Genomic DNA, 57671 nt, shown 5'->3' with positions numbered 1-57671 from the left:
CTGCCATCGTACTCAATTCCCAATGCAATTTTCATCTTTGAACCCGGCACAGATTCTGTTTGTTCTGTACCGAACATCAGTAAAATTGCTCCTGAATCAGTTTTTCCGCTGTCTCAACAGCCATTAATGCACCACCAAACCGGATGTTATCGGCCACAGACCAAAATTGTAATACTTCCGGCATACCATAATCGTGGCGCAGACAACCAATGCTCAATGCTTCATTACCCGATGCTTCTGTCACCGGCGTTGGATAATCATCGTCATCTGAAACGTTAATATCAATCATCCGCTCTAATTCTTCTCGTGCTTCTGCCACCCCAACCGGACGCAATGTTTCCAAATGGACTACTTGAGCATTGCCATAAAAAACGGAAGACTGAACGCAACTCACTGAAATGGGTAATCCCTCATCCTGTAAAATCTTGCGTATCTGATCCACAAGGCGACGCTCTTCACGCACAGAACCTTCAGCATCTGTTGGCAACGGCAAAAGATTAAATGCCAGTTGTTTACTGAAACGACCTGGCTCCGGTGGGATGCCATTAAGCAAACGAGCACTCTGTCCGGCTAATTCATCAACTGCCGCTTTGCCGTGAACAGAAACAGAGAACAGATTAGTCAAATGCAAACGTGCAATTCCAGCCGCATCCACCAGCGGTTTAATGGCGGTCAGTACCTGACTGGTCATACTATCTGCCAAGGCAATAATATTTCGGTTACGATAATCCGCTAAAACATGAGGATTCACCCCCGGAACAACTAAAGGTACATCAGGTTCCATAGCAAACAACCCACTGTTATCGATAACCAAACAACCTTCTTCTGTCGCTTTTTCAACATATTGTGCCGTGGCCTCCAATCCAGCCACAAAAAAAGCGAGCTGTACCTGTGACCAGTCAAAATCAGCAGCATCACCAACAACAAAATTTTTACCATTAAAACGCAGGCTTTCACCGGCACAGCGCTCACTGGCGAGAGGATACAATTCACCAACGGGAAACTGACGCTCTTGTAATAACGCCAATATCGCTTCACCTACTGCCCCTGTGGCACCCAATAGGGCAATATTCCAACCTTCTGACATGTTGGTTTTCTCCATCTATCTTTCTGACATGCAGATATATTTCTGCACGGATTAAATCAGTTCTGTACTGAAACCAAGAGCAGCTAGCAACTCAGCACTCTCTCTATTATCACAACATACAGTTAGGGATGACCATTCCCGGCGTTCTAAATAGTTTTTACGCAGATAATCAAATTGCCCTTTTTGACCGGCAACTTGCCGTAACGGGGTATCATCGCGGCGTACATCATACACTAAATGCATCAACCGCTTCAGTGTGCTTTGAGTTACATTTCCATGCAGGGTAACCCGGCTGAAATCTGGCTCTGGCAATAGATCAGATAAAGCCACTTTACGGGGTTGACCAAGGAATTCACAGTAAGCTTCAAATACCTGTGTGGTACCACGCGCTTTACCTTCGAGGGTATAACCCGCGATATGTGGTGTACCAATATCAACTAATTCCAGTAAGGGTAGGGATAAGTCAGGTTCCGGCTCCCAAACATCCAAAACAACACTAAGTTTCTTGCCACGTTTCAACACAGCAAGCAGCGCTTGATTATCAATAACTTCACCACGACTGGCGTTAATCAATATGCGGTTATCCGGCAAAGCCGACAATAATTCAGCATCTACCAAATGGTGTGTTTTATATGGGCCCGATAGATTCAATGGCGTATGGAATGTCAGAATATCCGCCTCTTTGACCAGTTTTTCCAGTGGACAAAATTCACCGACATCCCCTCTGGCAGCTCTTGGCGGATCACATAAAAGTGTTCGGATACCAAGAACGGCTAACCGTTCTGCCAGTCTCCTTCCGACATTACCGACACCGATGATTCCGACAACTTTATCCTTAAGCTCAAAATTATCACGTTCAGCCAGCAACATTAATGCAGAGAAAACATATTCAACCACTGCAATGGCATTACACCCCGGCGCAGCAGAGAATCCAATTCCTGCCTGCGATAACCACGACTGATCCACATGGTCAGTTCCCGCCGTTGCCGTACCGATAAATTTTACCGTGCTACCTTCCAACAGCTCTTCATTGACTTTAGTTACTGAACGGACCATAAAGGCATCAGCATTATCCAGTACACCTTCCGGCACCGGACGCCCCGGAATAGCATGTACATCCCCCAATTGCTGAAACAGTTGATCAGCATAAGGCATATTTTCATCAACCAGAATCTTCACTTAATTCCACCCTGTGGCATTAAAACGGACGTAGCGAACTATTTTGCCATTTAATCATAACAAAACCCATAATAACGGTTTCTTTTATTGCTAACTTTTCCTAAAACGCTCCGGTGTCGTGCCTGCCAATTGCTGAAACATAGCGATAAAAGCAGAAGATGAGCTATAACCCACATCAAAAGCAACTTCATTAACAGTTTTCCCCTGTTCCAACAAAGAGATTGCATGTAAAAACCGTAACCGCTGCCGCCACTCGCTAAATGACATTCCCAATTCTTGCTGGCAACGCCGTGATAAAGTACGTTCCGAGGTATAACGCTGTTTTGCCCATCGCGCTAATGGCGTATTGTCAGCAGGATTACTCTCAAGTTCCTGTAATATCGGCGCCAAAAGTTTATCTTTAGATGAAGGCAGATAGGTATGCTGAACAGGGGATTGAATTAACTGATCAATCAGCACTTGAGCTAACCGTAAATCCTGTTCTGTTTCTGGTATTTTCAATTTACGTTCAAAACAGTCAGTCATAATCGCATTGAATATGGAGTTAAGCCGGATAATACAAGGAGTATTCGGCAATAATTTCCCCCATTTAGGAGAAATATCTATTGCCCTAAATCTCATTGCTTTTCTACTATATCCAGAATGCTCTATTCCTTCCGGTATCCAGACACAGAATTGTGGTGGAGCTAAAAAATGCTGTCCTCCAGCATTCATTGCCATTACACCACAAACGACATAAATAAGTTGCCCAAATGGATGGGTATGACGTAAACACTCAGTATTCGCACTGAATAACTCGTTACGGAAAGAGATACTCGCAGGAATAGCCATGATATCTACAGGTTCATTCAGCTTTTCTGTCATATTGTCTTAATTGCCTTATCTATTGTCTGATTATCGTTATATATAATAAACCAGACACCTTTAGACTAAACCTTCATTTTTATCTCAATGTGATTCACTTATATGAATATGATTTTCCCTCTTCTGGCGGTCCTGATTTGGTCAATTAATGCCGTGGTGAGTAAAGCCTCCGCTACAGCTATTGATCCGGCTGCAATTTCTTTTTATCGCTGGTTTCTAGCCTTTCTCACATTAACACCCTTTGTTGTACTCTCTGTCATTCGTCGATGGAAAACAATCTGTCAATATTGGTGGAAATTATTAATTCTTGGCGCACTTGGCATGGTACTTTATCAAAGCCTGGCCTATTACGCTGCACACAGTATCAGTGCAACATTTATGGGAATTCTTAGCTCATTGATTCCTCTTTTGACTGTTATCATCAGTATATTTATTTTACGTGTTATCCCCACTGTCGGTATTGCTCTTGGTACCATTCTATCTCTGTCTGGTTTAGTCTGGTTGGTCAGCACCGGTGATCCCATATCATTATTGCAACACGGTTTAGGCCACGGTGAATTGATGATGTTGATTGCTTCCATCTCCTACGCACTCTATAGCGTGTTAACCAAACACTGGTCTATTCCATTACCCAACTGGCAATCCCTGTATGTGCAGATTGCTTTTGGAGTCCTGCTATTACTGCCAAATTTCCTGTTGACCAAAGATGTTCAATTGAATGCCAACAATATCTCGTTAGTCTTATTCGCCGGTATTCCAGCCTCGATCATTGCTCCCTATTTATGGATACAAGGTGTCATAAAACTTGGCGCTAATACTGCTGCCATATTTATGAATTTGACACCGATATTTACAGCTATTATCGCTATTCTGGTTCTACATGAAAAAATGCATAGTTACCATCTGATCGGGGGTAGCATAACACTGCTAGGGGTCATACTGGCACAACAATTACGCATTCCTCTTTTTAATCGTAAAACAAAAAAACCTCAGGAAGTTAATCATCAGAAAGCCTGAAAGGAATTCTTACTAATAAACCGCCCAGTGTTTCGCTGGGCAATAATTGGGGATGAGTACCATGATAAATACCGATATCTTTTACCAGAGCTAATCCTAATCCTGCCCCTTCATGCCCCGCAGCATTATCAAGACGATTAAAAGCCATCAGAGACAAATTGACTTCTTCTTTAGCAATCCCCGGCCCACTGTCATCCACTTCCAAATAACAGTATGTCTTACAAGAGTTGAGAATCACTCTAGCCGTAACAATGCCGCCTTCCGGTGTATATTTAATTGCATTGTCCAATAAGTTAGCACACATTTCCGTCAGTAATACCGCTTCCCCCTTGATCCATTGAACATTTTCGCCTTCATAACCCAAATCAATATTCTTACTTTCAGCCTGTTGCAAACGAGAAAAACATGCCTGTTGCAACAATTCGACTAGATTAACCGGCCTATAATCCCGAACGGCCTCCTTTTCATGCGCTTTCAAACGAGAGAGTTGTAATAGACGATCCGTCAGAGAGATAGTGTTATCCAATGTACTATCAATAGCCTGTAAGCTTTCTTTCCATTGCGCTGGATCTTTGCTGGCAAGCGCTACCGCTACTTGGGTTTTTAATACTGTTAATGGTGTTCTAAGTTGGTGAGAAGCATCCGCACTGAACCTCTCCTGACGACTCACCATCAATTTCAGTCGCTCTATATAACGATTAAATGCATATAACAATGGGGAAAGTTCCGACCAAGGCAACATATCCGGTAACGGAGTAAGGTCATTAGCGGGACGACGGACCATGACGCCAGAAAGTTTATGTAGTGGTTTAAGTAACTGTTTCAAAAGAAAATAAGCCAGAATCAGAGTCAACCCAACCACGGCTCCTTGACTCATCAAAGAAGATATTAATAATTGTTGCGCAAGATAATGACGGGAAGCTACTGTTTCAGCAACTAGTATCAACGCCATTCCCATCATTCCCCCTTCATTGATCGGCTGATAAAGGGCAGCAACCCGAATGGGCCGGCCGTGATATTCAGCATCATAGAAATAAACCAAAGCCGTGTATAAATTGGAGCGAAGCGTATCTTTAGGGATCAAAGGCAAATCATCATAACCGGAAATTATTTCCCCCTCAGGTGATAACACCTGATAAAACAGCCTATCATTCATATTTCGCTCAAAACTATCCAAAACCACATAAGGTACATCGACAATTAATTGATTATTCTTAACAGTCAGCCGTTCTGCCACAGTTCGAGCAGATGCCAATAAAGTACGGTCATAAGCCAATGTCGCCGCATTCTCTGCACTAAAATAATGGGTGCAAACCGATAAACAACCCAACACAAACAGTGGAACACCAAAAAATAAGAGTAACTGATGAAACAATGAGTTCTGTACTTTAAACCATGTCATCTTTCTGGTGCTCCAGACGATAACCTAATCCCCGTAATGTACTGATCCCCACATTACTGCCTGACAATTTTTTCCGAATCCGGTGTACATAAAGTTCAATACTTTGTAGGTTTGCTTCATCTGATAGTGCAAATACCTGCTCAAAGAGCTGTTGTTTAGAAACAGGCCTCCCCCGACGATGGAACAATGTTGTCAAAACCGAAAATTCCCTTGGTGTCAAAGCCAATGGCTCATCGTTTAGAACAAAGTAACCATCATCCTGATAAACAAGGGAACCAAATGTCAGCGTCTCCTGTAGAAAACTTGCACTACGACGAAGTAATGCCCGGATACGTGCTTCCAATTCCTGTAAATCAAAAGGTTTCGTCAGATAATCATCGGCACCAGAATTAAGCCCTTTCACTCGTTCAGAAACATCGGCTTTCGCCGTTAATAATAATACCGGCAAATTTTGCCCACGCTTACGCAAACGAACTAACAGAGAAAGTCCATCCAACCTAGGCAAAGAAACATCCAGAATCAATAATGCATAGTTTTCTGTCTGTAATAATTGATCAGCAACTATGCCATCACTAGCAACATCTACGGCAAATCCTGAACTGCTCAGTGCTTTTTGCAACCAATGCAATAATTCAGGGTGGTCTTCCACTAAAAGTAAACGCATATCTTCAATATCTAATCGATTAATATATACCCGTTATCTTTCAAGTTGCCTCTTTGTTGGCTGCACTCACTCACCCCGGTCACAGAGTTATCTATGCTCCCGGGGATTCGCTCCCTTGCCGTCGCGATGCATCTTGAAATCCATTGGGTATAAATATACCCGTTATCTTTCAAGCTGCCTCTTTGTTGGCTGCACTCACCCCAGTCACATATTAGCTATGCTCCCAGGATTCGTTCCCTTACCGTCGCGATGCATCTTGAAATTCATAGGATATACCCGTCATCTTTCAAGCTGCCTCTTTGTTGGCTGCACTCACTCACCCCGGTCACATAGTTATCTATGCTCCCGGGGATTCGTTCCCTTGCCGTCGCGATGCAACTTGAAATCCATAGGGTATATATAATTACAGACATAACTATATTTCCAGTTTATATCGCCACACTTATTTTTCTGAAAAATAGTCAGACACTGACTCAATTCCATTTTCATGCCAAAATACCTCGCTATGAATAACAGGGTATTCTGTCATACCGAATTAAGTAATAGATATCTATTACCGCTTCCATTTACTCATATATTGCCATGAGTACAGGAGTAAAATCAAAACGTTCATCCAATGCAGATGCCACAGAGACATTAGACAAAGTGAGTTTTATTTCACTGCCTACTTTTAAACTAAAATTCGATATCACCATCGGCTCTTTATCATTAAGAAATGCAGATAAACCCGTCATTTTTAAAACTTCATTGGTATCATTCTTAATATTAATTGAGATTTTGGTCTTTGATGCCATTGAACTATCTATCTGGTTAATTTTCTTCTTCATCTCTTTTGGTACGCTTATCACCAAGATATCTGCACCATTACCGTAAAGATGAATACCCTTAGTAGAACCAGTGATACTTGAATTCCCTACGCTCACAGGAACTTTAAAGTGAGCAAACGAATCCATACTTTTTCTGAAACATTCCACGTATTCCGCATTGGAAAAAATAGCCGGTACTTTTTCCTGAGTGTCTAACAAAGATTTTGATGGTTGTCTGGAATCTTTATAATCACCACAAGCACTGACTTCAACTAACAAATCAGATGTCACCGTTTTAACTTGTTCAGATAACAGTTGGTTAACAGATACTGAAGTACTGAGTTCTGTTTTACATCCCACCAAAGCAAAAGCCATAGCACTGCCCATAGCACTACAAAGAATCAATTTTCTCATCATTTCCTCAATTCAGATTTCCTCAAGATAAAGTCTGATTATATTCAATAAATTTTCCATTTAATTTGACACATTGCATAAATAAATAATTACCATTTGCATGATACCTCCTTAGTCGAATGTAAAGTTACCGCGAGTAAAACAGAGCAACATCAAAACTACGAAAAACTTACAACAAACCAAAACAAAAAAGGAAGTCTGTAACCATTTGTAAACTCATTAATGCGAAACACTACGCAAATTTAAGCGATTGAAATCACATATCAACAACTTTTCTTGTTAATGAAAGGTAAATGAAAGGTTTTGTTATTACTAATTGAGTCAACCAGGTCTGTTTGTAGTGATTATAATATCTTACACGGGTATTGATGAGAGCAAATAAATGAAAATTATAACGATCAAGATGTTAGCGGCAACCGCTTTACTATTTAGCGCAAGCAGTGTTTTTGCTGCCAGTGCACCTAACCGGACCGAATGTATTGCGCCTGCAAAACCGGGGGGCGGGTTCGACCTGACCTGCAAGCTGGTCCAAGTTTCACTGCTGGATACGAAAGAGATCAGCAAGCCTATGCGTGTCACTTTTATGCCCGGTGGTGTTGGCGCTGTCGCTTACAATGCTATCGTCGCACAACGACCCACTGAAGCGGGAACCATTGTCGCCTTCTCTGGCGGCTCTCTACTCAATTTGTCTCAGGGAAAATTTGGTCGCTATAACGTTAACGATGTTCGCTGGCTGGCAAGTGTTGGTACTGATTATGGGATGATCGCTGTCCGGGCCGATTCACCTTACCGTACCCTGAATGATTTGATGAATGCTTTTAAGGATAATCCCAACAGCATTGTATTTGGTGCTGGCGCTTCTATCGGTAGTCAGGACTGGATGAAAACCGCACTGCTGGCAAAAGAGGTTGGAATTGATCCTCACAAGATGCGTTATGTCGCATTTGAGGGAGGTGGTGAACCTATCACCGCCCTGCTGGGTAATCATATTCAGGCGGTTTCCGGTGATCTAAGCGAGATGGTACCTTACCTGAATGGAGACAAAATCCGGGTTCTGGCTGTTTATGCAGATAAACGACTGGATGGTGATTTAGCCAATATTCCTACTGCCAAAGAGCAAGGTTATGACCTGGTATGGCCGATTATTCGCGGATTTTACATGGGACCAAAAGTTTCTGACGAAGAGTATCAATGGTGGGTTGACACTTTTAATAAACTACAACAAACAGATGCTTTTAAAAAACAACGCGATATCCGTGGGTTGTTCGAGTTCAACATGACCGGCAAAGAATTGGACCGCTATGTGAAAAAACAGGTTGAACAATATCGTGAACAAGCCAGAGCTTTTGGCTTAGCCAAATAACAGAGTCATCATCATGAGCGATCGTATCTTTGCTACTATCTGGTTAGTACTCTGTACCATTGGGATAGTCATTGGTTGGGGAATTCAGAGCGAATACACTTATGAACCCCTGGGACCCAGACCTTTCCCAATGCTCATTCTGTCTCTGATGGCACTCTGTGCTTTACTACTACTTTTCAAAAAACCAGAGCAGAGCAATTGGCCTAGTGCCCCCGTTATCCGTCGCCTAATGCTGTTGATTCTCTCTTTGGTTATTTATGGTTGGTTATTCGAGTGGCTTGGTTTTCCTCTGGCTACAGCACTGCTGACATTCAGTGTCGCGCTGTTGTTTAACGCAACACTGCCTGCCGCAATCGTTTCCGGGGTGTTCCTTGGCGTCACGTTATATTTCGCCTTTGACCGTTTACTTGACGTAACCCTGCCTCTCGGTAGCTGGCTCAACTGACGGAGAATTTATGGAAACCTGGATGTATCTCAGTCAAGGTTTTGAAGTTGCAATGGTGCCGCAAAACCTGATTATTGCTTTAATTGGCTGTTTTGTCGGTACGATTGTTGGGCTGCTACCGGGGCTTGGGCCAATTAATGGTGTCGCGATTCTGCTGCCACTGGCTTTCGCTTTAAAACTGCCTGCTGAATCTGCCCTGATCTTATTGGCAACCGTTTATATCGGTTGTGAGTATGGTGGGCGTATATCATCGATTCTGCTGAATGTTCCCGGTGATGCCGCTGCCATTATGACCGCATTAGACGGTTATCCGATGGCCAAACAGGGCCGTGCAGGTGTGGCGCTCTCTATTTCCGCGGTGAGTTCTTTCTGTGGTTCTTTGCTGGCAATTTTCGGCATTATTTTGTTTGCACCATTACTGGCGCAGTGGTCACTGGCTTTCGGCCCTGCTGAATATTTTGCACTTATGGTTTTTGCTATTGCTTGTCTGGGTAGCATGATGAGTCAGAATCCGCTGAAATCACTATTAGCAGCATTAATAGGATTGGGTCTGGCAACTGTCGGAGTAGACGCCAACACCGGGGTTTATCGTTTTACATTCGACAATGTTCATCTGTCAGATGGCATTCAATTTATTGTTGTGGTAATAGGTCTGTTTTCTGTCAGCGAAATTTTGCTGATGTTAGAGAGTACCTCCGCCGGCAAAACCATTATCCGCAAAACAGGCCGTCTGCTGTTCAATCGCAAGGAAGCGGCTGAATGCGCCATACCAACGCTTAGATCATCCTTTATCGGTTTCTTTGTCGGTATTTTGCCTGGTGCAGGAGCGACTATTGCTAGCGCAATTACCTACATGACTGAGAAGAAGCTCAGTGGGAATAGCGATTCATTTGGTAAAGGTGATATTCGCGGCGTAGCAGCACCAGAAGCGGCTAATAATGCTTCGGCCTGTGGCTCCTTTATTCCAATGCTAACATTAGGAGTACCAGGTTCAGGCACCACTGCCGTTATGATGGGGGCATTAACGCTCTATAATATTACGCCTGGGCCGGGAATGTTCACTGAACAGCCGGATATCGTCTGGGGGTTAATTGCGGCTTTATTAATTGCCAATATTATCCTACTGATCATGAATATCCCAATGATAGGTCTATTTACACGGATGCTCACTATCCCACTCTGGTTCCTTGTTCCAGCTATTGCTACTGTTTCAGCGGTTGGTGTATATGCCATACACAGTACGACATTTGATCTTCTGTTGATGGTAGGGTTGGGTATTTTTGGCTACATTCTGAGGAAGATGAATTTCCCGATGTCGCCATTAATCCTCGGTTTCGTATTAGGAGAAATGCTGGAACAAAATTTACGTCGCGCACTTTCTATTAGTAATGGAGAATTTGGCATTCTGTGGAGCAGCACAATTACTCAGAGTTTATTGATACTTTCCGCTCTGGTTCTGATTACTCCACCAATATTACGAATTATCCGTAAGCGCCGTATTCAGCAAATGGCTACTGAAAACAAAACGTAATAAATAAAAGCCTATAATATTACAAGATCATAATTATTATAGGCTTTCCTACCATAACAGGAATATACTTCCATATTCACATTATATTTCACACACAATCAAAGTTCAGCAAAACAGACTTGAATTTATGCTTATAAACGGATAACACAACATGCTAAATTTGTTGCAACATTCATAGCAAAAATCACTTTGGCAAAATACTATCTTTACCAAATAGGTGATTCAAAACTCCCAATAACTATTAAATAGTTATTAACTAATTATTCAATAGTATTGAATATTCAACATTGTTAACAATGGCCTTTTCTGTTGAAACAGACAAGATACGAACAGCACACAAAAACAGGAATATATACCCTATGGATTTCAAGATGCATCGCGACGGCAAGGGAGCGAATCCCCGGGAGCATAGATAACTATGTGACCGGGGTGAGTGAGTGCAGCCAACAAAGAGGCAACTTGAAAGATGACGGGTATACATACAAAGGTGACTCGCTGCACGCGGTCACCTAAGATGCATCAAATAACGACCATTGTTGTTTGGACACGATCGAAATAGTCTGTGATGAGGGAAATTAAGCTGAATACTTGCTCATCACCAAAGAAGCATTAGTACCACCGAAACCAAAACTATTGGACATCACTGTATTCAACTTTTGCTCAGTAGGTTTAGTGATGATATTCATGCCTACCGCTTTATCATCAAGATCTTCAATGTTAATGCTTGGTGCAATAAAACCATGCTCTAACATCAGTAGGCTATAAATCGCTTCGTGTACACCAGCAGCCCCCAGTGAATGGCCGGTCATCGCTTTTGTTGCAGAAATTGCCGGTGTTGTATCACCAAAAACTTCCCTGATCGCCTCCAACTCTTTCACATCACCCGCAGGAGTAGATGTACCATGCGTGTTCACATAATCAATGGAACCTTTCACACCTTGCAGTGCCATATTCATACAACGAACCGCACCTTCGCCAGATGGAACAACCATATCTGCGCCATCAGATGTTGCTCCATAACCAACAATTTCAGCGTATATGTGTGCGCCGCGTGCCAATGCATGCTCTAATTCTTCCACAACAACAATACCGCCGCCGCCAGCAATAATAAAACCATCACGGCTCTTATCGTAAGTACGGGACGCTTTTTCTGGCATTTCGTTGTATTTCGTTGAAAGTGCACCCATTGCATCAAATTCACAACTCATTTCCCAACAGAGTTCTTCACCACCACCGGCAAAAACAATATCCTGTTTTCCTAACTGAATAAGTTCAGCTGCATGGCCTATGCAATGGGCAGAAGTAGAGCATGCAGAACTGATAGAGTAGTTTACCCCTTTGATTTTAAACGGAGTTGCAAGGCAAGCTGATACACCAGAAGCCATTGAGCGGGTTACCATATAAGGTCCCACACCACGCAAACCACGAGTACGCATCCCATCAGCACCCGCAACCTGGTTATACGGGGAACCACCACCAGAACCCACTACCAATCCGCTACGAATATTGGAAACCTGATCATCAGCCAGGCCAGAATCTTTAATTGCCTCTTCCATCGCCAGATAAGCATAAACAGAGGCATCGCTCATGAAACGCTGAATTTTTCGGTCTATTAATCCGGAGGTATCCAGTTTCACATTACCCCAGACATGGCTTCTCATCCCTATCTCTTTAAATTGTGAGGAAAAAGTTATTCCGGAGCGGCCTTCTTTCAGAGATGCCAGTACTTCTTTCTGATTATTACCAATGCTGGAAACAATACCTAAGCCAGTGATCACTACACGCTTCATTAAATACCTCATTAAATATGTTTATCTGCTGGATTTCCATCTATGCTATGTAGCACTTTAGCGTACACTTGTACGCTGAACAAGTCCGATCAGGATAAAATTACGAAGAAAAATTCATCTCACTAAAAATCCCAAAAATGTTTTCACGTCAAAACAACTGTTAACTTTCATAGAATACAGTACAAAAGATTTAGATTTTAATAGATAAAAATAAATTTCAGATAGGAATTATTTTGGTAAACAATAAGATCAAAAAAACACTCGTAATTTCCATCAAAAATTTAGGCTAAAGATAATAATATCAATACAATACACATGAATTTATCAAGCATCAGAATAATGATTAGTAGGCTTATATTTATATAGAAGTTTCTATACTTGCTATTTTTATTAAATTCCTTACTAATTAGAAACAAATTTAATAACTGCGAATAATAAGGATGAATAAAATTTTTATGAAATGAATCAATCCCTATGTTATATTACTGACTGAATTACGGGAAATACTCAAACTTACAGCAACAAATGTTTTAGAACAGAAAGTTTTCTGACTTTATCAACCGATAAAGCCATTATTCACACAAAAAATGATGGTAATTATGCTATGTCATATGCAAATGGTCGGTTCATTGTAAGACCTAGGTAACTTTACCTAATAATCCTAATGGGGGTTAATAATGAAAGGACTTGGTTATCTTCTACTGAGCGTTGGTATCATATGGATCTTAGTGGCTTTTAATATGGACATAAATATTTTATCACAATACGGCAACAAATTTAACAAAATAGAACCAATTTCTTCACAACAAAATCATATCCTAATTGGCGCATTCATCACGCTTTACGGACTAATTATGATTATATCCAGTAAAAATCAGCGGTTATTAGAGTCTATATACAGAAGTTATACTAAGGAGATTACTGGGTTCAATTCAGAGGAGGTATTTATACCTACACCGATGCAAAACTCAGATTACTTAAAACGAGCTAATAATTACCGCCATTATGATTTTATCGACAAATATTCAAATACCCTTGAAAAGAGAGTAGTTGAATTTTGTAAGTTATGTTCATCCTATATTGAAGAAGTAAATCATAATGGCGGTGATAAAGAGGCAGCTAAACGCAAAGTGGTATCAATGATTGATACGATTTCCTCGCATTTAAAAGAGAAGCAATCAAAAGAATTTAAAAAATTATGTGAATTTCACATTCATTTATAAATACAATCCCCGCTTCACACACTGGCGGGGACTTACTTAATTGAACATTCCGTTGTTATTATGAAGAAAGCTTATTCATAATAAATACAAAGCAAGTGGTTGATTATCTAAAGCAGTATATGCCCTATGGATTTCAAGTTGCATCGCGACGGCAAGGGAACGAATCCCCGGGAGCATAGATAACTATGTGACCGGGGTTAGTGAGTGCAGCCAACAAAGAGGCGGCTTGAAAGATGACGGGTATAAAATAATATCCTTGCATCATGAGACCATTTATAGATTGATTTATAAAAATAAAATAGATGGAGGTGACTAACCGTACACACCGCAAGCAAGGCTCAACACTTTTCCACTCTTTTCTTCTGCCAGGTGGTACATCAACCCCAACCTCGCTAAAATCGCATTATTATCAGTAATATTACAGGCATTACCGTGAAAAATTCTGCTATTTGTACCGCAACCCTAAGTTGGAATGATCAAGGTACTCCGATTTCAACACAGTTTGATGACGTTTACTTCTCAAATCAGGATGGGCTGGAAGAAACCCGTTATGTATTTCTCAACGGTAACCGCTTCCCCCAACGATTCTGCACGCATTCCCGTTCTAGTTGTGTAATCGCGGAAACCGGCTTCGGAACGGGATTAAATTTTCTGACGCTCTGGCAAGCATTTGATGCATTTCGACAGCAAGATCCTGATACGCCATTGAAACGTCTACATTTCATCAGTTTTGAGAAGTATCCACTGAAAACCAACGACTTAAAAGCCGCACATCAACGCTGGCCTGAGCTTGAGATTTTTTCGCAGCAACTTTGCCAACAATGGCCTCAACCACTGGCAGGCTGCCACCGATTGATTATGGCAAATGGCGCTGTCACATTGGATTTATGGTTTGGTGACGTCAATGATCTGTTACCAACAATGGGTTCTAGTCTTCACGGCAAAGTAGATGCCTGGTTTTTAGATGGCTTTGCGCCTGCCAAAAACCCGCAAATGTGGAGTGAACAGTTGTTTGCTGCAATGGCGCAATTTGCTCATCCAGAAGGCACTTTTGCAACCTTTACTTCTGCGGGTATTGTCCGTCGTGGTTTACAACAAGCCGGTTTTAATGTCAGCAAAGTCAAAGGATTTGGCCGCAAAAGAGAAATGCTGACTGGGACTCTGGCAACTCAGAAATATCAGCCGTTACCTGCGCCTTGGTTTGCCCGGCCGTCAGCAAGTTGCACCAATGATATCGCCATTATCGGCGGCGGGATTGCCAGTATTTTCACCGCACTCGCGCTACTGCGTCGTGGAGCGCAGGTGACTCTTTATTGTCAGGATACAACCCCGGCACAAAGTGCATCCGGTAATCGCCAAGGAGCACTTTACCCATTACTTAACGGTAATAATAACGAACTCGAAAAATTCTTTACCCCGGCATTTACCTTTGCCCGCCGCCAGTATGAGCAGCTATCAGCGCAAGGAATTGATTTCGACCACCAATGGTGTAGTGTCAGCCAACTTGCTTATGATGAAAAAAGTAGCAGGAAAATTGAGAAAATTCTGGCAACAGAATGGCCGAATGAACTCGCCATCGGCATGAATTGTCACCAGTTGAGTGAAAAATGTGGGTTGGATATTCATCACCACGGCATTCACTATCCACAGGGCGGATGGCTATGCCCGGCTGAACTCACAAAAGCAGCAACAGCATTGGCACAACAGCAAGGCATGCTCTGTCGCTTCAATCATCAAGTTACCGCGCTTAATCACAACCAACATGGCTGGCAACTGCATCTGATGCATCAAGGGCAATCGTTAAACACACAGCACAAAACGGTGGTGATTGCTAACGGTCATCATCTACCCCAGTTTGAACAAACCGAGAAACTGCCGGTAACTGCTGTACGTGGTCAAGTCAGCCACATCCCAACCACAGCTGATCTGAGCCAATTGCAAAATGTGCTTTGCTATGATGGTTATATGACACCAGCTAATCCAGCCAATCAACACCACTGTATCGGCGCCAGTTATCAGCGTTATCGGCTTGATAGTGAATATTCTGAAACAGAACAACAAGAAAACCGTGATCGATTGCTGAAATGTTTACCTAATGCCGAATGGGTAAACCAAGTTGATGTTTCTGCTAAACAATCCCGCCAAGGTATTCGCTGCGTTGTTCGGGACCACATGCCAATGGTGGGAAATGTGCCGGATCTCAATAAGATAATGACAGATTATCAAGATTTGCCAGAAAAAATCCGCACAAGGGGTCCCATCATAGATGCACCTTGTTATTCCAATCTGTTTGTTATCGGGGCATTAGGTTCCCGTGGATTATGCTCTGCGCCACTCAGTGCAGAAATTCTTGCAGGGCAGATCTTTGATGAGCCATTACCACTGGATAATGAAACACTGGCGGCCCTTCACCCAAACCGTTTCTGGATCAGAAAACTACTGAGAGGCCGTAAATTGAAAAGCTATTAAGGAACCGCGCCGCAAATTGTTAGATATTCATATGAATTTTGGTAGCACAGTTCGTTTTCTGCCTCTTAATAAAATTATTGAGTTTTAGCATTATCCAATAGGCGCTGCCAGGTATTAAGAACAAGAACCTGATCCGGTGGCGCCAGTTCCCCAGCTTTAATCGCATTTTGGATACTTTCTTCAACACGGTCATGAAGCTGTTCAGCCGTATGCGCACCTTCCTGCTCCAATTCTGCCACCGCTAAAGTAAGATGCCCACGGAGATAACCACCAGCAAACAATTCATCATCACTGGCATGATCTACCATGTCATCAATTTGCGCCAAAATACGCGTTTCAAACTCAGCGAGCATTATTTTTCCTCAAATTCAGTATTCTCAATCTGCGAATATATCTTCCGGATAGGGAAAATGTTCCGCTTTCAATGGGGGCGTATTGTAGAACGAGTGCAACCCCTGAATAAAGCACTCCGCTCTTGCAGGTATCCCCTGCGCTAAATAATCCATGATCTGAGCATGAACTTTACGCTGAAAAGCTAATCTGTCAGGTTCAAAATCCCCTTCAAGATTGTCACAACTGACATTAAACGGAAAACCTGCCGCAGTACAAAACAACCAATCAAGTGCCTGTGGTTTAATTTCTACTTTTTCAAATTCACTTTGCGTCTGTGCATCACGCCCATCCGAGCAATACCAATAACCAAAATCCACTAGCTTACGACGCTCTTTACCCGCAATGCACCAATGAGCAATTTCATGTAATGCACTGGCATAGAAACCATGAGCAAACACAATCCGGTTATAGGAGACCTCTTCATCTGCCGGCAGATAAATAGGTTCATTATCACCTTTAACCAAACGGGTGTTGTATTCATCACCAAAACAGCGATTAAAAATATCAATAAGTTGTTGATAGTTATGCGTTATCATGAATTAAAAACAAGATCCTGAATCAAAAATAAAATGCTAGCCAGCTACGGATCGTATCGCCGTGATTATCATTCAGTAGCTTAATACTCATCAAAAAAGAGATAATGACAATCATAGGGCGAATCAATTTTTGCCCATGGGTCAAAACCAAACTTGCGCCTAACCGTGCGCCAATCACCTGCCCTGCCAACATCACAAGGCCCAATATCCACAAAACTTGACCGCCAAGGATAAAAAGCGCCAGTGAACCTATATTAGAAGCAAAGTTCAGTACCTTAGCATGCGCGGTGGATTTTGCCAGGTTATAGCCGCACAACACGACATAAGCTAATGCATAAAATGAGCCAACACCGGGGCCAAATATGCCGTCATATAAACCAAGCCCACTCCCGATAAACAAGGCAAAGGCCACAGGCGTCAAGCGACGATGGCTATCTTCCATACCAATGGCTGGCGTCAAAAGGAAATAAAGACCAATGATAATGACCAGAACCGGTAATAGCTGACAGAGAAAATCTGGCTTTATAAACTGGACAATAATCGCACCAGCCATTGAACCAAGTAATGTCATCAGTATGGCAAGGCGTTGAGATTTGAGATCAACCTCACCGTAACGAACAAAATAGAGGCTGGCAGAGAAGGAGCCTCCCACTGCCTGCAACTTGTTGGTCGCCAACGCCTGCACCGGAGAGACACCAACAGATAACAGCGCTGGGATAGTCAATAGACCTCCACCACCCGAAATCGAGTCAATAAATCCAGCCATCACCGCAACCAAAAAGAGCAGAACGTAAACTTCCCCACCTAATGACAATAACCAGTCCATATTTCATCCCATCAAAAGAAACCGCTTATCAACATTAAGCTACCCATTTCAGTCTCTGGGATTTTCAAGGCTAGCTTCATTCTCAAATTCACCAGCGAGGAAGGCTGGATTCGACATCAGCACACTGCGCCCGCTGGCGTAATAGGTGATCCATCAGCACAATCGCCATCATAGCTTCTGCAATCGGTACAGCACGGATACCAACACAAGGATCATGGCGACCACGAGTGACCATTTCCACTTCTTCACCCTGACGGTTAATCGTTTTACCTGGCACCATGATGCTAGAAGTTGGCTTCAACGCAATATGAGCAACAATTGGTTGGCTACTGCTAATACCCCCCAGAATTCCTCCCGCATGATTACTGGTGAATCCCCGAGCAGTTATTTCATCTCTGTTTTCGCTGCCACGTAAATTGATAACACCAAAACCATCACCAATTTCAACACCTTTTACTGCATTAATACTCATCAGCGCATGAGCAATATCAGCATCAAGGCGGTCGAAAACCGGTTCTCCCAAACCAGCAGGAACATTTTCCGCGACAACCGTCACTTTCGCGCCAATAGAATCGCCCGCCTTTTTCAGTTCACGCATCAGGGCATCAAGTTGTTCAAGTTTGGTCTCATCAGGACTGAAAAATGGGTTTTGTTCCACCTGTTCCCAATCTTTCAATTGGCAATGGATATTACCCATTTGGGTCAAGCAAGCACGGACACGAATGCCATATTTATCCAGTAAATATTTTTTCGCTATTGCACCTGCCGCAACACGCATTGCCGTTTCGCGAGCAGAAGAACGGCCACCACCACGATAGTCGCGGATACCGTATTTCTGTTCATAAGTGTAATCGGCATGGCCCGGACGAAATACATCTTTAATAGCGCTGTAATCCTGAGAACGCTGGTCAGTATTTTCAATGAGTAAACCGATACTAGTGCCAGTGGTTACCCCTTCAAATACACCAGAAAGAATGCGAACCTGATCCGGCTCACGGCGCTGCGTTGTATAACGGGAAGTTCCCGGACGACGCCTATCTAAATCAACTTGCAAATCAGCTTCTGTGATTGCAATGCCCGGTGGCACACCATCGACAATACATCCCAACGCCAAACCGTGAGATTCGCCAAAAGTGGTGACCCGGAAAAATTGCCCGATACTATTTCCCGCCATCCCAATTCCTTCCTGTTAACCGTTCTTTTATTTAACTCTGCCCGTTTTGCATTATTACCGCAGCTACCAGCCTATTCAATTATTCAATTATTCAATCTTTGAATAAGCGAAAATGTTCGTGATGTTCAACCAACTGTTGACGTGTCAACATAAATACGCCGTCACCACCATATTCAAATTCCAACCAAGTAAATGGCACATCAGGATATTGTTCAATCAAATGCACCATACTGTTACCAACCTCACAAATCAACACACCTCGTTCAGTAAGAAAATTTGGCGCAGTTGCCAGAATACGACGTGCCAGTTTCAAACCATCCGAACCTGCCGCCAAACCCAGCTCAGGCTCACGGCGAAACTCTTCCGGCAAGTCGCTCATATCCTCGGCATCGACATAAGGCGGGTTCGTGACAATAAGATCGTATTTAACCGGTGGCATATCGCGGAACAGATCAGAACGAATCGGAATAACCCGGTGGTCAAGGCTGTGATTCTGAATATTCTGTTCAGTCACAGCCAGCACATCTGCGGAAATATCCACCGCATCGATTTCCGCTTCCGGGAAAACATATGCACAGGCAATGGCAATACAACCACTACCCGTGCAGAGATCGAGGATATTAGCGGGTTGGTCAGGGATCAATCCTGCAAATTCATTATTAATTAATTCACCAATCGGTGAACGCGGAACCAAAACCCGTTCATCAACATAAAATTCATGACCACAAAACCAGGCTCTGTTAGTCAAATAAGCAACTGGAATACGCTCATTAATACGGCGCAGTACCCGTTCAACAATACGATGACGTTCAGTTGATGTCAGTCGCGTGGTTAGCATCTCTTGTGGGATATCCAACGGCAAAAACAGTGATGGAAGAACCAGTTGCAGTGCCTCATCCCAGGGATTGTCTGTACCGTGCCCGTAATAAATATTCGCCGCATTAAACCGGCTAACAGACCAGCGCAACATATCCTGAATGGTATATAACTCAGCTACTGCCTCATCGATAAAAATCTTGTCCAAAAGCGCCTCCAACCCTGCAAATTCATTAGCCTGTTAGTTTGCCACGATCATTGAGACAAATCAGCTTTATATCAGGTTAATGATATAGAATTTTAAGTACTAATGTTAAGCGAACAATGAATTAAGGAACGATAACTAAAAAGGCAACCCAGATATTTTATACCCGTCATCTTTCAAGTTGCTTCTTTGTTGGCTGCACTCACTCACCCCGGTCACATAGTTATCTATGCTCCCGGGGATTCGCTCCCTTGCCGCCGCGATGCATCTTGAAATCAATAGGGTATATCGTAAATTTTTAATTAATTTTCGGGGCAAACCGTCTTATTCAACAACAAGACGGTTTGGTTTCTACCTATTTAACACCGTGTTTCTTTGGCTGATTGAGCGCTCACAATAATGACATTTTTTCGTATCCATAAATAATAGGCGGATATTAACAGCGCGATCCATACGCCTCCCACATAGAACGCAATTCGTGTCGCAGGGAAGTAACTGAGAACAGCAATAATAAATATCATAAATACGATGGTCAAAATCGGCGCAACAGGCCACATCGGTACTGGGAATTGTAATTTTTTTGCTTCTCCCGGTGACATTTTTCTGCGCATAGCAAATTGAGATAGCAAAATCATTAACCAGACCCACACAGTGGCAAAAGTCGCAATCGAAGCAACAATGACAAATATCTGTTTAGGGAGCAAATAATTGAGAACCACAGCACACAATAACGCCAATGTCATAACCATGATCGTCACCCAAGGCACACCGTTACGGCTTAAATGCATAAATTTTTTATGGGCTAATCCTTTCTCCGCCATACCATACATCATACGACCGGCACCAAAAATATCGCTGTTAATGGCCGAAATTGCCGCCGTAATGACGATAATATTCAGAATATTCGCTGCCGAACCAATGCCTAACCCCTGAAATATTGCGACAAATGGACTACCTTCTTGGCCGATACTGCTCCAAGGGTAAATTGCCATTAATACAAAAATAGTGAGTACATAAAACAGAAGAATACGAAACGGGATAGAGTTAATCGCTTGCGGGATCATTTTCGCCGGATTTTTAGCTTCACTGGATGTAATACCGATAATTTCGATACCACCGAAAGCAAACATCACAACAGCCAAAGACTCAATAATGCCCCCCAACCCATTAGGCATAAACCCTCCGTGTTGCCACAGATTTTGAACCCCCGTTGCCTGAAAATGGCCGCTAAAACCAAACAGAATAATACCGGTTCCGGCAATAATCATGGCGCTGATTGCAGCAACTTTCAGAATCGATAACCAGAATTCCATTTCGCCAAATACTTTGACTTTACAAAGATTGAGCGCGCCAATAATGAAAATAATACTAAGTACCCATATCCAACGCGGCACTTCCGGGTACCATAGCCCCATATAAATGCCAAAAGCAGTCACATCCGCCAGACAAACAATGATCATTTCGAAAGTATAAGTCCAGCCGGTAATAAATCCGGGTAACGGGCCTAAATATTGATGAGCGTAACTGGCGAAAGAGCCGGCATCCGGTCTGTAAACCGCCATTTCTCCTAAAGCACGCATAACCATAAAGACAGCAGCACCGCCCACTAAATAAGCTAACAATACCGCCGGACCGGCCATGTTTATTGCTTCAGCAGAACCATAAAAAAGACCTGTACCAATCGCAGAACCCAACGCCATAAACCGGATATGGCGTGCGTTGAGTCCTCGCTCTAGTTGTAATGAAGCTTGCATGATTTACCCTCTTATCTTTTATTATTGGGTTTTATGAGAAAGATAAATGTGACAATCAGGCCGGTCGGGCGCCGGCCATTGGTTGATTTAACGGTTATTTTTACTCTGTAATATCTGTCCAGAAGGAAGTAATGAGGAGAGATGTTGCTCAGATAATAATTTCACAGCAGCATTAATATCAGGTGCAAAGAAACGATCCTGATCGTAATAATCTACTTTCGCTCTCAAGATAACACGCGCTTCTTCCAAAATCGGGCTGCTTTTCAAGCCATTACGGAAATCGATCCCCTGGCAGGCAGATAACCATTCAATTGCCAGAATACCTCGGGTATTTTCTGCCATCTCCCATAAACGACGTCCCGCAGCCGGTGCCATTGATACATGATCCTCTTGATTGGCCGAAGTTGGTAAACTGTCAACACTCGCCGGGTGTGCCAATGCTTTATTTTCACTGGCAAGCGCCGCTGCCGTCACTTGTGCAATCATAAAACCTGAATTCACACCACCATTCTCAACCAGAAAAGGCGGAAGTTGTGACATATGTGAATCCATCAACAACGCAATACGTCGTTCTGACAATGCACCTATCTCTGCCAATACCAGAGCCAAATTATCAGACGCCATTGCAACAGGTTCAGCATGGAAGTTACCACCGGAAATCACTTCTCCCTGCTCAGCAAACACCAGTGGGTTATCAGATACGGCATTAGCTTCAGTCAGAATAACATCAGCAGCATGGCGCAACTGAGTCAGGCAAGCACCCATGACTTGTGGCTGACAACGTAATGAATAAGGGTCCTGTACCTTTGGGCAATTGATGTGAGAATCTGATAGTTCGCTGCTCTCCTCTAATACATGACGATACAATGCGGCAACATCGATCTGCCCCTGTTGCCCCCGTACCTCATGTACACGGGCATCAAATGGTTTGCGGGAACCCAATGCCGCCTCTACAGATAAAGAACCACAAACTATCGCTGCCGCCAACAGATCTTCTGCCTCAAATAACCCACGTAACGCAAAAGCCGTGGATACTTGGGTTCCGTTGAGTAACGCCAAACCTTCTTTAGCCGCTAATGTAATGGGTTGTAAATTGGCCTTTGCCAGCGCTTCTCTGGCTGGCAGCCATTCGCCCTGATAATGCGCTTGCCCTTCCCCAAGTAATAACAGGCTCATATGTGCCAACGGCGCTAAATCACCCGAAGCCCCCACCGATCCTTTACAGGGAATATGAGGATAAATTTCCGCATTGACTAACGCGATTAATACTTGAATAACGGCGAGACGAATACCTGAGTAACCACGGGAGAGACTGTTAATTTTCAATACCATGATCAACCGGGTCATATTATCGTCCAACGCTTCACCGACCCCGGCAGCATGAGAGACGACAAGCGAACGCTGTAGTTTTTCTAAATTATCTTCTTCAATTCGTGTACTGGCTAATAGCCCGAACCCGGTATTAATCCCATAGGCAATGCGATTTTCAGCAAGAATCGCATTAACACACTCCACGCTGTGTTCAATAGCAGGAAAAATTTGGCTATCCAGCGTGATTTTTATTGGTTGTAGATAAACCTGACGTAGCTCATCAAGGGTCAATTTGCCTGGATAAATAGTTAGCTGCTTCATAATGTTCCTTATTTTGTATTAAGCATCGGCAAGTCTAATCCTTGCTCTTTGGCACAATGGATAGCGATTTCATAACCTGCATCAGCATGACGCATAACCCCAGTGGCCGGATCGTTATGTAGCACCCGTGCTATACGTTCTGCGGCTTCATCAGTTCCATCACAAACAATCACCATACCGGCATGTTGTGAGAAACCCATGCCGACACCACCGCCATGATGCAGAGAAACCCAGGTAGCACCGCTGGCGGTGTTAAGTAAGGCGTTTAACAACGGCCAGTCCGAAACGGCATCAGAGCCATCACACATAGATTCGGTTTCGCGGTTCGGACTGGCTACAGAGCCGGAATCCAGATGGTCACGACCAATAACAATCGGTGCAGAAAGTTCTCCACTGCGTACCATTTCGTTAAAAGCTAACCCTAGCTTGGCTCGTTGCCCTAAACCAACCCAACAGATACGGGCAGGTAGACCCTGAAAGCTGATACGTTCCCTCGCCATATCTAGCCAATGATGCAAATGTTGATCATCGGGGAGTAATTCTTTAACTTTAGCGTCAGTTTTATAGATATCCTGTGGATCACCAGAAAGCGCTACCCAGCGGAAGGGCCCGATACCACGGCAAAATAACGGGCGAATATAAGTAGGAACAAAACCAGGAAAATCGAAAGCATTTTCTACGCCGACTTCATATGCCATTTGGCGAATGTTGTTGCCGTAATCAAAAACAGGAATGCCCTGTTGCTGGAAAATCAACATCGCCTTAACATGTTCTATCATTGAAGATTTTGCTGCTTTGATGACCTCTTCCGGTGCTGAAATAGCACGTTGGCGGTATTCTTCCCAACTCCAGTTTTTCGGTAGATAGCCATTGAGAGGATCGTGTGCACTTGTCTGGTCAGTGACCAAATCCGGGCGTACGCCACGACGGACTAATTCTGGCAAAATTTCAGCGGCATTACCGCACAGTGCGATAGAGATGGCTTTACCTTCCTGAGTATATTTTTCGATTCGAGCCAGGGCGTCATCCAGATCTTTCGCTTGTTCATCGACATAACCAGTACGCAGACGGAAATCAATCCTGCTTTGCTGGCACTCAATATTTAGCGAACACGCTCCAGCCAGTGTTGCAGCCAGCGGTTGTGCTCCCCCCATCCCTCCCAAACCAGCAGTTAACACCCAACGGCCCTGTAAATTACCGTTATAATGCTGGCGACCAGCTTCCACAAACGTTTCATAGGTGCCTTGAACAATTCCCTGGCTGCCAATGTAAATCCAGCTACCCGCCGTCATTTGGCCGTACATAGCCAGCCCTTTAGCATCCAGCTCGTTGAAGTGTTCCCAAGTCGCCCAGTGCGGCACCAAATTCGAATTTGCAATAAGTACCCGTGGGGCATTGCTATGGGTTTTAAATACCCCAACCGGCTTACCCGATTGGATTAACAACGTTTCATCGTCTTCCAACTCTTTCAGTGTTTCAATAATCTTGTCATAGCACTCCCAATTTCTAGCAGCCCGACCAATACCACCATACACCACCAGTTCATCAGAGTTTTCAGCAACTTCTGGATCAAGATTATTCATTAACATGCGCAGAGGAGCTTCGGTTAGCCAACTTTTGGCTGTTAATTGTGTTCCTCTGGGTGCCCGGATACCAACATTACGGAATTTACTATTTTGGGCGGTCACGGTCTGGCTCCTTTTGGTCTTTAGATATTTGCTAAATGTATAGTTGTACATACATGTATATTCAATAGACCAAACCATTAGCTAAAATGATAAATTTATGAGTTTATTGTTTTTATTTTCTTATGAATCAATTTGTTAATATTATTTTTCTCCAATTATCAAGGAATCATATTTTTCTTATTTTTGTGTTTATAATCACAAATTATTTACATTAATTTTACAAAAATATGATTTAAGGAAGGAAAGATTTTCCTAGTACTACAGCCATAACCCGTATTGCGTACCCAGATCATCCATTTTTCGATGATGGTATTCGATCGCTGGCCTCTCTTTTTTCAAAGCAGAACGAGTAATCATGACGGCATTACCTTGTCAGCAACTACATTGTCTGTATTTTACTCAACTTGACCACTGAGAAAATTTTTTAGCGCTATTTCGCCGAATTAATTGATTTATTCTTTATTCGTGATTAAAAAAACATTAGCGATCTTGCTCTAATTAAAAAGCTTGTTATACAATATATGCTAGCAATCATTGAAGATGCTTGGTTTTATACGAAATGGAGATCATTATTCTCGCTATGAAAATATTTATTACATCAGAACAAAAAATCAAACTTGAGCGTCTTCACGACACAACTCGTGATGGTCAAGTACGAGACAGAATAAAAGCTATCCTTCTGGCTTCTGAAGGGTGGAGTTCTGTGATGATAGCCCAGGCATTGCGACTCCATCAGACCACCGTTGACCGCCATATCGGTGATTACCTCAATCAGGGGAAACTTCAATCTGATAATGGGGGGTCTGATAATTTACTTTCTCGAAAGCAAACTGATTTTTTAATCGACCACTTATCTCAAAATCTTTTCCATCACACACATGAGATCGTAGCCTATATTGCTCAGCTCTGGAATATTACCTTTAGCATTCCACGCATGAATAAATGGCTACACCGAAAGTCTTATCCTAACTATCATCAAAAAATTCATCTTATTGTGGATGGGGCGGGTTACAACAAAACTCATCTTGTGAAGGATTGGGCTTATGTTAACAATATTAAGTTACATTACCTTCCTCCATACAGCCCAAATTTAAACCCGATAGAGCGATTATGGAAGGTCATGAATGAACATGTTCGAAATAACCGTTATTTCGCTGATAAACATGAATTTCGAGACAAAGTATTCAAATTTTTCACCACAACGTTACCTGATATAGCGGACTCGCTGATGTCTAGAATTAACGACCATTTTCAGGTGCTAAAAACTGCATCTTAAAATTTCTTGGGTATAGACATCAATTTCATTATTACGCTGTAAAAGACTATGATTATAGTAAGATAAATAAAGATAATAATAATTTCAGAAAGTAAATTTATAAGAATAAGGTTGGTGACAAATATGTGCGCTTGAATATATATACCCTATGGATTTCAAGATGCATCGCGGCGGCAAGGGAGTGAATCCCCGGCAGCATAGGTAACTATGTGACGGGGGTGAGCGAGTGCAGTCAACAAAGAGGCAACTTGAAAGATAACGGGTATATCAATATAACCTGATTATGGTTAACGGGGCTGGCATTGCTGACCCCGTCAGATTAATCTTACAACCGTAATCAATAATAAAAAGGTTATTTTGACTTAGCAAAAATCACTCTTTGGACAGAACACCTGTAACCGCTAATAAATACTTCCTTATCGAAATGAGCATTTAATCCCTAGCCAAACCACCAAACGCACAATCAATAACCTTATCGACAAATTCAGGTGTAACGAGAGAAAAAGAAACCATATATTTGTAGTAAATAGCACCGAAAATGCAGTCTAACAATAAGTCCCGATCAGTATGAGAAGAAATCTCTCCTCGCTCGATAGCATGTAAAATAATCTGCTTTCCTAACTGTCGTCGTGGTTCAAGCCAGCGCTGAATAAAAACCTCTCTCACCTCAGTATCGTACTGTGCTGATCCCAACAGATACCTGAACAGCAACCCGTGCTTACTTTGCAACACTTCAATAAGCTTTTTAATGGTAATCCGCATGGATTCTATCACCGGCATCTGTTTGTCATAAATAATTAGAGGTTCAATATCATCAAAGAAAGCATCCATTAAAACTGCTGATACATTCGGCCATCTACGATAAATAGTCGATTTCGCAACGCCTGAATACAAGGCAATATGGTTAATAGTAATATCTGCAATCCGTCCACTTTCAACGAGAACAAGTGCAGCATTCAACACAGCTTTTGTCGTGTCATTATCGCGTGGACGCCCACGTCTTAATGGGGATAGCCGCTCATTCTCACTCATAAATCGCTCCATTCATTGACAAATTAAGATACCCATAATTTGGTATTGACAAATAATATCAGAAAAGCAAGTTTAGATGCTCTATTTTCGATACTAGAAGTTTCGTATTTGATAAGGGTAATCGGAATAGAATGCTATTTCTAGCAAAAAACGGGATGTACTCCGTAAAACCGAACAAATAATTCAATGCTCAACTCATAGAAAATGTTCCCAGGAACATTAATTCTGACTAAAGAATGGAGGAGAGAAATGTCTGTATATGATGTCGCTGTTATTGGCGCTGGCCCAGCAGGTTTAGCTGCGGTACAGAAATTGAAAGGAAAAGGTTTACGAGTCGTACTAATCGATAATGGCAAAGCTATTCATGAACGCGATAAAGATAATCTCGTTGAGATAACCGAAGGACACGGTGGTGCAGGGCTGTTTTCTGACGGAAAATTCTCATTTTTTCCTTCTGCCAGTGCACTTTGGGAGTTACCAAATGAACTGGAATTACGGCAAGCTTATGAATGGACATGCACCACGCTAAACACATATGGTCTGGACACACCGCCATTCCCAACAAATCCCAAAGACTTTACAGTAGGTTCCGGGGAATGGGTATTAAAAGATTATCCCTCTAATTATATGTCTCTTGAAGATAGAATTAATCTTGTTGAAGATATGGTGCAAACGGCAGATGCAGATATCATCACACAAACTAAATTCCTGTCTTATAAATACGTCAAAAGAAAAGATGCTCTGATTATGAATTTAAGAGACAAAAATGCCAATACTTATCAAATTGAATGCCGACGAATCATTTTAGCTAGTGGAAGATTTGGTCCATTAGAGATTGCCAGTCTAGTTAAAAAACAATCTTTCAATCGGTTAGAAGTTGGGTTCCGCATTGAACAGCAAGAAGATTTGGCATTTTTTAAAAATATGAAGCAACTCGACCCGAAGTTAAAGTTTCGGTCGGATGATGGCGTTATTGAATGGCGTACTTTCTGTGCTTGCCGGGATGGCGAAACAGTATTAACAAAAACTCAAGATTTATGGACCGTTTCCGGTCATTCTGACGGCCCTTCTACAGGACGATCTAATGTTGGATTTAATACACGTATTCTTGATGAAGATATCGCGGACCGAACACTCAACAATGTTGTTTCTGCCATGAAGCAAAAGGATTCTTACTTTAGAATCAAAGTACAAGATATATTAGCAGGAAATGCTCACATAATTACACAGCTTGCATCTATTTACGGCGAAGAACTATTCGATAAGATGTTACAAGGATTGCGTAATATCATTAAAAAATTTCCCGAAATCGATCACGAAAATACGCATATCGTCGGGCCTACATTGGAAGGTGTCGGTTGGTACCCCAGTCTTGACGGCGATTTAAGCCTGGAAACTTCCCCTTATCCTGTATGGATTGCAGGTGACGCTTGTGGAATTTTCAGAGGTATTGTTGCTGCAATGATTAGTGGTCACTATGCCGCCTCAGCGGTTCTTAAGACCTTGGCAGTAGAAGCCGCCTAATTCGTGAGCTAACTGAATAAGCGGGGGATTACTAAGATAGGTAATCCCTATATGTTTACCATCACGAACAAACCTACCCTACCCCTATAACGAAAAATTTACTTAGGTTTATTATGAAAGTATTACATGTTTTTGATATGGATGGCACTCTTCTCAGAGGAACCACAGCAAGTCTGGAAATTGCCCGTACAATGAATTGCCTGACAGAGCTTCATCTGCTGGAAAAACAATTTTCTCAAGGAGATATAGATACCAAGAAATTTGCCGCTGAATTACAACGTCTATGGTCAAACTTGCAGTACGCTGACGTTGCTAAAGTTTTTCATGCCTCACCGTGGATTGGAGGAATAAAAGAGGTTTTTGACGATATCAGAACCAAAGGTGAAATATCTATGGTCATTACCCTATCACCAGACTTCTTTGCCCAACATTTAAAAAATTTTGGGGTTGATATCGTTGTTGCATCAAATTTTCCTGCTTTACCTTTTCGTGAATCGATTGATCCAGAACAGATATTAACACCCGAAAGTAAATTACAGATAGTGAAAAAATATGTACAGGAACATGGGCTAAATTTGGAAAAATGTGTTGCCTATGGTGATTCTGGCTCTGACATCCCCTTATTTAATGCGCTTACCAATACGGTTGCCATAAATGGAACGGATAAAATACGTGAAATCGCATTAATCCATTATGAAGGTAATGATCTATGGCAACCCTATCAGCTCATACGGAAAAAAATCAGTTATGAGGATATAGCTATGAGTTGAAACGTCCTTTCAATTTATACCGATTACCGGGAAATAACAGCCTGGCACTGGAAACAGTGTAATGAGTCGACCAAGTTCGGCGACTAATTAACAAACAGGGAGCCCCTGACTCAATTTGCAACAACTTGCAGGATCGAGGATCGCCAGCAATAGCTTCCACAATGTGTTCACCTTCCGTTAGAGGTGCAATCATTGACAAATAATCGTGTGGCGTAAGTTTCGTAAAATCCTGTTGCAAATAATCAGGCACCGATTGAGCATTGACATAACGATCTTCTATTTGAACAGGAACATCGTTTTCATAATGGACAATAACCGAATGATAAATCGGCGTACCAACAATAATGTCCAATTCAGCGGCCTGTTTCACATCCGCATCCAGCTCGGATAATTTTAATATTTTACAGCGATGCTGATGAGAACGAGCTGAAATCTCATCAGCAATGCTGTGAATTTCAAACAGAGCGGATTGCCCCTTCGGTTCAGCGACAAACGATCCCACGCCTTGCAGCCGTACTAATACCCCTTCAGCAGTCAACTCACGCAGTGCACGGTTAGCAGTCATACGGCTACAGTTAAACTGTTTAACCAATTCAGCTTCAGAAGGAACACGATCATTTGATTTCCATTCACCGGTGTAGATTTTTTCAATGATAGATTGTTTCACTTTGGCATACAGAGGCACAGGTTTGGCAAATGATCCTGATAAGTGCGTCGTCACAATAAATTCCTTATGCTGTAAAAATGTTAAGTGATTAATTACACTCACTTTATCAAGCTATCTTTGCCAAAATAGAAAACACAATAGTACTGTTATTTTAGATAATCAATACCACCAATGTGCTAATTGCCAGGCAAGACGTGCTGCGGCTCTTCCACCTATACCTTGTATATCAAATAGTGGATTGAGCTCAACCAAATCAGCCGCCTGTAGTTTACCGCTCTGACAAATTGGCTGAATTAATTGCAGAAGGCGCTCCAATGGCAACCCCAATGCGGCTGGCGCAGAGACTGCTGGCATCTGATAAGCAGGTAATACATCCAAATCGATCGTCATGTAAATCAAATCAACTTGCTGGAGTATATCTTGTATCTGCTGTTGCACCTTGTCCAGCATAGTTTCACGACATTGATTATCCCAGATAATCGTAGCGTTCAAGCGATTTGCTTCATCCACCAATGCCTGCGTATTAGACGCCAAACTTGCGCCAATGCAAGTATAGTGAAATAGACGTTGATGTTGCTGACAATATTCAGCAAGTTGACGAAATGGTGTACCAGAAGTGGGCTGCGGCGAACGCCGTAAATCGAGATGAGCATCAAAGTTAATAATACCAACACGTTGATGTGGAAAAGCATCATAAATTCCAACACCATGAGCAAAAGCCGTTTCATGTCCACCACCCAATACCAAGGTACGTACATTCTGACGTTGACATTGGGTAACGGCATCAGACAAGGCTTGTTGTGCTTCACTCAATTGATTGGGATTAGCGTGAACGCTTCCCAAATCGACCAATCTATCATGCCCTTTATGACTAGCCATATTTGCCAACGACTGCCGCAAATAATCAGGGCCTTGATTGGCACCAGGCCTCCCCTGATTGCGCTTTACACCTTCATCACATTCAAACCCTAAGAGAGCAATATAGTGAGAAAATTCTTCCGGCGTAAAATACGGAGATAGTTTAACTGTTTGAAAAAGCCGTAGTGCATTATCCGCTTCTGCCAAATCATTTCGTCCTTGCCAAATAGTCGGCGAAGTAGCATGCCATAAATTCATTTACCGCTCCTTATCTGTTACATAATGCTGGAATGAGTCATAACACCACGAAACACTCTGGTATTCAAAGGGTTATGACCCAACTCATAGAAAATATCAACGGGGTTTTCTGCATCCCAGACAACAAAATCGGCGTAAGCTCCTGCACGCAACTGTCCGTGACGCTGTTCTCTGCCCAATGCCCGAGCCGCATGTCGGGTTACACCTAACCATACCTCTTCAGGAGTCAATCCAAATTGTACACATGCCATATTCATGGTCATTCTCAAAGAAGCAAATGGGCTGGTTCCAGGATTAAAATCGGTAGATACAGCTATCGGCACATTAAATTGCCGCAATAAATCAATAGGAGGGCGCTGTGTTTCCTGCAAAAAGTAGAACGCACCAGGAAGCAAAACAGCTACCGTACCACTGTGACTGAGCGACTCAACTCCCGCTTGATCTAAATATTCAATATGATCCACAGAAAGACCATGATAGCGAGCGACCAGTTCACTCCCGCCTAAATGAGATAACTGTTCCACATGACCTTTTACTGGAATGTTCCAACGCTGTGCTTCCTGAAAGAGTCGCTCAGTTTGTGCCAGATTAAATCCTACACTCTCACAAAAAATATCTACTGCCTCAAACAGCCCTTTTTGCCAAAGTTGTGGAAGGATATCTTCGCAAATCAGATCCATATAAGCATCGGGATTATGCTTATATTCAGGTGGACAAGTATGAGCAGCAAGCAATGTGGGACTGATCTCGATCGGGTTATGTCGCGCCAAGTGCTGCGCAACCTGTAGCAACTTTTCTTCATTTTCCAGATTTAATCCATAACCCGATTTAATCTCAATGGTGGTCACACCTTCGGCCATAAATGCAGCAAGGCGTTGTTGCGCAGAACGCTCAAGTTGTTCATGAGAACTGGCCCGAGTCGCAGAAACTGTCGCATTAATCCCCCCTCCCTGAGCGCTGAGTTCAGCATAGGACATACCATTTAAACGCTGTTCCCACTCATAAGCTCGGTTACCACCAAACACTAAATGGGTGTGACAATCGATTAAACCAGGGGTAATTAAGCGTTGTTGGACATCAATTACCTGACAACGACTCGTCTGTAATGTTGCAGTGGGCAAAATAGCTAAAATTTTGTCATCACGCACCACAAGATCATATTCTTTTAATAATCCGTAAGCTGCCTTGACAGCAGAATCCATTGTTGCCAGTCTTGCATTACGCCAGATGATATCAGTATCACACAGTTCTATTACCATGATCAGCATCCTGTATTGGTCTGTATCTGATAAATCAGTTTTTTAATTGTATACCCGTCATCTTTCAAGTTGCCTCTTTGTTGGCTGCACTCGCTCACCCCGGTCACATAGTTATCTATGCTCCCGGGGATTCACTCCCTTGCCGTCGCGATGCATCTTGAAATCCATAAGGTATATATACATTTATTTTCCAACCAACTGTCATTGTCAAATTATTTTATTAACTATCTGGATATACCTTCTTATCAGCATTTTTAAACCACAAACTCGGTAAAATCAGGTTTTATTAAACATAATCAGGTTTAATAGTTAAAAAGATGCAGTACACTTGTCACAAAATGGTTTAATCAACTGAGCAATGATGAAAAATAAATACTCCCTGAATGAGGAAGAGATTCACTTATTTCAACAATCGGTAACAGGCACTAAACGCATCAACCAAGATACCGTCTTACATTCTCCCAGAAGAAAAAAAACCAGCTATATTGCCCCTGAACGAATTCAGCAAGAGCAAATTGATGCCAGCTACTATTTTTCTGATGAATTTCAGCCCAACCTTGATACCGAGGGCCCTACGCGTTACGTAAGGGAAGATACAAACCATTATGAATTGAAGAAATTACGTCGAGGTGACTATTCGCCAGAACTGTTTCTTGATTTACACGGATTAACTCAAATGCAGGCCAAACAGGAAATTGGAGCATTGATCGCTGCTTGCCGTCGTGAACATGTCTATTGTGCTTGTATCATGCACGGCCACGGAAAACACATTCTCAAACAGCAAACACCGCTGTGGTTAGCCCAACACCCAGATATCATAGCCTTTCATCAAGCGCCAAAGGAATGGGGAGGTAACGCCGCACTATTGATGCTTATCGAACTTGATGAGCCTTGAGCCAATACGCCGCTGAGTTATTAGGCTTTTGCTACCAATTGAGACGGGCTGACCTGCCAGGCAAGAGTCCCTTTGCCAGTCTGGCTGTTTAAATCCACGCATATCATTGCAGAAGTTGCAAACATCGGTGGTGTTTCTGCCGGACATAGCTCAGCAACTAAGTAGCTGACTAATGGTAAGTGAGAGACAACTAAAACAGCGTTATGACCTTGTTCAGCAAGAAACTGGAGATAACTACTCACTGTAGCCGCATCACCTGACGGCGTTAATCCCAACAACACCTCTTCACCATCCGGCAAAGATAAGGATTTACGAACAATCTGTAACGTTTGTTCAGCGCGAATATAAGGACTCACCAATACGAGATCAATCTGATGCTTTTGCTGTGCTAACCAACAAGCCATTTTTTGCGATTCATCACAACCGCGAGGAGTGAGTTGCCGGGCAGCATCACTAATTGCATCTAAAGCCGCGTCACCATGACGCATAATAAAAATTTGCATAGTCCACCGTATGAATGAGTAAGTGCAGTTATCCTACTTCTGAGTTATACAATAAAAATTGTTTCTACAAAAAACATTTCAGACAGGGTGAACAAGCATTCTACTCAAAACAAAAACAAATAAAATGATTGAACGACAACCCAATAGATATTGTTTGAACCTATAAAGAGATCTTTTTTATTCAAAAACACTTAATATAATTCCGGAGCCCCACGGCGCCGGAATCCATCTTTTCATCAATACAGTACAAGCCACCACTATGGATAAAAACTTTTATTCTGTTCAGCCATTTTTATTAAACATTCACAAGGTACAAATCTGTCTCCATACTGGCTTTCCAGCCTACGCAGAATCTCCACCACTCTGGCACAACCAAGGCTATCAATATAACGGAATGGACCACCAAAGAATGGCGGAAAACCAATACCAAATACCGCCCCAATATCACCATCACGCGGACTTCTGATAATGCCTTCATCCAAGCAACGAACAGCTTCATTAAGCATTAGCATCACACAACGTTGAGCAATTTCTGACGAGAGCATGTGCGACTCAGGTGTTATATTTAGCAAGGTATAAACTGAGCTATCAACTTTTTTGCCTTTCTTACCAAACTGCCAGAATTTTCTGGACCTTGAGGCATATAAATAGAAACCACGGCCATTTTTCCTACCCTTACGACCATCTTTCAGTACAGCATCGAGAGACTCAGGTGCAGCAAAACGCGGACCTAGTTGTTCTACCAGAATCGGCATGATTTTGGTGCCAACATCAATACCTACTTCATCCAATAAATTAATCGGCCCTACCGGAAAACCAAAATTAACCAGTGCTCCATCGATATGGTCGATAGGTTCTCCTGCTACCAGGCAATGCGCGGCTTCACTAATATAAGGGACAAGAATCCGGTTTACATAAAACCCGGCTTTATCACCTACCACGATAGCGGTTTTACCCTGTTTCTTCACCAAAGCAACGGCTGTAGCAATCGTTTTCTCACTGGTCCCCTGATGTGGAATAACTTCCACCAGCGGCATCTTATCCACTGGACTAAAATAATGCAGACCAATAACCTGCTCTGGTCGTTGGGCTTTTTCAGCAATCTGATGGATAGGTAGTGAAGATGTATTAGATGCAAATATGGTTTCTGGTTTAGCATTTGTTTCAATTTCTGCCACCATTTGCTGTTTTAGTGGCAAATCCTCAAACACTGCTTCAACAACAATATCGGTTTGTGCGAAACCACGATAATCTACTGTTCCTGAAATTAGCATCATTTGTTGAGCACGCTCTGCCGGGCGTAGTCGTTTTTGCTTCACCCGCTTGGACAACAAATCCCAAGTATATTTCAATACCTGGCTAATGCCCTTTTCATTAATATCTTTAATCCGCACCGGTAGTTTGCCACGGGTGGCTGTTACATTCGCAATGCCTCCGCCCATCAAACCACCACCTAATATACCAACGCGCTTGATCTCCGCAGGCTTCTCTGATGACCCCGTTTCATTCTTCAACGAAGTTGCAGCAAAAAACAGATTACGTAAAGCAGCAGACTCCCGTGTCATTGCCAGTTCACCAAATGCCACCGCCTCAGCCCGTAAACCCTGGCTCATGCCTTTTTCAAGACCTTCTTTGACAACTTCAATAATTCGTTCAGGTGCAGGATAATGACCACGAGTTTTCGCCAGTGTCTTTTTACGAACGATATTAAACAAAAAGTATCTTCCCACGGGGCCAACTAATAGCCGCTGTTGCCACGGCAAAGGCTTACGCACAGGAATACCTTTTTTGACTTTTTCGATAGCAATGTCTAGCAGAATATCCAACGGCACAGCATCATCCACCAATCCGAGCCGTAATGCCTGTTTCGCCCGTAGCTGTTTACCTGTCAGAATGATATCCAACGCTGAACTAACACCAATAAGCCTTGGCAACCGCTGAGTACCACCAGAGCCGGGTAATAACCCAAGTTGAACTTCCGGTAATCCAAGACGAGTTTTATCATCCTGTGAACATACACGCCAATGACATGCAAGCGCCAATTCCAAACCGCCCCCCAAACAAGCGCCATGAATTGCTGCTACGACAGGCAAGGGGTAATTGGCTATCTGAGAAAATAGTTTCTGACCCTTTTCAGCCAAATCTCGCGCATCTTCTTTGGTCTTACATCCGGCAATCATAGAAATATCAGCACCAGCAATAAACGTATCCGGCTTACCGGAAATCAATATTAATCCTTTAAGACCAGAAGACTGCTGAGCTTGCTTGAAAACATTCAGAAATTGATCAACAAACTCGGCTTTCAGCGTATTTACCTTTTCTCCCGGTACATTAATGGTGATAATGCCGATCTTATCTGGCCTGACATCAAAACTGAAAACAGAAGAAGTTTGGTTTGTACCCGTAGTGATGGGTGCAGCATTATGCTGAGCCTGAGTCATTATTCCACCTCCAATACCATAGCTGTGCCCAACCCGCCAGCAGCACAAGCGGTTGTCAGCCCAAGGCCACCGCCACGACGACGCAACTCATTCAATACCTGCGTCACCATACGAGCTCCTGTTGCTGCAAATGGGTGCCCATAAGCGATTGAACCCCCTAAGACATTAAATTTGTCCATATCGACTTCACCAATTGCCTGAGCACGCCCTAATTTATTACGAGCAAATTCATCACTGGCAAACATTTTCAGGTTTGCTAGTGTCTGAGCCGCAAAAGCTTCATGCATATCGATTAAAGTTAGATCTTTCAGTGTAATACCTGCACGATCGAGCGCTATTGGCGTGGCGTATGACGGCCCTAATAACATATCTTGCCAGACATCAATGGCTGAGAATGCATAGCTACGCAGATAACCAAGCGGTTTTATTCCCAACGCCTTAGCCACTGATTCACTCATCAATATGACCGCCGCTGCACCATCCGTCAGCGGTGTACTGTTTGCAGCAGTGACCGTGCCGTACTTACGGTCAAATGCCGGACGCAGCTTCGCATAAGAGGTCAATACAGAATTTTTACGAATATTATTATCTTCAAGCAATGCTTCACGGTATGGAGGGAAGTGAGCTGTCATGACTTCATCAACCAACAATCCCTGTTCCCAAGCTTTTGCTGCCAGAATATGGGAGCGATGTGCTAATGCATCCTGATCTTCTCGACTGATACGGTAAGTCTTCGCCATCTGTTCCGCGGTATCTCCCATACGCAGACCTGTCGAATATTCCGCTACCGCCGGAGATACAGGCAATAAATCACGAAATTTAAGGCGGCTAAATAACTTAAGACGTTGCGATAGCGTTTTAGCCTTATTCATCTCAACCAGAGTACGAGCCAAGGATTTAGTCACACCAATCGGCAATACAGACGAGGAATCTGCTCCACCAGCAATCCCGATATTCACCGTGCCAGCCATAATGCTTTCAGCCACATTAGCAATCGCCTGGAAACTAGTGGCACATGCACGGGATACACTGTAAGCATCAGTACTCACACTTAACCCAGTACCGAGAACGATTTCACGGGCAATATTCGGCGCTTCAGGCATTTGCACTACTTGCCCAAACACCAGTTGGTCAATCTTTTCAGGGAGTAAACCACTCCTTGTCACAAGTTCGCTGACGACTAATTTACCCAAATCCACAGCCGGTATGTCGTGATACGATGTTGCCTGTTTAGCAAATGGAATGCGTAGCCCACTGACAATGGCGATACGATCACCTTGATGTGTCACTTGTGTTAAAGGACGACTCATAACGGCTCCTGAAAGATTATCGTTAACTGAATCAAATTACTGAAAAAACTCTTCAACCAACCTGGACAGGTCTGACCTGACAGATCATTGTTAGCGTAATGTTTATAAATAGCAAACCTGAATAAACCAAAAATGAGAGGAAGCGCAACTTTAATTTATTTAATAGCTAAATGGTTTCAATGCTTATTCGAACATGTTCGCAAGCTTTTGTGCGAAATTGGCTTATTACATCAGTCATAATTTCATTACTCAAATATTCATAATGAATTTTAATATCTTATCTCTCTTAACTACCGGAAAACTCGTTCTACCTCTTAAAATATATTTATCTGCCGAAATTTGATCTTAAAAAATCATTTTTAAACGTTTTTATTAATATCAAAAATCATTTTTTTGTTAACTGAGTCGCGTTTTTGATATCAACTTGGTAATATTTTAAAAACATCCTTGCAACACCAACTGTTATCAGACCTATACTTCACAACTGGTCTGATTTGTCATTGAGACAAACCGACCCTACAATCCTGCGCTCCTTGCTAAGATAAGTGGCATAGTTAAATAATAAACAAGAGGGTTTTGGTTATGAACCAGAAAAACCTGTTCACCCGTTCAGCATTAGCGGTTGCAGTGGCAATAATTTCATCGAATGCTGGCGCTGCTGGTTTCCAGTTAAATGAATTTTCTACTTCGGCTTTGGGCCGTGCTTTTTCCGGGGAAGGCGTTGTTGCTGATAACGCAACGGTAGGAAGTCGTAACCCAGCAGCAATGACGCTGTTTGATCGCCCATCATTTTCCATTGGTGCTGTCTATATCAACCCTGATGTCGACATTACCGGTAAATCCCCAATAACGGGCAAAAGTACTAACGCTAAAAATATTGCTCCTACCGCTTGGATACCTAACCTACATTTCATTATGCCAATCGATGATCAATGGTTTGTTGGTACTTCGGTCACCACCAATTTCGGCCTGGCAACCAATTTTAGCAATAACTATGAAGCAGGCCCCATCGGCGGTAAAACTGACCTGACAACGTTGAACTTCAATCTGAGCGGTGCTTATCGTCTGAATGATCACTTTAGCTTTGGTTTAGGGCTGAACGCTGTTTATGCGGATGCAAAAATTGTCCGTCATGCAGGTATTCTGTCGCAGAAACTGCGAGGCGCCATAAACCCAACAGATGAAGTTGCTAACCTAGAAGGCAAAGATTGGGGTTATGGCTGGAACGCCGGCATCATGTATGAAGTGGATGAAAATAACCGTTACAGCTTGACTTACCGTTCTAAAGTTAAAATTAAGTTTAAAGACGGTGATTATAAGAATGACGTACCTGTTCAGGTAGGTAAAATGATGGAAAAAGCGGGAGTGCATTTACCTGCTACCGGCGGTCAAACCATTGGCGGTAAATTGGATCTCAAGCTGCCAGATATCTGGGAAGTTTCTGGTTATAACCGTGTAGCACCTAAATGGGCTATCCACTATAGCCTGGCGTATGCAGGGTGGAGTGAGTTTGACGAACTGAAAGGGACTAGCAAAAAAGACGGCTCCGTCCTGTTTAGTAAACATGAAGGCTTCAAAGATGCCTACCGTATCGCTTTAGGTACAACTTATTATCACGATGACAATTGGACATTCCGCACGGGTATCGCCTTTGATGACAGCCCGATCCCTGCAGAAAACCGTTCTATCTCTATTCCAGATCAAGATCGTTTCTGGCTGAGCGCGGGTGCAACTTACGCATTTAACAAAGATGCTTCTGTTGATGTAGGTGTTTCTTATATGCATGGTCAGAAAGTCACTGTCAAAGAGAGATTATCTGAAAACAAATCTGATCCAACTAACGTACCATATGAATTCGAAGCTAAAGGTTCTGCTTGGCTTTACGGTGTGAACTTCAACTACGCATTCTAATAATATGCAGCCCTAAAAAAGGATAGCTCCACGGCTATCCTTTTTTATCTACAAAGTTAACAATCAAATAACGACTATCAATCAATACTATCCAAATCATCCTGTAATGCTTCCGCATTCGGATTTTTCGTGGCTTCCAGCTTACCACCGCTTGCCATAAAATCATGGCTCTGGAAATAAGCCTCACGCATCATCAAATAAGGATCTGATGAGTTCTTCAACAAGCCATCAGAATCCAGTAAACGAGCACGGGTTTCAATACCTTCAAATGCCCACTTGCCGGCTGACATCCAAATAGTCAGATAACTTAGCATTGGATAAGTCATATCCGCCCAATCTCCCCCTTCATCACGTAGGGTGAAACTGCCATAGCCCGGTAATACAACATAAGGACCATATCCCACCTTATAATAGCCCAGAGTACTCCCAAAGCGTTTTGGCTCTTCTTTTGCCAATTTAGGGTTTGCCATCGTTGCAACATCAATCAGCCCCCCCATACCCAAAATGGTATTCAGGAAAAAACGATTAAAATGTTTCATCCCCTGATATGGGTTACCACGCAAGAAACTGTTTACCATACTAGCCGGCTCTTCGAGATTACTCAGAAAATTACCCAAACCATTTCGAGCAGGCATCGGCACATAATCGTGCCACGCTACCGCGACTGGACGTAAAACATAAGGGTCAAGAACATCATAATTAAAGTTGAACATTGTACGGTTAAAACCTTCCAATGGGTCTGAACGCCCCTGTTCAACAGTATCAGATGAATTAGCACATCCCACGAGTAATACAGCTGTAAGAGCGATTCCGCCCAAACGATACTTCATACATCTCTCCAAATAATAACCTTCTAGATCCGGCAAATCAGTTTGTTGCTCGACTCGCCGATGATCATCAATAATGTAAATATTACTGACAATCCAACTTGAATGGTACTCAATTCAAGCGATCATTAAATAGGCAAACAGTTTATAGCGCCTTATATTATGAATGAAAAGCCGTTATAATAAAGCTATGTCCCCTTAGTTAAATGGATATAACAAGCCCCTCCTAAGGGCTAATTGCTGGTTCGATTCCAGCAGGGGACGCCATCCTTAACTCAACCCACCTAAACAAATTCACTAAAAACCCAATAACAGCAAGCAATCATACTAAATCGAACTAAATTGGAATAAGCTCTAACGCGGGGGTAATAGTCACACTGTATGCATATCAGCGGGAGAATAGTATGAATTGCTGCTGGTCTTCATTGATTAGAATTCATGCCGACACAAGGCCGGCATTGTTTTATTAATTGGTCATCGAATAGATAAAAAGTTACTTATTTGGCATTTAGCACTTCGTGTAATTTGCCTTCATCAAGCTGACGACAACGTTTCGCGACCACAATCGTCGCAACACCATTACCAATTAGATTCGTTAAAGCTCTGGCTTCTGACATGAAACGATCTATTCCCAGTATTAATGCCAGCCCTGCTAGTGGTAAATGCCCAACAGCAGAAATTGTCGCAGCTAATACAATAAACCCACTACCTGTTACGCCAGCAGCACCTTTAGAAGATAAAAGTAATACAACCAATAGCGTTATTTGATGCACAATATCCATATGAGTATTTGTTGCTTGAGCAATAAATACCGCAGCCATTGTCAGGTAAATGGAGGTACCATCCAAATTAAAGGAATATCCCGTCGGTATCACCAATCCAACAACAGATTTCTGGCATCCCACTTTCTCCATTTTATCTAACATACGCGGCAATGCAGATTCAGAAGATGATGTTCCCAATACAATTAATAACTCTTCTTTAATGTAATTAATAAACCGGAATATACTAAATCCTGTCGCTTTTGCAATTGTCCCTAAAACAAATATGACAAAAAGAATACAGGTGATATAAAAGCAAACTATTAATTGTCCTAATTGTACCAACGTACCAATACCATATTTACCGATGGTAAATGCCATTGCACCAAAAGCGCCTAAAGGAGCCAATCGCATTATCATATTGATAATACCGAAAATAACATGCGAAAAACCATCAATAATATTAAAGATTGATTTCCCTTTCTCTCCTAAACGATGAAGTGCAAAACCAAATAACACAGCAAATAATAAGACCTGCAAAATATTACCACTGGCAAACGCCCCAATGACACTGGCAGGAATAACATCAAGTAAAAATGCTATTATCCCTTGTTCAGCAGCCTTCTCCGCATATAGGGATACCGCTTTAACATCTAACGTAGAGGGATCAATATTCATCCCAGCGCCAGGCTGCATAACATTGACAACAATTAGCCCAATAATCAAAGCAATTGTGCTAACTATTTCAAAATACACCAGTGCAATAGCACCCGTTTTACCAACAGCTTTCATACTTTCCATACCTGCAATGCCGGTTACAACCGTACAGAAAATAACAGGAGCAATAACCATTTTGATTAATTTAACAAATCCATCACCTAATGGCTTCATTTCTGTACCAAGCTCTGGATAGAAATGCCCCAGAAGTATACCGATAGTTATTGCGAGCAAAACTTGAAAATAAAGACTCTTTAGTAAATTTTTCTTCACTTCTTAATTCCTTAATCCATAGTATAAATCAGATTCTATTTATTCTTATTAGAACGATGTAGTTTTTGTTAAATGTACTTTATACCTTTATTTAATAAAACATAAAGCAAATTTTCATTATTTTTTCACAAAAAATTAAAATTAACACACAATTTTTTAAGATACAGATCACATAAACACACAATCAATAACCTCACTAAGATGATTGAACCAATAATCATCTCACAAGTTATTTAAAACTTTCCATTTAAAAATATTATTTACTCGAATAACGTTTATTTTTCAATCCATTAAGTATTACCATAAAAAAAATTAACAAGTTTTTGATACATGAACATTTTGAGAACGATGTAATCATAAGAGATTATTAACTATAATTGTACAGCCTGGTTGCTTTTTTATAATTTAAGCAACAATATACACAGCATGATATCAATACCTGAAAGAAAACAATTCTCATCATGAAATTAGACAACCCGTTAAATTACCATATGCAGATACCGGAAAATCCGCTCTCTTCTACCCCTGTGGTATTAATCCATGGGTTATTCGGTGATCTCAATAATCTTGGGGTTTTGGCTCGTGATTTGCAGCAATACTATCCCGTCATTCAAGTCGATGTACGCAATCATGGTCTATCTCCACGGGCAAATAACATGGATTACCACGATATGGCACAAGATGTTATTTCCCTGCTGGATCATCTGCAAATTCAGTCCACCCTTATTATTGGTCATTCAATGGGCGGTAAGATCGCGATGGCAATGACCGCATTAGCACCAGAGCGGATAGAAAAAATTATTCTTATTGATATAGCTCCCGTTGCCTATCAGATTCGCCGTCATGACCAAATTTTTACCGCACTGAACAAAGTGACAGAAGCCGGAGTTAAATCCCGTCAAGACGCTGCTAAGATTATGCGAGAAAATATTCAGGAAGAAAGTGTCATTCAGTTTTTACTGAAATCATTCCATCAGGGGGAATGGAAATTCAATTTACCGGTATTAATTAACCAGTATGAAAAGATCATCGGCTGGCAAGAAATCCCTACATGGCCTCGCCCTGCCCTGTTTATTCGTGGCAGCCTCTCCTCTTATGTCCAGGAAGAGTACCGGAATGATATCACCAGACAATTTCCACAAGCCAAAGCTTGGGTTATCGCCGGTTGCGATCACTGGGTTCACGCAGAAAAACCAGACGCAGTGTTAAAGGCAATTCATCGTTTTCTTAATACCAATACGGAATTAATGTAGGAAACCGGTTAATTAGCGATAAAAGTATCAAACTCACTGAACTTCGAAATCGCCGCGGCTATCAAGTGATCATCGCCCTCTCCACCGTTGATGACTGCATGGTAGCCCATCAATATCAGTCTCTCAGCTTACTTATCAATTTTCGGTAATGGCCCCAATTTCACACCTTCTGGATAATATTTCCAGCCATCACGAATACGGATATTTTCATCCCAAGGTAGTTTATATTCACCGTTTGCTAAATCACGCACCCAAGTCAAATAATTAGCTCTCTCTCCTCCAGGTTTACCAACATAACCTCGACAACCAAGATTAAAAATACTGTTCTCTAACGCCCAGTTCTCACGAGCCTTATCCGCCAAACGCGGGAACAGCTCAGCAGTGACAATTTCCCACGGATTACGCTGCCCTTGCTGGATAATGTTACCGTCATAATTACAAATCGTACCTTCACCGAAATAATAAAATACCTCATCGTAGCCTGCCAGATTAACCGATACGGTATACATTAAGTTCTGCCAAGCATTAGTGCGATTAGTCCAGATCCATTGGTCGTTGACTTGGGTAGAATAACCGGAAATACGGATAAAAACGTTACAGCCTTTATAGGCAGCTTCGCGCGCCAATTCTGGAAACATACCATCGTGACAAATACACACCGCCAGCTTTGAACCTTTAGGCCCCTCACAAACCGGCATGCCCAAATTACCCGGCATCCAGGGTTCAATCGGCACCCAAGGCTGCAACTTGCGGTAATGCAATACAATCTCACCGTTGCTGTTAATAATTATCGCAGTATTATAAGGTGGCTGCGACGGATCTTCATTATGTTCCATTACTGAAAACACACCCCAGATATCGTTGCGAATACAAGCTCGACGAAAACAGTCAACTTCTGGACCGTCCAGCGATAATAACATTTCATCATAAGTCCAGATCTTGGTATTTAATCCCTGAGCGGAATATTCAGGAAATACAATAAAATCCAAGTCAGGATAACCGGCTTTAGTTGAATCGATTGTTTTACAGATCTGCTGCACTTGAACCTGAATATCTTCAGGCCCCTTAATAATAGGAACAGGATATTAAATAGCGGCAATTAATAACGCTTCATCCCACGCACTGACACTTCCGGTACTGCCCATAAAGACCTCTGAATGAATAGTAGTTATTAAAATTGAATGACAAGTTTCATCGTTATACAGACAAATAGAACGTTATCTTTACCCGTCGTTAAGCGATTTCACTAATGCATAATAGCGTCTCTTTTGTTCACAAAAATGCGATCTGTAACATTAAATAAGAAAATTAATAACTTTGTAGTAAAGAGTACCGCTATTAATAGTAGGGTTAATTTGTCCTGAATAACTTTGCAAAATAGTCGAACACTTTGAAGGAACTCAATCCGGTTTAAGCGATATGAGGAGTTATAAAAAGATCCCAAACGATCTGTTTGGCCTTTACAACATGTTAACCATCAGCAATCAGTCACCATAAACCTTGTCTATATTTGATTTTATGCTATATATTCGTGATATATAGCAATAATTAAAGAGGTGTGCCATGATATATCAAAGTAAAGTTTTTATGAGCAACCGAACTCAGAATGTGAGGTTACCCGCAGATCTCCGTTATCCCTGATAATGTAAAAGAAGTTACTGTTAGGTCAAGAGGCAAGGAACGAATTATTGCGCCCATACAAAATACATAGGATAGTTTTTTCCTGTCTGATCAATCTGTAACTGACGATTTTTACCTGAACGTCCTGATCAAGTAACAAGTGAAAGAGAATCTTTCGATGATTAAGTATCTGCTCGATACTAATATAGTGATTTTCGCGATAAAAAAGCGCCCTCAATCCATTCCGCCTAAATTCAATAAGAATACAGACCACATGGCTATTTCTACGATCACGTTGGCAGAACTGATTTTTTTGGGGCTGAAAAAAGTGGAAATCCTGAGAGAAATTTGGCAGTTATTAGTCGAATCCGCCCTTTATAATTAACTCTATTTAATAACAAAACCCTAAATCAAGGACAAATCATCAACCCTGTTTGCCAATTCGTTAAGAAAAACCGCCAACCTCAATGATAATAACCACAAAAATACTTAATATTATCAATAAATTACATGTCACAACATGATTTAACCAATAAAAAACTTTACATTTCTATACGTATAATGTATGAATATTCAAGATGGAATTGGGCAAATAGTGAGAGGAATCATGATCTTTTAATAAATAAAAGGCAATATCCGCTGCTTTTATTTCTTTCTTATTTATCCCATTCCAAATTGTTGCAATATAGATCTGTAGAACAATATGATTAGTTATTGGCATACCATGTTGTTGTGTAATGCTTTAGCTTTTTCAATTGACATTATATGCAATGAATAAGGAAAATCACCATGTTGGCATCAAATTTATTTAATGGTTATATTGGCTCCAACCTATGTTACCACCTTGAGAAAGAAGGTATATTTGAATTATTCGGAAGCAACTCTTCATTCGATAAGTCTATTCTGAAAGAAAAAAATTTTGACAACCGAAAAATAAAAATAATTGAATCCCTTATTTCATTCTCAACAAAATTTGGTTTTTTTGTTGATTCTGATGAAGGGAAAATTAGCCTGACTCCATTAGGCATGGATATGAGGAAAAATGTTGGATTTTTCACTTGGTCTATAGGTGGCTATGGGAATTTCATGCGAAACTTTACAGACCTCAAAGATGAGAAAAATAATTCATTATATAGTCTGATTGATGGAGCTAACGTAGCGTTAGGATCTCGGCAAGCAAATCGTGAATACATGTGGAATACAATAATTAAGGAATTAAAAAGACTAAATATAAGTAAAATAGTAGATTTAGGTTGTGGTGCAGCTGGAGCTTTAATCGACATTTGTAAGATTTTTAACAAAGTAACGGGCTTAGGTATTGATATAAGCCATAAAGCTATTGAAGCTGCTGAAATTAATATAAGAAATAATTCTATGGATGACAGAATTTGTGTGGTTAATCAGAACGTAATGGAAGCTACCGATGATGCTTCATTAATAGCCACATTCGAAACTGTTGATACAGTAATTTCCTTCATGATGCTGCATGATTTGTTTAACATCAAAGATCCTGTGGACGTTCTTCGAACATTACAAAAGACTTTCCCAAAAGCAAAAAGATTTCTCCTGGCAGATACCTTTATGTCAGATGAAAATACAATCACCAAAGAAACTCCCATATTTACTTATGGTTTTGAATTCGTGCATCACTTTATGAATATAAGGATTTACAAGAAAGAAGAGTACATAGATTTCTTCTCCAAAGCTGGTTTTGAAATTGAAAAAATTCAATATTTGAATGTTCCTAACACTTACCTTTTCACTCTGAAGTGAGGCTTATATGGATTTTTATAATTGCGCACAAAATCTACCGGTAATGAAATCTGTCGTAGGTCATGAGAACAAGGTTCCCTTCTTTATAACTAAAGAAATGTTCGGGGGTGTACCTTTCGAGCTTGCAGGCGGCGATATATCAGAGTTAGTGAATAAACCTGTCGCCGCATTACACAAACATGAAGTTGATGAAATATATTTCCTAATTTCTCCTGAGCCAAACGAAGCTGTCATTGATGTAACAATAAATGGAGAAACAAAGACATACTCCTCTCCTAGTGTTATTCATGTACCAGCTGGAATAGAGCATCAATTCATTACAAGAAAGGCTAGTAAGGGATGTTACTGCTTTGGCATATTATATGGTTCCAAGGAGGTTTGAAATGAATAAAAATATGGATTTCAACACCAGTGATACCCATATATCTCATCGACTACATTTGAACGAAAGTGATAGCAATAACTTACTTAATCTTAATCATGTTTTTTTAAATGAATTTAAAAAGATTAGTATCCATCCAGATCCAGGAAATACAGATCTAAAAAACAAAATATCCTATCACTGTAGAGTTTCACCTGATATGGTGGTTTTAGGAAATGGTATAGATGAAATAATTCTTCTCTTAAGTTTAACTTTTTTAAAAAACAAAAAGACTATATTGACCAGTGAGGCCACATTTCCCGGTTATGAGACATCAGCAAAAATTGTCGGGGGAAATGTTATATACGTTCCTTTAAATGATATGAGGTGTAGTATTGATAATTATCAGAAAAATATTGCTAGCGATGTTATTCTTGCTTATTTATGCAACCCTCACAATCCGACTGGAAGTATAGTAAGCGTAGATGAAGTTATCAATTTCATTGAGATAATGAATGATAAAAGAGTTATCCCCATCATTGATGAGGCTTATATTCAATTTTCTGATGAAAATAAGAACTCTATTCTAAAATATATAGCGAATGGTGGAAGGGCTATTGTGTTGCGGACTTTTTCCAAAGCATATGGCCTTGCTGGATTACGGGTGGGTTTTGCGGTAGGCCCTAAAGATTTAATTCATGCTGTCTCCTTAACTGCTCTCGCCTTGCCATTTAGAATAAACCGTTTCGCTCAAAGGATGGCTTCTGAAGTTCTTGCCAGTGATATTTTATCCATCAATGTAAGAACAGTGAAAAAGTTAATATCCACTATTGAATTATCATTTAGTAAGTCTGAGGTGACATATATACCATCCTCTACTAACTTTGTATGTTTTAAACCCCCTATGGGAAATACTGATTTTCTTATAAAGGCAGAAAAATTTGGAGTTATGGTTCGTGATTGTGGTCTTTTTGGACTCCCAGGTTGGATACGAGCGTCAGTAAGCAATAAAAAAGATGTCGATTGCCTTTTATTTTTATTAGATATTACTTCTTGTGAAGAAAACCAATCTGGTGATGTGAATGAATAGCAGAATTAACTTCAAATCATATCAGCAAGTTTTAATTACTGCCTTCCCTTTTATTTTGCTTATGCTTTCACAAAGCTTAAATAGCATTATTGATATGTTCATTGTAGGTAAGATCGGCATGAATGCCATCGCCGCTGTTGGTCTTTGCGGATTTATTTTCTCGATAATGACCAGTTGTGTAACTGGTATAACCATAAGCGTTCAAACTGTAGTTGGTAAGAGCATTGGTGCTGGAAAAATAAATCAAGGTATTAATGCGCTTCATAGTGCAATATTTGTTGCTATAGTTTTAGGTATATCAATCATAGGTTTAGGTTTTTTTATCCCAAAATTCATAACACTGTTTATTCATGATGAAGTTTTAGCTTCTAACTGTATAACTTACCTTCAAGCTCTAGTGTTAGGTGCTCCAGCTATAGGGATTGTCAGGGCTTTTCGAGGTTACTATGGCGGGATCGGTGAGAATAAAATGAGTGTATTAATAATCTTCTCTACTTATTTTTTTAATTTCTTAATAGGTTTTACACTCGTTTCCTTAGGGTATGGAATCAGAGGTGCTGGATTGGGAACATGTTGTGCTTTTTATATAGGTGCCTGCTTGTTTTATTTCAGTGGATATTTTATAGATTCTAAATATCGTTTTTTTAAAGTTACTAAAATTTTTGAACAGATCGGTGAGATATCAAAACTTTCTTTCTATGCAGGTATACAGCAACTCTTCTTTTCGGGTGGGTTTGCAGTCATGTTCATTATTGCTAGCCAAATGAATTCTTCCGCTTTGGCAGTGATAACAGTTCTCAATAATCTTATGCTGCTAAGCATCACACCGTTAATCGGAATGGGAATGGCTTCTGCGGTTTATGTGAGTCGATCTCTTGGAGCAAATAAATATAAGGATGCTAAATCGTGGGGTAATATTGCAGTAAAGTTAGGCTTTGGAATATTCACTATTCAACTCTTCATTTTGATAAATCCACATTACATTATGGGTTTATTCATAAAAGATAATTTTATAGTAAATAATTATATAGGATTGTTTAAAATAACGGTATTGTTTGTTTTTTCTGAGGTTTTTGCTCAAATATTAAAATTCTCTATGTTTGGAGCAGGTTTCAACCGGCAGTTGACAATGGTTACTGTGCCATTGCAGTGGTTTTTTTTCATACCGTTAGCTATTTATCTTTGTCTTTTCAAAAATCATGGCATTGAAATACTATGGTTTTCGTTTCTCGTGTATCGTTTAATTGAATCAATATTCATGCTGATTATTTGGTTAAAAGAAAGTTGGGTTCCTGCTAAGTTTCCTAAATCCGCTGACTGCTAAGGTGTGTATAAGATGAATTTTCTTATTATTGATTTTGAATCCTCTAATTCTAACCCTGTAAGTGAATGGTATAAAGATCACAATTGCTATTTAATTACCTCTATCGAATCATTAAGGCTAATGAGCAATGAAGTGATTTCATCGTTTAAGAAAGTTGTTGGTATTGAAAGTTTACATCCAGATAATGATGACCTTATTTTTTATCATGCAGAAAAGTTGAGAAAAGAAACGGTCTTTGATTACGTTATAGGGGTCAGAGAGTTTGACTTATTACCCGCTGCTTACATAAGAGATAAATGGGGTCTGCCAGGTGCAAGTGTCGAGGCAATAGAAGCATATAGAGACAAAGGTGTGATGAAAAAGATTTTGGAAAGAAATAATGTTTCCATCCCTAAGTTTTCATTGATAAAAAATGCTCTAGATGTTATCAAATTCATTGAGGAGCATGATTATCCCGTCATACTCAAACCACGAACTTCTAAACGTGCACGAGGCATTTCAATACTGAAAAATGACAATGATCTCCATAATTCTTTATATATTGGATTAAAGAAAAATTCCGAAGAGATAATTAATATGATAGTCGAGGAATTTGTTGATAGCCCAATGTATCATGTTGATGGAGTTGTCTTAAATAATCAGATAAGATTTATTTGGCCTTCATTATATGTGTCAAATTGCATGGACTTTCAGGATGGAAACTATATTTCAAGTTGTTTGTTATTACCTGAGGATAAACTGTTTGATAGAATAATAAAATATGTAAGAAAATGTATTGGGGCACTTCCTTCACCTGTGAATTTTGCTTTTCATGCAGAAGTTTTCCTATGTTCTGACGGAAGTTTTAAATTATGCGAAATCGCTGCTCGTGCAGGCGGTGGGCCAGTAATGACTGCGATAGAAAATATATTTGGCATCAACCCACAAGAGATTGCATTTAATGCTTACATTGGTAATGTGTCAAATGAACAGCTTGACTCTATCAATATTAGGCCAAGCTCAATTTGCGGATGGATAATTATACCAAATAAATTAACCAACTCTTATATTTATAATATTCCTGAATCTTGCCCTTTCCCTCAAGTTACAAGCTATAAAACTTTTGCTAGGGATGGAGATTATTTTTCTGACGAGCGCCAAGTTATAGCTGAAATCACTATAACTTCATCAACTTCGAATGAAGTTAAAAACCTCATCGCCGAGATTATGGAATGGTTCTATAGCCAAATTAATTTTAAAACAGTTAATTAAGTTGACCTGAGGTTTGTTTAAGAAGGGAACTAAGAGCCTATCCCAATAGGCATAATTGTAAAGTGCGGTCAAAAGCTAATGCTTTTGTCTGAGCACTGCCCAAGTTCGCTCTTTATGGCAAAGAAGGGCAAATAAAATAGTCCTATTAGGATAGGCAGTAAGTGCCTGAGGCTTGATCAAAGTTTCTGCTCAAGAAAACAGAATCGTAGAAATCCTCAGGCATGTATAATCTAGAAGAACTTTACTGCAACATCGATGATTTTTGCCAACAATTTACCGAAAAAGCCGAGCCTGAATTTACGCAATACTAAAATTGCTGCTGTTAAACAAATTTCCCCTTACCAATCGTGACATCGGTCCACGCCGTTGCGATAGCCACTTTCGCCTGACTGTCCAAACCCGCAATAAAACCATTATCACCCACTGCCGGAGCAAAGCCACTCATTGCCTGGATCAGGGAATCCACGGCATTATCTGACAGTGCCGTAAATTCACGTTCGCCTGATGCCTCCTCATCGCTCATCCAAGCCACCAATTTGGCGCGATTGCCATTAAAGTAATCATTAAAGGTAACCGAACCTACCGATTCAAATTTCCCCTGAGCGGTGGTGTCCTGAGTATGGCGATTCACTGACAGCACCAGATCATACCCGCTACGCTGAAACCACAGGTTTCGCCAGTCAACACCGTTAAACAAGATCATATCTTCTGCGTTAATATCGCTCACTCGGTTATCAATCACTTCTTCGCTGACCACAAAGCTATCCACACCTGCACCGCCCCGGAAATTGTTCTGATACCCGCCTAACACCAGCAGATCCTGACCTTCACCGCCATCAAACTGGCTGAACTTCGAAATAGCGGCGGCTATCAGATGATCATCACCTTCGCCACCCTTAATCACCGCATGGTAGCCCATCAGCTTAATCGCATCATTGCCGGAGTAACCATCAATCCGGTTGTCATTACCAAATACTCTGGCAAAATCGTCGCCTCCTCCCAGTTCGGCCTGATTATTATTGCCGATGATCACCGTATAATCCTGACCTTCCCCAGTATCCACCCGGTTATAGTTGCCGGAGGTGACAACGTAATCCTGCCCGTTACCCGCATCAATAAAACCGCCTTCACCAAAGACAAATGTCTGGTCATTGCCTTCCCCCATAAAGACATGGTTAATCCGCCCGGCCACCACTGCGGTATCATCCCCCTTACCGCCAAACATCCAGTTTTCACGCCCCATCAGGACGCCCAAGTCATTGCCTTCACCACCTGAAAAAATATTGGAGGTACCTAGCGAGTAATAGACATCACTACCACGACCACCCCAGAAATTATTGTTATCGCCCAGATAGGCACCAAGATCTTTACCGTCACCGCCCCAGTTGAAGTTATAGTTCCCCAACGATACGTGGATATCGCCATCCCCTTGCAGATGACCGCTGCTACGCAGGAAATCAAACGTTTTTTCTTCCATATTAAGCAGATCTGTCGTCAGGTTTTCTTTCAGGTTAACCACTAACGATTTCATCTCTCGCTGCTTCTCTTCGCTGAACATCGTCGCAAACAGATTAGGTAAGTTAAGCGCATTAAAACCAAATGCAGGTTTGGGTTTATTATTGGTCTGAGCATTTTCTCCATTGATACTCACCGAAGATCCTGATTCCTGACGCTCATTGGGCGCTTTCTCTTTCAAACCATGGCTCTCCGCAAATGACCTGACACCCTCCTCGCCCATATCAATACCCGCCTCCAGGCTATCAAGTAACTTTTCTGGATTGGTGAAAGTTTGCAGTTGATCACCACTAAATTCCCCTATCACTTCCAACATCTCTTGCAGAATTGCCTCACCATCAACCGATTCACCTGTATAGGAAATAATTTTCCCCTCTGCGGTGTAGTTCACGCCAAAAATATCCGCTAAGGTGGTGTCTGCATTTATACTCGCTAATCGGCCAATCAGTTTATTCTTGAGCTGACGCGGCAAGTCCTGTGGATTATAGGTAAAGGTGGTCTTCGCCATGCCCGTGGCTGAATATTGTTGCGTCATCAGACCAAACAATGAACCCAGATTGGTATCCAAAATCGACTGAATATGGTCACCGAACATCAGGTTCCAGTTACCGGTTGTCACCTGAATATCAGCGCCACGCCCGCCAACAGCAAAGTTGAAAGCCAGTTTCCGATTGGCCTGACGAAACTGATCCATGCGACTTATTTTGCCCATATCAGCACCCTCACCATGTTCCCCTAGCCACTGATTAAACTTCTTGTTCAGAGTTAATTCGGCATCGTATTTCAAACCACGGCTGCTACGTTCATGTTGCGAATCCAGATCAGTCAATGTGTTGTAGTCCACATTGCTGGTTTGGTCCAAACCTGACATATCCTCCACAAATCTCTTCGCACCAGCGATGGTCCACTGTTGATCTTGCGCCACCAACCAATCTTGATCCGCACTGGAACCGGCAATCCCTTGCAGTACGTGAGCAATACGCGCAGCACCATCAAACAGATTAACCAACGGCGGCGTTGGAATGTATTTATCCACCATCACAATCAGGTCATTACTACGGCCCTGATTAAAACTGACATTACGATTACCGATAAACATTTGCGCCCCTTCAAGCGCCTGGTAGCCTGCAATATCGAAGCTCTGTTTACTGTCACCATTACCGATGTGTACCATCACATTGTTATCACCGAAGGCCAGTGATTTAAAACCACCGCTACCCACTTTGATACCAACGTTCGAGGTTCCCCAATTGAGTGCGGTAAACTCCCCATCTCCCACATTCACTTGGATATTACCGGAGTAACTGAGCTGATTATTCGCTTTCTCATTGGCATCAATTTGAATCGTATTTTTACGTTTGTTTGGTTTAACAAATTGTTCAACGTTACCCGCGATCGCTCCTTTAATAACGGTATCAGCTTCGGTATGTCCTACCCTGGAGAAGTTAATATCACTTTCGGCAATACCACGGCGAACTAGCTCGGTATGCGTGATCAACTCATTTTGGTTATTCCAACTCAATACGATTTTATTATCAGACAAATTGTTAACCCATTGGTTATTTTGATCACGGGTAAATTTGCGTCCACTGGCATCAACAGCCACTTCACTACTGCGAGCGGAAACATCACTGCGAATGCCTTGCTTATCTAACACAGTAATAAAACGACGAGCAAAGCCATCCCGTTTGTCATCACTTATCAAAGAACAGCCCACAATACTGATGTGATCAGGTTTGTGAGTTATGCTTTTACCCTGATTAACGTCCTGATAAAACCGCGTTAATCTGGTCGCCAATTCATCAGCGGTGTAACCACTCAGACGAATGTTATTTTGTTCCGACGTCTCACGGCCATGACCGACAATCTGCCAACGTAACTTACCGGATAATCTGGCAAGATCGCCATAAACCACACGATATTTACCACTAGAGTCAAGTTGAACCACTACGCTAGAATCTGAATGTTTACCCGCCAGATTGGCCGCGGCTTTAGCGACAATCGGATCATCCTCCATTTGGATAATCATCTGACCATCAAAGCGAGTTTCACGGCCATCAGCTTGTGGCATCACCGTCTCTATTTGCCAGTCACCGAGTGGCCTGCTCATTTTCTGATCCTGATGAGGATCGCCGATGATAGTAGGATCTGGCCTCTTATTCTTACCCGATAACCCATCTAACTCTTCCACCGCAGGGCGACTTTGTGGCTTCACCCTGGCATGTTTTTGATAGAATTCCCCAGTTTCTTGGAACGCGTTATCCAGCGCCTGACTTATCCACACTTTGCCTTCTTCACCGGCAATATCCACCAGCTCCCTATAATTGGTAGTGTAGCTATTTAGCAACTGCTTGCGTTGTTCATCACCGGTTACCTGTAGTGCCTGATAAACCGCCAGACTTTCGTTGACAGAATGACCACCATCAAATACCAGAAACGCCAGCGTGTTGAGATAGCTCTGTCTGGCCGAGAAAGTAGGCTGTTCACTAGCAATATAGTTATTGAGGTGAACCATGATATTGGTCGAGCCAGAAGCCCCCGTTACCACAGAGTGGCCTTGCGCTAACGCATTATGCTCAAATCTCGTTTCCTGTCCGGGGACCAAAATTCGACCCGCAGCAACCTTTCTGCCATATAAAAAGTCATCATACTTGTTATTGGCAGGCTGGTAGGGCAACGCCGTACCATAATCTTTGGTCTGCTTTTCGGTTACTTCAACTTCATACGTGATATCAGCCCCGCTAGTCAGTTGACTACTGGTCGAACGGGCCTTGGTGATAACCTCCTCATAGAAGCGATCCCCTTTCACCTTCCACTCCGCACGCTCCATCCCCATTCCTGGGGTAATGGCCATTTTTACTGCCAGAAATGGTACCTTAATCACAGCAAAACCATCATTAACCTGAGTCATCATGGTTTTGAAATTGGCAAAAGTCGGTTTGTCCAGGAACGTTGTCAATTCAGGCACTCGACTAAACCAGGGACGAAAGTCCTTATTAATGGCCCTGGCAAAACCGGCCATCTTTTTAGCAATAATCTTTTCACGCTCGGCGACATCAGGATAAAAACCCCCTATCCACTGTTCAAATTTCTCTACCAAAAATTGTCCTGTCTGCCTGGAAGTGGTCATGGCATCCTGTGGCGCTGTTTTCACCAATTCATGGGCCAATTCAGAATCAAAATGGCGGCTAAACAGGTTATCAATATATTGTCCAGTCGCCTTTTCCTTACGGGCATCAGCCAGTAACTGCTGAGCTAGCATGTGTAATTCAGGATGTGCCTGCAACTGGGCAACCGCATCCTCAAATAGCTTAATGGTTTCCCGTCGTGTTACCTGTCCGCTAAGCCAAAGGTTTTTGGCTCGTTCAACTAACGGCATACCTTCGGGAATCGCTTCTTGTTGCAATCGGCTAACGAAAACGATGAAGCTTTCACTTTCAGTTTTAGGCGCTTCCCGTTCCGCCGCAGAGTTAATCTGGGTCAATGGCTTGATTTGTAAATCAGTAAGACGATTAATTTCGCTTTGAGCGATATCACCTTTCAAACCTACCACCCGCCCGAAGCCATCAAAGGATACCTGTTGGTCAAACCGTGCAACATGGTCAGGCGATAAGCTAACGCCTAAAATCCCGGCTGATTCAGCTCTTTTTGCTTGAAGGTAGGCAACCAATTCTCCCATCTCAAAACGCAGGCTTTTGACTAATCGGCCACGCTTGGCAAATTCATTGGGATTACGCTGTTGCCAATGAGCAAGCGCTTGCTCAAGCTGCAACACATGCTGCTCATCAGGTTGTTCAACCGCATTGTTGAAAGCCTGACGCATGGCCGCCAGCGCCTTACTGGGCCGATCGGTATTTATCTGACCAAGATATCTTTTCGTCGAATCAATAAACCGTTTGTCACCCTGACTCAGCAAGAAAGGCTCAAACTCTCTCAGGATGGAAGAATGAGATTTAAGGCTATCTCCACCAGCCGTTTGCCCCAATCCTTGCAAATTGATACCCGAAATGACAGGTGCTTTTTTGGTTAACTTTCCAGGTTGATTCGAGATAGGTTCCACAACCCTATCGGATGACGTTCCGGTAAACAGGGAAATGATCGAAGCACCAACATTTTCTGCGCGAATACTCCTGTTGATCTGTAGCCGATTAATCGCCTGTTGCGCACTACTCAATGCCGCCAAATCTGTAGCTGTTAGCGTTAGATCTTCACTGTTCCAGCCATTAGCTTCCGTTTTAGATTCAGGATTGATATGACTTTTCGGTTTCACTACGTCGATTGGTATATACGCTTTTCCAGACAAGCCACTGCCGGTCGCTCCGCTACGATCGGGTTTTGCATCACCAGCCTGTTTCGCACCTTTTGCATCAGCCTGTACCTGAGCGGCTTTATTTTTCGCTACCGAACTATCATGTTCACCGCGTTGTTTCGCTTCTTCATACACGGCATAGGCATCACTTTCCGCTTTTACTGCCCGCAGATGTTGTAAATCTGCTTCTTTCTGTCTTGATTTCGCGCTTGTACGCGCATCTTCAATATTGTCGTCTGCGTTCTTGATATTCTGATAACCTTGCTTTAAACCTGCTTCTGATTTGCCAATTGCATTTTTTACTTGTTGTTGGTTATCAATAAGGCTCGGCTGTAAACCCGCTAATTTTTTCTGTGAAATAAATTTAGTGTCATCTAATTTCTCCTGAGTACGGTCCAAATATCCCGCAGCAAACCGGTCACGCCACTCATCACCCGATTGACCAGCGTAATTCCCATAGCCATTAAGCGCATCCAGACGTTGAGTCATGGAGAACAGTTCCTTCATTACTGCTCGCTCTTCTCCACTTATTGCATCACGCTGTACTTGTCCATTGGTCTTCAGCGCATTTTGATCCGTTGATTCCAATTGGAATTGTGATTTTGAAATTATTTT

At 41.9% G+C, this 57671-nt stretch carries 50 protein-coding genes, 1 tRNA gene and 1 pseudogene (2 of these 52 cut by a window edge); 22 read left to right on the top strand and 30 right to left on the bottom strand.

The window, feature by feature from the left end; all coding sequences use genetic code 11:
* The 4 genes from truA to AAC155_RS08335 all read right to left on the bottom strand — a co-directional run.
* Positions 1-35, bottom strand: partial view of a tRNA pseudouridine(38-40) synthase TruA gene (gene truA, locus AAC155_RS08350; protein ID WP_191214804.1) — the 5' end (the start) only. The gene continues 760 nt to the left of window position 1, outside the view; 35 of the gene's 795 nt are visible here — the first part of the coding sequence; the start codon lies at positions 33-35; its stop codon lies off the left edge, out of view.
* A gap of 41 nt (positions 36-76) precedes the next feature.
* Positions 77-1087 carry an aspartate-semialdehyde dehydrogenase gene (locus AAC155_RS08345; protein ID WP_113041761.1) on the bottom strand — a complete coding sequence of 337 codons (1011 nt, stop codon included), beginning with the start codon at positions 1085-1087 and terminating at the stop codon, positions 77-79.
* Positions 1088-1138: 51 nt separating this feature from the next.
* Positions 1139-2266, bottom strand: coding sequence for a 4-phosphoerythronate dehydrogenase PdxB (gene pdxB / locus AAC155_RS08340; protein WP_113041760.1), 1128 nt, complete (start codon positions 2264-2266; stop codon positions 1139-1141).
* A gap of 90 nt (positions 2267-2356) precedes the next feature.
* Complete coding sequence (locus tag AAC155_RS08335; protein WP_113041759.1) at positions 2357-3130, bottom strand: AraC family transcriptional regulator; 774 nt, start codon at positions 3128-3130, stop codon at positions 2357-2359.
* Between the two features lie 102 nt (positions 3131-3232).
* Between AAC155_RS08335 and AAC155_RS08330 the strand changes: the two genes are divergently transcribed.
* On the top strand, positions 3233-4147 hold the full coding sequence (locus AAC155_RS08330; protein ID WP_113041758.1) for a DMT family transporter: 915 nt from the start codon (positions 3233-3235) through the stop codon (positions 4145-4147).
* Here AAC155_RS08330 and AAC155_RS08325 read toward each other — a convergent pair.
* The 5 genes from AAC155_RS08325 to AAC155_RS08305 all read right to left on the bottom strand — a co-directional run bounded on the left by AAC155_RS08325 (position 4128) and on the right by AAC155_RS08305 (position 7433).
* On the bottom strand, positions 4128-5549 hold the full coding sequence (locus tag AAC155_RS08325; protein WP_113041757.1) for a sensor histidine kinase: 1422 nt from the start codon (positions 5547-5549) through the stop codon (positions 4128-4130). The genes AAC155_RS08330 and AAC155_RS08325 overlap by 20 nt on opposite strands.
* The gene (tctD, locus tag AAC155_RS08320; protein ID WP_112876278.1) at positions 5536-6213 is read right to left on the bottom strand and encodes a transcriptional regulator TctD; all 678 of its coding nucleotides are present in this window, start codon (positions 6211-6213) and stop codon (positions 5536-5538) included. The genes AAC155_RS08325 and tctD overlap by 14 nt, the downstream gene beginning before the upstream one ends.
* 11 nt (positions 6214-6224) lie before the next feature.
* Positions 6225-6386: a hypothetical protein gene (locus AAC155_RS08315; RefSeq protein WP_158536521.1), complete on the bottom strand. Its 162-nt coding sequence runs from the start codon at positions 6384-6386 to the stop codon at positions 6225-6227.
* Between the two features lie 90 nt (positions 6387-6476).
* Positions 6477-6626: a hypothetical protein gene (locus AAC155_RS08310; protein ID WP_158536520.1), complete on the bottom strand. Its 150-nt coding sequence runs from the start codon at positions 6624-6626 to the stop codon at positions 6477-6479.
* Between the two features lie 153 nt (positions 6627-6779).
* Positions 6780-7433 (bottom strand): DUF7424 family protein, encoded by a 654-nt coding sequence (locus AAC155_RS08305; RefSeq protein ID WP_229015557.1) that lies wholly within the window; start codon positions 7431-7433, stop codon positions 6780-6782.
* Between the two features lie 382 nt (positions 7434-7815).
* On the opposite strand from AAC155_RS08305, the gene AAC155_RS08300 reads away from it, so the two are divergent.
* The 4 genes from AAC155_RS08300 to AAC155_RS08285 all read left to right on the top strand — a co-directional run bounded on the left by AAC155_RS08300 (position 7816) and on the right by AAC155_RS08285 (position 11285).
* Positions 7816-8796 carry a Bug family tripartite tricarboxylate transporter substrate binding protein gene (locus AAC155_RS08300; protein WP_112894714.1) on the top strand — a complete coding sequence of 327 codons (981 nt, stop codon included), beginning with the start codon at positions 7816-7818 and terminating at the stop codon, positions 8794-8796.
* A gap of 13 nt (positions 8797-8809) precedes the next feature.
* Complete coding sequence (locus AAC155_RS08295) at positions 8810-9241, top strand: tripartite tricarboxylate transporter TctB family protein (protein WP_113041754.1); 432 nt, start codon at positions 8810-8812, stop codon at positions 9239-9241.
* 10 nt (positions 9242-9251) lie between these two features.
* Positions 9252-10772, top strand: a complete 1521-nt coding sequence (locus AAC155_RS08290) for a tripartite tricarboxylate transporter permease (RefSeq protein ID WP_113041753.1) — start codon at positions 9252-9254, stop codon at positions 10770-10772.
* A 309-nt stretch (positions 10773-11081) separates the two neighbouring features.
* Positions 11082-11285, top strand: a complete 204-nt coding sequence (locus AAC155_RS08285; protein ID WP_158536519.1) for a hypothetical protein — start codon at positions 11082-11084, stop codon at positions 11283-11285.
* A gap of 62 nt (positions 11286-11347) precedes the next feature.
* Here AAC155_RS08285 and fabB read toward each other — a convergent pair whose 3' ends face one another.
* Positions 11348-12562, bottom strand: coding sequence for a beta-ketoacyl-ACP synthase I (gene fabB / locus AAC155_RS08280; protein WP_113041752.1), 1215 nt, complete (start codon positions 12560-12562; stop codon positions 11348-11350).
* Positions 12563-13239: 677 nt separating this feature from the next.
* Between fabB and AAC155_RS08275 the strand changes: the two genes are divergently transcribed.
* From AAC155_RS08275 to mnmC, 3 genes are all read left to right on the top strand, one after another.
* Positions 13240-13785, top strand: a complete 546-nt coding sequence (locus AAC155_RS08275; RefSeq protein ID WP_113041751.1) for a hypothetical protein — start codon at positions 13240-13242, stop codon at positions 13783-13785.
* Between the two features lie 187 nt (positions 13786-13972).
* Positions 13973-14101, top strand: coding sequence for a hypothetical protein (locus tag AAC155_RS08270; RefSeq protein WP_262405128.1), 129 nt, complete (start codon positions 13973-13975; stop codon positions 14099-14101).
* A 116-nt stretch (positions 14102-14217) separates the two neighbouring features.
* Positions 14218-16254 (top strand): bifunctional tRNA (5-methylaminomethyl-2-thiouridine)(34)-methyltransferase MnmD/FAD-dependent 5-carboxymethylaminomethyl-2-thiouridine(34) oxidoreductase MnmC, encoded by a 2037-nt coding sequence (gene mnmC / locus AAC155_RS08265; RefSeq protein WP_113041750.1) that lies wholly within the window; start codon positions 14218-14220, stop codon positions 16252-16254.
* Positions 16255-16328: 74 nt separating this feature from the next.
* Here the strand turns inward: mnmC and AAC155_RS08260 are convergent, their stop codons facing one another.
* From AAC155_RS08260 to hutU, 9 genes are all read right to left on the bottom strand, one after another.
* Positions 16329-16607 carry a YfcL family protein gene (locus tag AAC155_RS08260; protein ID WP_112894707.1) on the bottom strand — a complete coding sequence of 93 codons (279 nt, stop codon included), beginning with the start codon at positions 16605-16607 and terminating at the stop codon, positions 16329-16331.
* 24 nt (positions 16608-16631) lie between these two features.
* Entirely contained in the window at positions 16632-17183 is a 552-nt protein-coding gene (locus AAC155_RS08255; RefSeq protein WP_113041749.1) for an elongation factor P hydroxylase, read from the bottom strand.
* A 22-nt stretch (positions 17184-17205) separates the two neighbouring features.
* On the bottom strand, positions 17206-18009 hold the full coding sequence (locus AAC155_RS08250; protein ID WP_113041748.1) for a sulfite exporter TauE/SafE family protein: 804 nt from the start codon (positions 18007-18009) through the stop codon (positions 17206-17208).
* Positions 18010-18097: 88 nt separating this feature from the next.
* A complete protein-coding gene (gene aroC, locus AAC155_RS08245) occupies positions 18098-19183 on the bottom strand; it encodes a chorismate synthase (RefSeq protein ID WP_113041747.1) in 1086 nt (361 codons plus the stop codon).
* Positions 19184-19274: 91 nt separating this feature from the next.
* The gene (gene prmB, locus AAC155_RS08240; RefSeq protein ID WP_113041746.1) at positions 19275-20207 is read right to left on the bottom strand and encodes a 50S ribosomal protein L3 N(5)-glutamine methyltransferase; all 933 of its coding nucleotides are present in this window, start codon (positions 20205-20207) and stop codon (positions 19275-19277) included.
* 135 nt (positions 20208-20342) lie between these two features.
* Positions 20343-20522: a hypothetical protein gene (locus tag AAC155_RS08235; protein WP_146748071.1), complete on the bottom strand. Its 180-nt coding sequence runs from the start codon at positions 20520-20522 to the stop codon at positions 20343-20345.
* Positions 20523-20563: 41 nt separating this feature from the next.
* Positions 20564-21958 (bottom strand): amino acid permease, encoded by a 1395-nt coding sequence (locus AAC155_RS08230; RefSeq protein ID WP_113041745.1) that lies wholly within the window; start codon positions 21956-21958, stop codon positions 20564-20566.
* A gap of 87 nt (positions 21959-22045) precedes the next feature.
* Positions 22046-23590: a histidine ammonia-lyase gene (hutH, locus tag AAC155_RS08225; RefSeq protein WP_113041744.1), complete on the bottom strand. Its 1545-nt coding sequence runs from the start codon at positions 23588-23590 to the stop codon at positions 22046-22048.
* 8 nt (positions 23591-23598) lie between these two features.
* Entirely contained in the window at positions 23599-25278 is a 1680-nt protein-coding gene (gene hutU / locus AAC155_RS08220) for a urocanate hydratase (protein WP_113041743.1), read from the bottom strand.
* 580 nt (positions 25279-25858) lie between these two features.
* Here hutU and AAC155_RS08215 point away from each other — a divergent pair.
* Positions 25859-26554 (top strand): transposase, encoded by a 696-nt coding sequence (locus AAC155_RS08215; RefSeq protein ID WP_113041789.1) that lies wholly within the window; start codon positions 25859-25861, stop codon positions 26552-26554.
* A gap of 432 nt (positions 26555-26986) precedes the next feature.
* Here AAC155_RS08215 and AAC155_RS08210 read toward each other — a convergent pair whose 3' ends face one another.
* The gene (locus tag AAC155_RS08210) at positions 26987-27586 is read right to left on the bottom strand and encodes a TetR/AcrR family transcriptional regulator (RefSeq protein WP_158536518.1); all 600 of its coding nucleotides are present in this window, start codon (positions 27584-27586) and stop codon (positions 26987-26989) included.
* Between the two features lie 249 nt (positions 27587-27835).
* Between AAC155_RS08210 and AAC155_RS08205 the strand changes: the two genes are divergently transcribed.
* Both AAC155_RS08205 and AAC155_RS08200 read left to right on the top strand, forming a co-directional pair.
* Entirely contained in the window at positions 27836-29110 is a 1275-nt protein-coding gene (locus tag AAC155_RS08205) for an FAD-dependent oxidoreductase (protein WP_158536517.1), read from the top strand.
* 113 nt (positions 29111-29223) lie between these two features.
* Positions 29224-29880: an HAD family hydrolase gene (locus AAC155_RS08200; RefSeq protein ID WP_113041741.1), complete on the top strand. Its 657-nt coding sequence runs from the start codon at positions 29224-29226 to the stop codon at positions 29878-29880.
* On the opposite strand, the gene hutC is transcribed toward AAC155_RS08200, so the two are convergent.
* The 3 genes from hutC to hutI all read right to left on the bottom strand — a co-directional run bounded on the left by hutC (position 29870) and on the right by hutI (position 32922).
* The gene (gene hutC, locus AAC155_RS08195) at positions 29870-30601 is read right to left on the bottom strand and encodes a histidine utilization repressor (RefSeq protein WP_191214802.1); all 732 of its coding nucleotides are present in this window, start codon (positions 30599-30601) and stop codon (positions 29870-29872) included. The two genes, AAC155_RS08200 and hutC, sit on opposite strands and share 11 nt — an antisense overlap.
* Positions 30602-30706: 105 nt before the next feature.
* The gene (gene hutG, locus AAC155_RS08190; protein ID WP_113041740.1) at positions 30707-31663 is read right to left on the bottom strand and encodes a formimidoylglutamase; all 957 of its coding nucleotides are present in this window, start codon (positions 31661-31663) and stop codon (positions 30707-30709) included.
* Positions 31664-31680: 17 nt separating this feature from the next.
* Positions 31681-32922 (bottom strand): imidazolonepropionase, encoded by a 1242-nt coding sequence (hutI, locus tag AAC155_RS08185; RefSeq protein WP_113041739.1) that lies wholly within the window; start codon positions 32920-32922, stop codon positions 31681-31683.
* 361 nt (positions 32923-33283) lie between these two features.
* On the opposite strand from hutI, the gene smrB reads away from it, so the two are divergent.
* Positions 33284-33817, top strand: a complete 534-nt coding sequence (smrB, locus tag AAC155_RS08180; RefSeq protein ID WP_112876302.1) for an endonuclease SmrB — start codon at positions 33284-33286, stop codon at positions 33815-33817.
* 20 nt (positions 33818-33837) lie between these two features.
* Here the strand turns inward: smrB and sixA are convergent, their stop codons facing one another.
* The 3 genes from sixA to fadI form a co-directional block, all read right to left on the bottom strand.
* Positions 33838-34320 carry a phosphohistidine phosphatase SixA gene (sixA, locus tag AAC155_RS08175; protein WP_112876303.1) on the bottom strand — a complete coding sequence of 161 codons (483 nt, stop codon included), beginning with the start codon at positions 34318-34320 and terminating at the stop codon, positions 33838-33840.
* Positions 34321-34577: 257 nt separating this feature from the next.
* Positions 34578-36761, bottom strand: coding sequence for a fatty acid oxidation complex subunit alpha FadJ (gene fadJ, locus AAC155_RS08170; protein WP_113041738.1), 2184 nt, complete (start codon positions 36759-36761; stop codon positions 34578-34580).
* The gene (fadI, locus tag AAC155_RS08165) at positions 36761-38071 is read right to left on the bottom strand and encodes an acetyl-CoA C-acyltransferase FadI (RefSeq protein ID WP_113041737.1); all 1311 of its coding nucleotides are present in this window, start codon (positions 38069-38071) and stop codon (positions 36761-36763) included. Before fadI ends, fadJ begins: the two co-directional genes overlap by 1 nt.
* A 582-nt stretch (positions 38072-38653) precedes the next feature.
* On the opposite strand from fadI, the gene fadL reads away from it, so the two are divergent.
* Entirely contained in the window at positions 38654-39982 is a 1329-nt protein-coding gene (fadL, locus tag AAC155_RS08160; RefSeq protein ID WP_113041736.1) for a long-chain fatty acid transporter FadL, read from the top strand.
* 77 nt (positions 39983-40059) lie between these two features.
* Here fadL and mlaA read toward each other — a convergent pair whose 3' ends face one another.
* Entirely contained in the window at positions 40060-40812 is a 753-nt protein-coding gene (gene mlaA, locus AAC155_RS08155; RefSeq protein WP_113041735.1) for a phospholipid-binding lipoprotein MlaA, read from the bottom strand.
* A gap of 189 nt (positions 40813-41001) precedes the next feature.
* On the opposite strand from mlaA, the gene AAC155_RS08150 reads away from it, so the two are divergent.
* Positions 41002-41076, top strand: a tRNA-Arg gene (locus tag AAC155_RS08150).
* A 230-nt stretch (positions 41077-41306) separates the two neighbouring features.
* Here AAC155_RS08150 and AAC155_RS08145 read toward each other — a convergent pair.
* Complete coding sequence (locus tag AAC155_RS08145) at positions 41307-42560, bottom strand: dicarboxylate/amino acid:cation symporter (protein ID WP_113041734.1); 1254 nt, start codon at positions 42558-42560, stop codon at positions 41307-41309.
* Positions 42561-43021: 461 nt separating this feature from the next.
* On the opposite strand from AAC155_RS08145, the gene ybfF reads away from it, so the two are divergent.
* Positions 43022-43813 (top strand): esterase, encoded by a 792-nt coding sequence (gene ybfF, locus AAC155_RS08140; protein WP_113041733.1) that lies wholly within the window; start codon positions 43022-43024, stop codon positions 43811-43813.
* Positions 43814-43941: 128 nt separating this feature from the next.
* Here the strand turns inward: ybfF and AAC155_RS08135 are convergent, their stop codons facing one another.
* Positions 43942-44886 carry a formamidase gene (locus tag AAC155_RS08135; protein ID WP_315901999.1) on the bottom strand — a complete coding sequence of 315 codons (945 nt, stop codon included), beginning with the start codon at positions 44884-44886 and terminating at the stop codon, positions 43942-43944.
* Between the two features lie 490 nt (positions 44887-45376).
* On the opposite strand from AAC155_RS08135, the pseudogene vapB reads away from it, so the two are divergent.
* The 7 genes and pseudogenes from vapB (at position 45377) to AAC155_RS08100 (ending at position 51232) form a co-directional block, all read left to right on the top strand.
* Positions 45377-45619 (top strand): annotated as a pseudogene (vapB, locus tag AAC155_RS08130) (type II toxin-antitoxin system VapB family antitoxin).
* Positions 45612-45818: a hypothetical protein gene (locus AAC155_RS08125; protein WP_275658241.1), complete on the top strand. Its 207-nt coding sequence runs from the start codon at positions 45612-45614 to the stop codon at positions 45816-45818. Before vapB ends, AAC155_RS08125 begins: the two are co-directional and overlap by 8 nt.
* Before the next feature lie 404 nt (positions 45819-46222).
* A complete protein-coding gene (locus AAC155_RS08120; protein ID WP_113041732.1) occupies positions 46223-47206 on the top strand; it encodes a class I SAM-dependent methyltransferase in 984 nt (327 codons plus the stop codon).
* Positions 47207-47213: 7 nt separating this feature from the next.
* Entirely contained in the window at positions 47214-47588 is a 375-nt protein-coding gene (locus AAC155_RS08115; RefSeq protein ID WP_112894688.1) for a cupin domain-containing protein, read from the top strand.
* Position 47589: 1 nt separating this feature from the next.
* Entirely contained in the window at positions 47590-48657 is a 1068-nt protein-coding gene (locus tag AAC155_RS08110; protein WP_158536516.1) for a pyridoxal phosphate-dependent aminotransferase, read from the top strand.
* Complete coding sequence (locus AAC155_RS08105) at positions 48650-49981, top strand: MATE family efflux transporter (RefSeq protein ID WP_112894686.1); 1332 nt, start codon at positions 48650-48652, stop codon at positions 49979-49981. Before AAC155_RS08110 ends, AAC155_RS08105 begins: the two co-directional genes overlap by 8 nt.
* Before the next feature lie 12 nt (positions 49982-49993).
* Complete coding sequence (locus tag AAC155_RS08100; RefSeq protein WP_113041730.1) at positions 49994-51232, top strand: ATP-grasp domain-containing protein; 1239 nt, start codon at positions 49994-49996, stop codon at positions 51230-51232.
* Positions 51233-51554: 322 nt separating this feature from the next.
* Here AAC155_RS08100 and rtxA read toward each other — a convergent pair whose 3' ends face one another.
* On the bottom strand, positions 51555-57671 hold the 3' portion of the coding sequence (gene rtxA, locus AAC155_RS08095; protein WP_113041729.1) for an MARTX multifunctional-autoprocessing repeats-in-toxin holotoxin RtxA. It continues 4449 nt past the right edge of the window; 6117 of the gene's 10566 nt are visible here — the last part of the coding sequence; the start codon falls outside the window, past its right edge — the gene reads right to left on this strand; the stop codon is at positions 51555-51557.

The sequence above is a fragment of the Photorhabdus sp. HUG-39 genome, assembly GCF_963878365.1.
GTDB lineage: Bacteria > Pseudomonadota > Gammaproteobacteria > Enterobacterales > Enterobacteriaceae > Photorhabdus > Photorhabdus kayaii.
The sequence above is the reverse complement of the archived record's forward strand: the minus strand, read 5'-3'. Positions and strand labels throughout refer to the sequence as shown.

Bases quoted from the DNA above. Each gene is read 5' to 3' on its own strand.
- AAC155_RS08345 (WP_113041761.1), bottom strand. From the start codon at position 1,087: ATGTCAGAAGGTTGGAATATTGCCCTATTGGGTGCCACAGGGGCAGTA.
- AAC155_RS08335 (WP_113041759.1), bottom strand. From the start codon at position 3,130: ATGACAGAAAAGCTGAATGAACCTGTAGATATCATGGCTATTCCTGCG.
- AAC155_RS08330 (WP_113041758.1), top strand. From the start codon at position 3,233: ATGAATATGATTTTCCCTCTTCTGGCGGTCCTGATTTGGTCAATTAAT.
- AAC155_RS08325 (WP_113041757.1), bottom strand. From the start codon at position 5,549: ATGACATGGTTTAAAGTACAGAACTCATTGTTTCATCAGTTACTCTTA.
- tctD (WP_112876278.1), bottom strand. From the start codon at position 6,213: ATGCGTTTACTTTTAGTGGAAGACCACCCTGAATTATTGCATTGGTTG.
- AAC155_RS08310 (WP_158536520.1), bottom strand. From the start codon at position 6,626: ATGTCTGTAATTATATATACCCTATGGATTTCAAGTTGCATCGCGACG.
- AAC155_RS08305 (WP_229015557.1), bottom strand. From the start codon at position 7,433: ATGAGAAAATTGATTCTTTGTAGTGCTATGGGCAGTGCTATGGCTTTT.
- AAC155_RS08300 (WP_112894714.1), top strand. From the start codon at position 7,816: ATGAAAATTATAACGATCAAGATGTTAGCGGCAACCGCTTTACTATTT.
- AAC155_RS08295 (WP_113041754.1), top strand. From the start codon at position 8,810: ATGAGCGATCGTATCTTTGCTACTATCTGGTTAGTACTCTGTACCATT.
- AAC155_RS08290 (WP_113041753.1), top strand. From the start codon at position 9,252: ATGGAAACCTGGATGTATCTCAGTCAAGGTTTTGAAGTTGCAATGGTG.
- fabB (WP_113041752.1), bottom strand. From the start codon at position 12,562: ATGAAGCGTGTAGTGATCACTGGCTTAGGTATTGTTTCCAGCATTGGT.
- AAC155_RS08275 (WP_113041751.1), top strand. From the start codon at position 13,240: ATGAAAGGACTTGGTTATCTTCTACTGAGCGTTGGTATCATATGGATC.
- AAC155_RS08260 (WP_112894707.1), bottom strand. From the start codon at position 16,607: ATGCTCGCTGAGTTTGAAACGCGTATTTTGGCGCAAATTGATGACATG.
- AAC155_RS08255 (WP_113041749.1), bottom strand. From the start codon at position 17,183: ATGATAACGCATAACTATCAACAACTTATTGATATTTTTAATCGCTGT.
- AAC155_RS08250 (WP_113041748.1), bottom strand. From the start codon at position 18,009: ATGGACTGGTTATTGTCATTAGGTGGGGAAGTTTACGTTCTGCTCTTT.
- aroC (WP_113041747.1), bottom strand. From the start codon at position 19,183: ATGGCGGGAAATAGTATCGGGCAATTTTTCCGGGTCACCACTTTTGGC.
- AAC155_RS08230 (WP_113041745.1), bottom strand. From the start codon at position 21,958: ATGCAAGCTTCATTACAACTAGAGCGAGGACTCAACGCACGCCATATC.
- hutH (WP_113041744.1), bottom strand. From the start codon at position 23,590: ATGAAGCAGCTAACTATTTATCCAGGCAAATTGACCCTTGATGAGCTA.
- AAC155_RS08215 (WP_113041789.1), top strand. From the start codon at position 25,859: ATGAAAATATTTATTACATCAGAACAAAAAATCAAACTTGAGCGTCTT.
- AAC155_RS08210 (WP_158536518.1), bottom strand. From the start codon at position 27,586: ATGAGTGAGAATGAGCGGCTATCCCCATTAAGACGTGGGCGTCCACGC.
- AAC155_RS08205 (WP_158536517.1), top strand. From the start codon at position 27,836: ATGTCTGTATATGATGTCGCTGTTATTGGCGCTGGCCCAGCAGGTTTA.
- AAC155_RS08200 (WP_113041741.1), top strand. From the start codon at position 29,224: ATGAAAGTATTACATGTTTTTGATATGGATGGCACTCTTCTCAGAGGA.
- hutG (WP_113041740.1), bottom strand. From the start codon at position 31,663: ATGAATTTATGGCATGCTACTTCGCCGACTATTTGGCAAGGACGAAAT.
- hutI (WP_113041739.1), bottom strand. From the start codon at position 32,922: ATGGTAATAGAACTGTGTGATACTGATATCATCTGGCGTAATGCAAGA.
- smrB (WP_112876302.1), top strand. From the start codon at position 33,284: ATGAAAAATAAATACTCCCTGAATGAGGAAGAGATTCACTTATTTCAA.
- sixA (WP_112876303.1), bottom strand. From the start codon at position 34,320: ATGCAAATTTTTATTATGCGTCATGGTGACGCGGCTTTAGATGCAATT.
- fadJ (WP_113041738.1), bottom strand. From the start codon at position 36,761: ATGACTCAGGCTCAGCATAATGCTGCACCCATCACTACGGGTACAAAC.
- fadI (WP_113041737.1), bottom strand. From the start codon at position 38,071: ATGAGTCGTCCTTTAACACAAGTGACACATCAAGGTGATCGTATCGCC.
- fadL (WP_113041736.1), top strand. From the start codon at position 38,654: ATGAACCAGAAAAACCTGTTCACCCGTTCAGCATTAGCGGTTGCAGTG.
- mlaA (WP_113041735.1), bottom strand. From the start codon at position 40,812: ATGAAGTATCGTTTGGGCGGAATCGCTCTTACAGCTGTATTACTCGTG.
- ybfF (WP_113041733.1), top strand. From the start codon at position 43,022: ATGAAATTAGACAACCCGTTAAATTACCATATGCAGATACCGGAAAAT.
- AAC155_RS08125 (WP_275658241.1), top strand. From the start codon at position 45,612: ATGATTAAGTATCTGCTCGATACTAATATAGTGATTTTCGCGATAAAA.
- AAC155_RS08120 (WP_113041732.1), top strand. From the start codon at position 46,223: ATGTTGGCATCAAATTTATTTAATGGTTATATTGGCTCCAACCTATGT.
- AAC155_RS08115 (WP_112894688.1), top strand. From the start codon at position 47,214: ATGGATTTTTATAATTGCGCACAAAATCTACCGGTAATGAAATCTGTC.
- AAC155_RS08110 (WP_158536516.1), top strand. From the start codon at position 47,590: ATGAATAAAAATATGGATTTCAACACCAGTGATACCCATATATCTCAT.
- AAC155_RS08105 (WP_112894686.1), top strand. From the start codon at position 48,650: ATGAATAGCAGAATTAACTTCAAATCATATCAGCAAGTTTTAATTACT.
- AAC155_RS08100 (WP_113041730.1), top strand. From the start codon at position 49,994: ATGAATTTTCTTATTATTGATTTTGAATCCTCTAATTCTAACCCTGTA.